Origin of the sequence: Burkholderia sp. IMCC1007, from assembly GCF_027257875.1 — a bacterium.
GTDB lineage: Bacteria > Pseudomonadota > Gammaproteobacteria > Burkholderiales > Burkholderiaceae > Burkholderia.
Genome location: NZ_JAPVQY010000044.1, coordinates 1 through 56,888 on the forward strand (window position 1 = coordinate 1; position 56,888 = coordinate 56,888).

Here is a 56,888-nt window from a genome sequence, read left to right on the forward strand (position 1 = left end):
TACGACTACCCGGGCCGCTACAAGCACGAAGGCAGCGGCAACGCGTTCACCCAGGACCGTCTGCGTGGCCACCGGCGCGATGCGCGTATCGCACGCGTGAGCGGCGACGACGCGCGCCTGCAACCGGGCATCGCCTTCGAACTCACCGGCCATCCGCGCGAAGACATGAATCGGAGTTGGCGCCCGGTCAATATGGTCCACCGCGGCAAGCAGTTCACGAGCCAGGCCGAGGACAGTGCCGACGCGCAACAGGGCACCCACTACCGCTACGAGGCGGTGCTGGTGCCGGACGACACCGAATGGCGCGCCGAGCCGTTGCCGCGGCCACGTATCGACGGTCCGCAGCCGGCCACCGTGGTCGGACCGGAAGGCGAAGAGATCTACACCGATCAATATGGCCGCGTGAAGGTGCAGTTTCCGTGGGATCGGCAGGGGCGGTATGACGAACACAGCTCATGCTGGATTCAGGTCGCGCAGAACTGGGCGGGTGCGCTGTGGGGCCATATGGCGATCCCGCGCATCGGACAAGAAGTCATCGTCGGCTACCTGGATGGCGACGTGGACCAGCCGTTCATCCTGGGCAGGGCATACAACCGCCTGCAATTGCCGCCGTACGAGTTACCCAGGCACAAGACGCGAATGACGATCAAAAGTCAGACGCACAAGGGAGACGGGTTCAACGAACTGCGCTTCGAGGATGAGGCCGGGCAGGAAGAAATCTACGTTCACGCGCAGCGTGACCAGAACATCCACGTCAACCACGACGAAACCACGTTCGTCGGCCATGACCGTAGCGAGAACATCACACACGACGAATTCCTCAAGGTCGGCAATAACCGCCACGACACGATCGCCAACGACGACCGTACCGACATCGGGCACGATCAACTGACCACCGTCGGCAACGACCAGACGCTGGTCATCGAACGCACCCAGCAAATCTCGATTACGCGGGATCGCATCGAGGAAATCGGCAACAGCCGTGTCGACAGGATCGCCGCCAACCACACGGCCAGCGTAGGCGGCCACGTCGAAGTGTCCGTACAGGGGCATCACCAGCTACAGGCAACGGAGGCCATCCGGAATCACACGAAGCACTACGAGTGTTTCGCCGACTCCATTTGCTGGAGCACACCGGGCGGCGTTCTCACACTCGATGCGAGCGGCCTCAAATTCAACGGCGCCGCGGTCAACTACAAAGCCGGCGCCATCGACCTGTCCAGCGGAGGCGGCGGTACACCGCTGGCCCTCGCGGGTGTTCCGAATGCCGGCGAGCCCATCTGCGTCGGTTGCTGGCTGAAGGCGGCTGCCGAACATCAGGCACTGGTGAAGCTATGAGAATACTTGAAGACCAACTCCTCGAAGAAATGCACGCGATCGGGCCCACGGCGCGTCTGCTGGCCGTGAGCGACATGGCGGAACTCGATGACGAACTACGGAGTGCCGTGCATGAGCGGTTCGCGGGAAATATCTATCCGTTGCTGCGAGACCCGGCCTGGCACGCGCTACGTCCCTACAGCCCCCTCCTGCTTGCGACGGACGCCGCCGACCGTCAAGGGCACTACAAGTTCGCCGGTGCCTTCAGTACCGGGCTTCGAAACGCGCTGCACGGCTGGATAGTCAGCACCGTGCCCCCCGAACGGCTTGTCGAGCATCTGGCCCATGCCACCCTCGCTCACGGCCCGGATGGCGCCACCTATCTATTGCGCTATTACGATCCCTGGGTACTGCCAGTGCTATACCAGCGAGCGCCACCGAACTGGTGGCGTGAATTCATCGCCCCTGTCTCGTCGTGGTGGGTTCCGCGGGCCGACACGCGGGTTCAGCGCTGGGGACGGATTCCCGGTCGGGCGGCTGCGCACGCCAACCCGCCGTCCCCCCTGATGATCGACGAAGCGCTCTGGCAGGCCCTGATAGGCGACCCGCTGCCGCACCGTCTGCTCCAGGCGGTGGAAGCCCGAACGCCGGAACTGCTCGACAACCCGTGCCGAGGCGTACGGCTGGCCCGTATCGAAGCGCTGCTTGCCAGCGCGCGCGAAGCGGGCCTATCCGAACACGACGATCTGCACGACTACGTTTTCATCGCACTGGTTCAGAGCCCGGACCGCCTGAAGGCTGACCAGTGCTGGCAGCACGCGATTCGCGTTGCGGCAGCCGGAAAAGGTCGTCTTGGCGATCTGTATCTCGCCTATCGCCGCCAGCAAGCATAGCCCGACCACGAGAGAACATCGATGTCCCAACCGACCTATTCCCTGACTGATCTTCTCGGCATCAGTCGCGATGCGGCGAATCGAACGCGCAGCAATGACGCACCGAGCCCGTGCGTGAGTTGCAAGCGCACGTTGACCATTTTGCCGCTGCGCTATGGCGTGATAGCGGATGACGACAAAGCCGGAGTCGAACAACTGGCGTCATCGTTGCCGGCGCACCTGGGCAAGAAGCTCAACGTCACCCTCTCCCATAGCCGATATGCGGTGCGCAGCGTGCGCGAAGGCTATATCTACCTGTTCGTACAGCGCCGTGGCAAGGCGTACGCCTGTGAGGCCACCTATCGAGTCTGCGACAGCGGGCTGCTTCAGCTGGTCTGGTCCTATGATCCGGGCGTGCCCGTGGGCGGCATCCAGAACCTTGGGAGCTGGACCCTGACCGTGGGCGACCCCGAGGACATCGACGAAGCGAGAATTCTCTTCACGCCCGACCCGTTAAGCCCCGCGAAGGTTGACCGCTACCGTGACGTCGCGTTGTATCGCAATCGTCTGCAAAAGTTTGATTTGCGCACGCTTGCGCGGAGCTGCACGAATGTCGAGGATGTGGTGGACCCGCACCAGCTCGACGCCACCGTAGCGGAATTGCGCGCGGGCAATCACGTCGGCGCCAAGGCGGTTCTGGAGAGACAGGCGTTCCCGCCATTTCGCAGCGCGTTGAAGCCGGGGAGCGCCGCCGAGGAAGTCACCGCGATCTACAAGAGCACACGGGATACGCTGAAGCAGAATGCCGGCATAGCCGTGGTTCTGTATGACCCTATCGGCGTGGTTCAGGAGTTGAATGCGTGGCGTAACGACGCGATCGAAATCAATCGCTCGTGGTTGCAAGTGGCGGATAGCCAGGGCATCACGAACGAGCGTCGGCATGCCGTGGCCGAAGCGCTGGACAACATCAAGGAGGCCATGCAGTGCGGTTACATCGAAAACGCGGGGATGGATGCGCAAGCGAAGCTGCGCTATGCGCGGGACAGTGACTTGCGCATGAAAGCGCGCATTGGGTTCAATCCGCAAAACCTCGAGGAATTGGAGAAGCGCTACGATCCGGCACAGGCGCGCCAGCGTGCGGAAAAGGACGCCCCGCACGCGTTCGACCGCTATCAGGTGCTCTTGGATTGGGACGGAGCCAAAGCGAGCGTTCAGAAGGAATTCTCTCGTCGCGACAAGCAGGCACAGCGGGAGATGGACAAGCGCGAACCCGACCATCTTGGCTGGTTGCATAGTGAACTGTTGGCCGAGGCGCTCGATCGCTACGATCGTCGCGACCCGGTTTGGGGACAGGCCTTTGCCGAACAGGTCGTGCTGTGCGTGGTTGGCATGAACGGCTGCGCTAGCGGTGCGGCCAAGCTGGGTTCCTGGTGGTCGGATATCGCGATCGGCAAGGATAACTTCGCCTGGCGGGCGTTGACGCGAAACCAGGTGGAGATCGAGGAAGCCGCCAAGCTGGCTTTGGCCGAGGCCAAGGCACAGGCCGGCGACGGGATGACGGTGGCGAACATGACGGCCATGTTGAGCGCCCAGAATGAGCGCTTCAAAAACGTAGCCGCTCTGCTGGGCAAGGCTGATGCCGCTGTCGACGCCGCGATGGTGGCGGGCACGCACCGATGGTTCGACGCGGCCCGGTTGAGCCGTTCGCTCACGCTGTTCGCGCAGGCGCATCAGTACCTGTTCAAGCTCCTGCCGCACAATGCGGCCGACCGCAATCTGCTGGTCCCGATGTTGGGCTTCATCCACGCGAACCTGGGCAGAAGCGTTACGTGCCTGCGCCTCGAAGAACTGGCGGCGGTGGGGCGAAGCGCCAGCGAAGCGCGGGTAGCCGGTCAGGTGAACGCCCACATCGCCCGGGTACGCAATACCTTGACCCAGGAATTCCAGAACCGTGGGAACGGCCAGTTCTATAAGGTTCGTGCTGGCGTGATCGTTGCGCTTGTGGAGTCGATCGCCTTGCTGACCAAAGCGGTCGGTTCCGACAAGGGAACCAAGGAGTATGCGGAGTTGACTGCGGCGGGGTTGGTCACTGCGGCAGCGGGGTTCGAGTTGGCGGCAACGGGAATCGAGTCGGTCGCGGCGCGGTATGCGCCTTCTACTGTTGTGGGACGGGGGGCTTCGATTGCGTTGGGTGGGATGAAGTTGTTTGGTGGATTGTTGGCTACGGTGGGGGGTGGGATTTCTATCGCGTTGGCAGCAGTGGATGCCAAGTCTGAGCTACAGCAGGGCCGTTACACCCTTGGTTTTGCGTATACCTGTCAAGCAATCGTTTCAACTGCAATTACAGCCTTAGCTTCGATGTTGTCGCTGTCTGCCTCTGGCGCCTATCTGCAGTGGCTCCTACAGAATACGGAACGCACGCTCTTGCGTTTGATATTGCCTGCACTGATTCGCTGGTCGGCGGCATTAGCCGTTCCAGAAGTGACAGCCATGCTCGGGTTGGCACTCGGATGGGCGACCGTTATTGGCGTGGTAGTGGCGGTCGTGATTTGGGCCATCCTGCCAGACGAACTGGAAAGTTGGTGTACACACAGCTGCCTCGGTAAACGAGAACTCAACAGCTTTTGGAAGCCATTTAAAAGCGAAGAAAAAGAGCTGGTTAGTCTATACGAAGCCTTCGGCGCGGTGAAATAAATGTACTTCATAGAACGTGGAATCTGGGCGATACAGAACGATCCCGGAGAGAGAGGCGAGCTGGAGGCCAATATGGCTCTCGCGCTCAAAAAGGAAAAATTGGAAAAACAGCGGGGAGATAAACCGCTCCCTGGCATTCGCGATAGGGTGAGCGAGCATCCATGCGCGGACGGCTCCATTTATGCCTTTAACGATACCTATATCGAAATCTATGCGGGTGCCTTGCAGGAAAAACGAGGTGTTATCACAGTTCTGACTCTGACATTGGGTTTCATCATCTGGACATTCGGATCACTATCTATAGGGCTAAGTACCGTCTGGTTTACAGGCATCCATTATTGGCTAAGAAGACCCGCTATAGCCATGGACTATATTGGCTCGGTGCTCATTGGCTTGCTCGTGGTTGGAATTTGCTGGGCGGTGCATAAATTCCTCTGGCGCTTCATCCGACTGGAGAACTTCGTCCAACGTCGCCTGCTCATCCGTTTCAACCGCGTAACACGGCAGGTGTATCTGCATCGTCCCGGCTATGCCGGCGGCCTGGCCACTTTGGCCTGGGACCAAGTCTCCCCGGAGGCTGCGGTGGGCCTTCCTGAATGGCGAGGAACCGGCACCCAACTGATGCTCGCCTGGACCAACGACATGACGGGCCTGCCGTATTTCCACATCATGCTCGTCGGCAAAGTGGCGAATGGCACGAGCGATATCGTCAACCTGTGGGAATTCATCCGTCGCTACATGGAGGAAGGCCCGCAATCGGTGCCGCGGCCGAAGAAGTTGCTCGGCAAGGTGCCATGGCCCTGGTTGTCGCTGCAAGCGCCGTGGAGCTTCTTCAAGCCGTTATGGCGCGGAGGGTTGAAGCGTGGCGTGCTGCTGTGGACGGTGCTGCTCTCGCCCGTGATACTTCTCCACGCCACCTTGCATTGGATTTCACTACTGCTGGGCTGGGAGCCACGCTGGCCACGGATCATTCGCGAGGCGGGGTTGCCTGGAAAACCCGTGCCGCCGCTGTCCACCGCGGCCGACTGGCCACCACCACCCGCGCCGAAGCCCAAGCCCCGCCGTCCGCGCAAGCCTCGGAACAAGGCGTTGCAGCCCGATGAAAAGAATACTGTCCCAGCAGAAAAACGCGATGACTAGGCACAGCGCGGATGGCGGCAGGCGGTCCGCGTCGCGGCAGCCGGCAAAGGGCATGTTGTATCTCGCCTAGCGCCGCGAGCAAGTGTAGCGCCTTGATAAGAGAAGATCGATGCCCGACTCAATCTATTCCCTGGCGGAGCCGCTCGGCATCAGTCGCGACGAAGCCTTTAGTGCGGTGAAATAAATGTACTTCATAGAACGCGGAATCTGGGCGATACAGAACGATCCCGAAGAGCGAGGAGAACTGGAGGCCAATATGGCTCGTGCGCTCAAAAAGGAAAAATTGGAAAAACAGCGGGGAGATGAACCGCTCCCTGGCATTCGCGATAGGGTGAGTGAGCATCCATGTGCGGACGGCTCCATTTATGCCTTTAACGATACCTACATCGAAATCTATGCGGGTGCTATGCAAGACAAGCGAGGTGTCGTCACTGTTCTGACTCTAATGCTTAGCTCTATCGCCTGGATATTGGTGTCGCTGAATATGGATCTCGGTAAAGTCTGGTTTACAGGGGTCCATTATTGGCGAGGAAGGCCAGCTATAGCTATGGACTATATTGCCTCGACGGTCAGTGGATTATATATGCTTGGAATCTGCTGGGTAGTGCGTAAATTCCTTTGGCGCTTCATCCGACTGGAGAATTTCGTCCAACGTCGCCTGCTCATCCGTTTCAACCGCGTAACACGGCAGGTGTATCTGCATCGTCCCGGCTATGCCGGCGGCCTGGCCACTTTGGCTTGGGAGCAAGTCTCCCCGGAGGCCGCAGTAGGTCTCCCCGAATGGCGAGGAACCGGCACTCAACTAATGCTCGCCTGGACCAACGACATGACGGGCCTGCCGTATTTCCACATCATGCTCGTCGGCAAAGTGGCGAATGGTACGAGCGATATCGTCAACCTGTGGGAATTCATCCGCCGCTACATGGAGGAAGGTCCGCAATCGGTACCACGGCCCAAGAAACTGCTCGGCAAGGTGCCATGGCCCTGGTTGTCGCTGCAAGCGCCGTGGAGCTTCTTCAAGCCGTTATGGCGCGGAGGGTTGAAGCGTGGCGTGCTGCTGTGGACGGTGCTGCTCTCGCCCGTGATACTTTTCCACGCCACCTTGCATTGGATTTCACTACTGCTGGGCTGGGAGCCACGCTGGCCACGGATCATTCGCGAGGCGGGGTTGCCTGGAAAACCCGTGCCGCCGCTGTCCACCGCGGCCGATTGGCCACCACCACCCGTGCCGAAGCCCAAGCCCCGCCGTCCGCGCAAGCCACGCAACAAGGCGTTGCAGCCCGATGAAAAGAATACTGTCCCAGCAGAAAAACGCGATGACTAGGCACAGCGCGGATGGCGGCAGGCGGTCCGCGTCGCGGCAGCCGGCAAAGGGCATGTTGTATCTCGCCTAGCGCCGCGAGCAAGTGTAGCGCCTCGACAAGAGAAGATCGATGCCCGACTCAATCTATTCCCTGGCGGAGCCGCTCGGCATCAGTCGCGACGAAGCTTTTGGTGCGGTGAAATAAATGTACTTCATAGAACGTGGAATCTGGGCGATACAGAATGATCCGGAGGAGCGAGGAGAGCTGGAAGCCAATATGGCTCGCGCACTCAAAAAAGAAAAATTGGAAAAAGAGCGGGGAGATAAGCCACTCCCTGGCATCCATGATCGAGTGAGCGAGCACCCATGTGCGGATGGCTCCATTTACGCCTTTAACGATACCTACATTGAAATCTATGCAGGCGCGCTTCAAGACAAGCGAGGCGTCATCACAGTTCTGACTCTGATGTTGGGCTCCATCATCTGGATATTAGGATCATTTTCAATAGAGTTTGGAACAGTCTGGTTTACAGGTATTCATTATTGGCTAAAAAGAACTGCTATAGCGATGGACTATATTACGTCTGTTGTCGTTGGACTGTATATGCTTGGAGTGTGCTGGGCGGTGCATAAATTCCTCTGGCGCTTCATCCGGCTCGAGAATTTCGTCCAACGTCGCCTGCTCATCCGTTTCAACCGCGTAACACGGCAGGTGTATCTGCATCGTCCCGGCTATGCCGGCGGCCTGGCCACTTTGGCTTGGGAGCAAGTCTCCCCGGAGGCCGCAGTAGGTCTCCCCGAATGGCGAGGAACCGGCACGCAACTAATGCTGGCCTGGACCAACGACATGACGGGCCTGCCGTATTTCCACATCATGCTCGTCGGCAAAGTGGCGAATGGTACGAGCGATATCGTCAACCTGTGGGAATTCATCCGCCGCTACATGGAGGAAGGTCCGCAATCGGTACCACGGCCGAAGAAACTGCTCGGCAAAGTGCCATGGCCCTGGTTGTCGCTGCAAGCGCCGTGGAGCTTCTTCAAGCCGTTATGGCGCGGAGGGTTGAAGCGTGGCGTGCTGCTGTGGACGGTGCTGCTCTCGCCCGTGATACTTCTCCACGCCACCTTGCATTGGATTTCACTACTGCTGGGCTGGGAGCCACGCTGGCCACGGATCATTCGCGAGGCGGGGTTGCCTGGAAAACCCGTGCCGCCGCTGTCCACCGCGGCCGACTGGCCACCACCACCCGCGCCGAAGCCCAAGCCCCGCCGTCCGCGCAAGCCTCGGAACAAGGCGTTGCAGCCCGACGTGAAGAGTGATGCTTCGAAAACACGCGATGACCAAACACCCGACAACTCTACGAATCAACATGGGATAGCACGATGACTCGCTCCTTGATTGTCTTGGGCAACACCAGCACCCACGGCGGTGCCGTGCAAACGGCAACGACTGGTTTAATGGTGAATGGCATTCCCGTCGCGGGGCACGGCGACATTTTGCAATGCCCGATGCACGGCCCGGTTGCGCTTCAGGCGTCCGGAAGCGGCATGCAGTCCAACGGGAAGGCACCGATCCGCGATGGCGACACAGCCACGTGTGGTGCAACGTTGATTGCCTCGCGGAGCGGGGTCACTTGGGCAGGCTAGGTGAGGGGTGGCAGCAGTGTGACGGCGACGAACGAACACGCGTGCAGAAGGGAATTCGAGAGGCGCCCCTCCGTTCTCGATGACGACAGCTTGAACTACTCGACTACGCGATGCGCCCACGCGAGTATGTCGCGAGCGCACCAGCACAAGGTGTAGCCCTGACCACCGTGTGGGGCGCCGACCGCGTCTTGCTTTCCCGCCTGAGCGAGCAGTTTCTCGTGCGGATAATAAAGAGCCGACCTTGAAAGTCGGCTCTTTTGGGCACCGCGCGCAGAAAGCCGTCAGGCCGGCTTCCCCCAGCTATCGCGCAACCCGACGATCCGGTTGAACACCGGCTTGCCCGGCTTCGAATCGACACGGTCGGCAACAAAATAGCCATGACGTTCGAACTGCAGGCGCGTTTCCGGTGCGACGTCGCCGGCGCCCGGTTCGACGTAGGCCTGCGTGATCTTCTTCGAGTCCGGGTTCAGCGCATCGAGGAAGTTCGCGCCGCCCGCGTCGGGATGCGGCTCCTTGAACAGCCGGTCGTAGATTCGCACTTCGGCCGCCTGCGCATGTTTCGCGCTGACCCAGTGGATGTTGCCCTTGACCTTGTAGTTGTTCGCGCCTTCGGTGCCCGACTTGCTGTCCGGGAAGTAGTTGCAGTGCACGGCCGTGACGTTGCCGTCGGCATCCTTGTCGAAGCCCGTGCATTCGATCACGTAGCCGTAGCGCAGCCGCACCTTGTTGCCGGGGAACAGCCGGAAATAGCCCTTCGGCGGGTTCTCGACGAAGTCCTCGCGCTCGATCCACAGCTCGCGCGAGATCGGGAACGTGCGCACGCCGCGGTCCGGATGGTGCGGATGCACGGGGGCCGTGCACGCTTCCTCGAGGTCTTCCGGATAGTTGTCGATCACGAGCTTCAGCGGCTCCAGCACGGCAACCGAGCGCGGCGCCTTGTCGTCGAGGTCGTCGCGCAGCGCGCCTTCGAACACGCTCATGTCGATCCACGAATCGACCTTCGTCACGCCGATACGCTCGCAGAACAGATGGATACTCTCCGGCGTGAAGCCGCGGCGGCGGATCCCGACGATCGTCGGCATGCGCGGGTCGTCCCAGCCTTCGACGTGGCCTTCGGTCACGAGCTGCAGCAGCTTGCGCTTGCTGGTGATCGCGTACGTGAGGTTCAGCCGCGAGAATTCGATCTGTTGCGGCAGCGGGCGCGCGAACACGCCGGCTTCCGCGAGTTCGTTCAGCACCCAGTCGTACAGCGGGCGGTGATCCTCGAATTCGAGCGTGCACAGCGAATGCGTGATGCCTTCGAGCGCATCCGAGATGCAGTGCGTGTAGTCGTACATCGGATACACGCACCACGCGTCGCCGGTTCGGTAGTGGTGTGCGTAGCGGATCCGGTAGATCACCGGGTCGCGCATGTTCATGTTCGGCGAAGCCATGTCGATCTTCGCGCGCAGCACGTGCTCGCCTTCCTTGAACTCGCCGGCCTTCATCCGGCGGAACAGGTCGAGGTTTTCTTCCGGCGTGCGGTCGCGGAACGGCGACGGCTTGCCGCCTTCGGTGAGCGAGCCGCGGTTCGCGCGCATTTCTTCGGCGCTCTGGCTGTCGACGTATGCTTTGCCGCGCTTGATCAGCAGTTCGGCGAACTCGTACAGCTTGTCGTAGTAGTCGCTCGCGAAATACTGGTGATCGACCGCGTCCTTGCGCCAGTCGAAGCCGAGCCAGCGCACCGCGTCGACGATCGAGTCGACGTATTCGACGCTTTCCTTTTCCGGGTTCGTATCGTCGAAGCGCAGGTGGCACACGCCGCCGTAGTCGCGCGCGACGCTGAAGTTCAGGCAGATGCTCTTCGCGTGACCGATGTGCAGGTAGCCGTTCGGCTCGGGCGGGAAGCGCGTCTCGACGCGGCCGCCCCATTTGCCGGTGCGGTTGTCGTCGTCGATGATGTTGCGGATGAAGTTGGAAGCCGCGGGGGCGTCGTTGCGTTCGGTGCTCATGCGGTTGGCGTCAGGGTTGTGTCGGCGCGTCGCGCCGGTCTAATCCTGCAATTCTACCTGACCGGGGTCGGTACCGCGCGGGTTGCACCATGGCGCGCGCCCGGCCGGGATGTGTCGCGCAATATCTCGATAGTGTGTCGGCTGTAACACGAGGTAAATCGAATTGCCGGCGCCGTTCGGCTTTTCCTATGATGGCTTCACCGAATCAATGCCGCCATTCGTAATTTTTTGCGTGGCGGGAGGAAGCCAACAATCATGATGAAAAAGACCACTTTTCTCGTTCGTACCGCGGTAATCGTCGCGGTGGTGTCGCAACTCGGCGCATGCGCGATGACGCATACGCAGCGTAACGCCGGTATCGGCGCGGCCGCGGGCGGCGCGCTCGGCTACCTGATCACGGGCGGCCCGGTCGGCACGGTCGCCGGCGCCGCGGCAGGCGGCCTGGTCGGCGCCGGCGTGCGCTGACCGAAGCCGGCGCGCATGAGCGCCGGCCGGTCGTGACGGCGTCCGCGACGCGTCACGACCCGTTCATTCCTCGCACACCCATTCCGCAATTCGACAGGCTCTCAGGGAGCGGCGGGTGTGCGACACTTCGTCGACGTCACATAGTCACATAACGACACCCTTCGTCGACGAATCTTCCATGAGCGATTCTCTCGTTTTCGTGCTGCCGGGCTACGGCAACTCCGGTCCACTCCACTGGCAAAGCCGCTGGGAGCGCGCCGACGCGCGTTTCGTGCGCGTCACGATGCCCGACTGGAACCGTGCGGAGCGCAACGGCTGGTGCCTCGCGCTCGACCGCGCGGTCGAAGCCGCCGCGGGCCCAGTGACGATCGCCGCGCACAGCCTCGGCACGCTGACCACCGCGTGGTGGGCGACCCGCTACGCGCGGCCGGCCGCGCTCGCGAAGGTGCGCGGCGCGTTGCTCGTCGCATTGCCCGATCCGGCGGGGCCGGCGTTTCCGGCCGACGCGCACGGCTTCGGGCCGGTGCCGCACGAACGACTGCCGTTTCCGACCTGCGTCGTCGCGAGCAGCGACGATCCATACGGTTCGATCGCGTTCGCGCGCGACTGCGCGCACGCCTGGGGCAGCACCTTCCGCGACCTCGGCCCGCGCGGCCACATCAACGCGGACAGCGGACTCGGCGACTGGCCCCAAGCGCGCGGCTGGCTCGATACGCTGGCGGTCGCAGGTTGACCGTGTCGCGCAGGGCGGGTCGCAGGACCTTCAGATCGTCTGCTTCGTCTTCAACGCCGCGATCCGTTCGTTGTCGTCGCCGAGCAACGGCGGAGCCACGCGCGTCGGCAGTCCCCGAAGCACGTCGCGCCATCCGGGCTCATCGCTTGGTGGGCGTGCGCGGCAGCAGGCTCATCTGCTATCGGACAGCGCTCCGAATTTCTGACGTGTCCCATATCGCTTGAAGTCGGTCGTGGGTAATCTGGCGGGCCATTCGACCAGACGGAAAGCCTCCATGCCAGTCCAGCCCGCACGATCCGACCGCACCAAAGAAAACAACGGAGCCGCTACGAAGCGGATTCAGGTTGATCTGTCACAGCAATGCGTGGAAGCCTACGAGGGGCGAGTTTGCGTGTTCCGCTTCGACTGCGTGACAGGCGACCGCGAGCACCCGACCGATCGGGGCACATTCAGAATCCTCCGGAAGCACCACCCTTATCGCAGTCGCATGTATAACGTGCAGATGGATCATGCAATGTTCTTCACGACGGATGGCAAGGCTTTTCATCAATACCACGGACCGATGCCGCTCGGCGTCGTGCGGCTGGCTCGCAATTCGCTGAGTGACCGGTTCGGCTCGCACGGATGTGTGCGGCTGAACGAGGCCGATGCGCGGCAGCTGTACGAATGGACACCGGTCGGAACCATGGTGCAGGTGTCATGACGCCCGCGGCAACAGGCCGGCTCGTTCGCGCGGCCGGCGTGATGTTCGTCGCCGTGCTCGTCGTATTGGCTTGGCGAAGCATGGTCGGAAGCGCCGGCAGTCCCGCGCCGATCGCGCCGGGTACCGAAATACTCAGCGTGCAGCCGGATGAGGTGATGTCGTTCGTCTACACCGCCGGTACGCTGAACGTGAACGCGCATCGCGTGCAGCCGGCGGCGCCGTTCTCCGTGCGCGTCACGTTCGACGGCCGTGTTTCCCGACAGTGTGTCGCGCCCGCTGGGTTGGCCGACCGGCTCGCGCCGCTCACCACGCTGATCGCGCGCGGCAGTTTGCCCGTCGCCGAGCTTGCGACGGCGTTCCCGACGCCGCTCGGCACGCTGGAAATGCGCGATCGCATCGCCTCCGAACCGCTTCCGACATTGGTATTCCGGGGGGCGGCCGATACGGACACGGTGGCAGTCACCGGCCTCCCGGGCGCGGGCGGTCGCGCGATCGTCGTCGATCCGGCCGCGCGTGCCGCGCTCGCACTGCTCGCTGGCGGGTGCGATACGCTTGCGCAGCGCTGACCCCCGATATACCCGGCCGACCCTGCTTGCATGGGCGGTCGGGCCGGGTATCCCACGCGCTCAGATCGCCTGCTTCACCTTCAGCGCGGCGATTCGCGCGTCGTCGTAGCCGAGCATGTCGCGCAGCACGTCGTCCGTCTGCGCGCCGAGCAGCGGCGGGGCGGTGCGCGCATCGGGCGGCGTCGCGCTCATCCGGATCGGGTTGCGCACGAGCTTCACGTCCGCGCCGCACGGATGCGGCAGCGACACCTGCATCCCGCGCGCGATCACCTGCTCGTTGTCGAACACCTCGTCGAGTGCGTTGATCGGCCCGCACGGCACGCCGGCCGCTTCGAGCGCGGCGATCCAGTCGGCCTTGCCGCGCGTCTTCACCATCTCCGCGAGGATCGGCACCAGCGTGTCGCGGTGACGCACGCGCGACGGATTCGTCGAGAACCGCGCGTCGTCGGCCAGCTCGGGCCGTCCGCCGGCCTCGACGAACTTGCGGAACTGCCCGTCGTTGCCGACCGCGACGATGATCCACCCGTCGCTCGTCTGGAACGTCTGGTACGGCACGATGTTCGGATGCGCGTTGCCCCAGCGCACCGGCGCGTTGCCGCTCGCGAGGAAGTTGGTGTTCATGTTCGCGAGCAACGCGACCTGCACGTCGAGCAGCGCCATGTCGATGTACTGGCCTTCGCCCGTGCGGTCGCGGTGCGCAAGCGCGGCGAGCACGGCGATCGTCGAATAGAGGCCCGTCGCGAGATCGGCGATCGCGACGCCGGCCTTCTGCGGGCCGCCGCCCGGCTCGCCGTCGCGCTCGCCGGTGATGCTCATGAAGCCGCCGATCCCCTGCACGATGAAGTCGTAGCCCGCGCGATGCGCGTACGGCCCGGTCTGGCCGAAGCCCGTGACCGAGCAGTAGACGAGATCGGGCTTCACCGCGCGCAGCGATTCGTAGTCGAGCCCGTACTTCTTCAGTTGCCCGACCTTGTAGTTCTCGAGCACGACGTCGCTTTGCGCGGCGAGCTCGCGCACGATCTGCTGGCCCTCGGGCGTCGCGATGTCGACCGTCACCGAGCGCTTGTTGCGGTTCGCCGCGAGATAGTACGCGGCCTCGGCGGTATCGGCGCCGGCCGCGTCCTTCAGGTACGGCGGCCCCCAGTGGCGCGTGTCGTCGCCGGCGCCGGGGCGCTCGACCTTGATCACGTCCGCGCCGAAATCGGCTAGGGTCTGCGCGCACCACGGGCCCGCGAGCACGCGGGTCAGGTCCAGCACGCGGATATGGCTCAGGGCACCCATCGTCGCATCGTCTCCTTTCATGGCTCGCCTTGCAGGCCAAGGCGCATTGGCATGCCGAGCATCTTAAGGCGAATCGCCCGCGCAGGTGGCCCAGGCCGCTCGTCCGGCCGGGCGGGCCGCTGCCGTCTGGGGCGCCAGTCTCTATCGTATAATCGATCGTTTACGATATTTGCCCGCCGTGCGTCCGCCAGGACGGCCGGCGTTTGAAGCCGTCTAGCCAGACATTCCCCGCACGCCATGAAAGCTGCCGAAATCCGCGAGAAATTCCTCAAATTCTTCGAATCGAAGGGCCACACGATCGTCCGCTCGTCGAGCCTCGTGCCCGGTAACGACCCCACGCTGATGTTCACGAACTCGGGCATGGTCCAGTTCAAGGACGTGTTCCTCGGCACGGATCCGCGTCCGTACTCGCGCGCCACGACGGCGCAGCGCAGCGTGCGCGCGGGCGGCAAGCACAACGACCTCGAGAACGTCGGCTACACGGCGCGCCACCACACGTTCTTCGAGATGCTCGGCAACTTCTCGTTCGGCGACTACTTCAAGCACGACGCGATCAAGTTCGCGTGGGAGCTGCTGACCACGGTCTACCAGCTGCCGAAGGACAAGCTGTGGGTCACCGTCTACCAGGAAGACGACGAAGCGTACGACATCTGGGCGAAGGAAGTCGGCGTGCCGACCGAGCGGATCATCCGGATCGGTGACAACAAGGGCGCGCGCTACGCGTCGGACAACTTCTGGACGATGGGCGACACCGGCCCGTGCGGCCCGTGTACCGAAATCTTCTACGACCACGGCCCGGACGTGTGGGGCGGCCCGCCGGGGTCGCCTGAAGAAGACGGCGACCGCTACATCGAGATCTGGAACCTCGTGTTCATGCAGTTCAACCGCGACGCGCAGGGCAACATGACGCGCCTGCCGAAGCAGTCGGTCGACACCGGCATGGGCCTCGAGCGTCTCGCCGCGGTGTTGCAGCACGTGCACAGCAACTACGAGATCGACCTGTTCCAGAACCTGATCAAGGCCGCCGCGCGCGTGACCGAGATCACCGACCTCACGAACAACTCGCTGAAGGTGATCGCCGATCACATCCGCGCGTGCTCGTTCCTGATCGTCGACGGCGTGATCCCCGGCAACGAAGGCCGCGGCTACGTGCTGCGCCGGATCGTGCGCCGCGCGATCCGCCACGGCTACAAGCTCGGCCGCAAGGGTTCGTTCTTCCACAAGCTGGTGGCCGATCTCGTCGCCGAGATGGGCGCCGCGTACCCGGAACTGAAGGAAGCCGAACAGCGTGTGACCGACGTGCTGCGCCAGGAAGAAGAGCGCTTCTTCGAGACGATCGAGCACGGCATGTCGATCCTCGAAGCCGCGCTGGCGGATGTCGAAGCGAAGGGCGGCAAGGTGCTCGACGGCGAGCTCGCGTTCAAGCTGCACGATACCTACGGCTTCCCGTTGGACCTGACGGCCGACGTGTGCCGCGAGCGCGGGATGACGGTCGACGAGCCGGCATTCGACGACGCGATGGCGCGTCAGCGCGAGCAGGCGCGCGCGGCCGGCAAGTTCAAGGCCACGCAGGGCCTCGAATACGCGGGCGCGAAGACCACGTTCCACGGTTACGAGGAAATCGCGTTCGACGACGCGAAGGTCGTCGCGCTGTACGTCGACGGTTCGGCCGTCAACGAAGTGAAGACCGGCCAGGATGCGGTCGTCGTGCTCGACCACACGCCGTTCTACGCGGAGTCGGGCGGCCAGGTCGGCGACCAGGGCGTGCTCGCGAACGCCGCAACGCGCTTCGCGGTGGCCGACACGCTGAAGGTGCAGGCCGACGTGATCGGCCACCACGGCACGCTGGAGCAGGGCACGCTGAAGGTGGGCGACGTGCTGCGCGCGGAAATCGACGCGCACCGCCGCGCGCGCACGCAGCGCAACCACTCGGCCACCCACCTGATGCACAAGGCGCTGCGTGAAGTGCTGGGCGCGCACGTGCAGCAGAAGGGCTCGCTCGTCGACGCGGAGAAAACCCGCTTCGACTTCGCGCACAACGCACCGCTGACCGACGACGAAATCCGTCGCGTCGAGCAGATCGTCAACAACGAAATCCTGGCCAACGCGCCGGGTATCGTGCGCGTGATGCCGTACGACGAAGCGGTGAAGGGCGGCGCGATGGCGCTGTTCGGCGAGAAGTACGGCGACGAAGTGCGCGTGCTCGATCTCGGCTTCTCGCGCGAACTGTGCGGCGGCACGCACGTGCATCGCACCGGCGACATCGGCTTCTTCAAGATCGTCGTCGAAGGCGGCGTCGCGGCCGGCATCCGCCGCGTCGAGGCGATCACCGGTGACAACGCAGTGCGCTACGTGCAGGAGCTCGACGCGCGCGTGAACGAAGCCGCGGCCGCGCTGAAGGCGCAGCCGTCGGAACTCACGCAGCGTATCGCGCAGGTGCAGGAGCAGGTGAAGTCGCTCGAGAAGGAGCTGGGCGCGCTGAAGTCGAAGCTCGCATCGAGCCAGGGCGACGAGCTGGCGCAGCAGGCCGTCGAAGTCGGCGGCGTGTACGTGCTGGCCGCGACGCTCGACGGCGCGGATGCGAAGACGCTGCGCGAGACGGTCGACAAGCTGAAGGACAAGCTGAAGAACGCGGCGATCGTGCTCGCGGCCGTCGAAGGCGGCAAGGTCAGCCTGATCGCGGGCGTCACGCCGGATGCGAGCAAGAAGGTCAAGGCCGGCGAACTCGTGAACTTCGTCGCGCAGCAAGTGGGCGGCAAGGGCGGCGGCCGTCCGGACATGGCGCAGGCAGGCGGCACGGAACCGGCGAACCTGCCGGGCGCGCTGGCAGGCGTCAAGGGCTGGATCGAAGCGCGTCTTTGATCGTCACGGCCGATGCGATGCGCTCTCGCTGAGCGCATCGCATTCGATGAAATACGACCCGATCGGCGTTGGCCGGTCGGGTCGTTTCGTTTTGGGTCGGCGTTGGCGCACGCAATGCGCGCGTGCCGCTTGCCGATACTGCCGGCTCAGGCCGGCGCCGCCGCCGGCGCACTGGCCGGATCGGCGGCGTGCTGCGCGGCGTCGCCAAGCGCGTCGCGCAGCGCGGCGAGCGCCGCCGACGCGTAACCGTGCCGCCACGCGAGCAGCGTGTCGATTCCCTCGAGTTCGGCGATCGTGTACGCGGCGACGTTGCCGGTCTCCGGCTGCAGGTCGAGCACCGAGCGCGGCGCGACCGCGATCCCCGCGCCGGCCGCGACGCACGCGACGATCGCGTGATACGAGCCGAGTTCGAGCACGCGCGCGGGTTTCATCCCGTATTGCGCATACCATTGCTCGACGTATTTCCGGTACGTGCAGCCGCGCTCGAACGCGATCAGCGTCGGCAGGATCACGTCGCGCGGCGTGCGCACCGGCGGATGGCCGCGCGGCGTCAGCAGCACCAGATCCTCGCGGTAGATGGGCACGGTCTCGAACGTGTCGGGCAGCGTGTCCGGCGCGGGCGGCCGCGCGAACAGCGCCGCATCGACCTCGAAATCGCGCACCTTGTCGATCAGCCAGCCGGTCGTGCCGGTGACGAGCTCCAGCGCCACGTCGGGCCACGCATGGTGATAGCGCGCGAGCACGGTCGGCAGGCGGCTCGCGGCCGTGCTTTCCATCGTGCCGAGCCGCAGCCGCCCGCGCGGCGTGTCCTCGCGCACCGCGTCGCGCGCCTCGTCGGCCAGCGTGAGCAGCCGTTCCGCGTAGGGCAGCAGCGTGTGGCCGGCCGGCGTCAGCACGAGCCGGCGGCCGTCGCGCACGAACAGCGCCGCGCCCAGCTCCTCTTCGAGCTGCTTGATGCGTGTCGTCACGTTCGACTGCACGCGATTGAGCTTCGCCGCCGCGCGCGTCACGCCGTTCTCGCGCACGACGGCCCGGAAAATCGCCAGCGCCGCCAGGTCCATGATTCTCTCCGGAAGATGATCGGATTCTTGATTATTCATTTTTCAAGAACGTTTGGTCAAGCTACGATACAAGCGTCCCGATTCCCGTTCCGGCCGCGGCGCAGCGCGCGGCCCATGCCGCCATGTCCCGTTCCGATGCTCCGAGCGCCGTTTCCGGCGCGCACCTGTCCGACGATGCCGACCGCCGCGCGCGCACCGCGGCGCTGGCCTGCATGATCGGGCTGGCGGTCGCGCTCGGCGTCGGCCGCTTCGCGTTCACGCCGTTGCTGCCGCTGATGCTCGCCGACGGCTCGATCGGGCTGAAGCCGGGCAGCTGGCTCGCGTCGGCGAACTACGCGGGCTATTTCGTCGGCGCGGTCAGCTGCGCGGCGCTGAAGATCGCGCCCGCGCGGATGGTGCGCGTCGGGCTCGCCGCCACGGTGTTGCTGACCGCCGCGATGGGTGTCGGTCATCTGCTGCCCGTATGGCTCGTCGTGCGCTTCGTCGCGGGCGTCGTCAGCGCATGGACGTTCGTGTTCGTGTCGCAATGGGGGCTGCGGCGGCTCACCGAGCTGCACGCGCCCGAATGGAGCGGGGTGATCTACGCAGGGCCGGGCGTCGGGATCGTGCTGACGGGGCTGATCGGCAGCGCGCTCGCCGGACACCGCGCGGCGCCCGGCTGGCTGGGCTTCGCCGCGTTGTCGGCGGTGCTGTCGGTCGTGATCTGGCGCACCTTCGGCGACGTGCCGGCCGCTGCTGCCGCCGCCGCCGCCAGGCAACCGGCCGCGCCGACGCGGCATGCTGCGGCCGCAGCCACGGCCACGGCCACGGCCACGGCCGCCACGGCCGCTGCGGCAGCCGCAGCCGCTGCCGCAGCTACGCCGGCCGACGCGCGACGCCATCGTGCCGACGCCGCGTGGCTCGTCGTGCTGTACGGGATGCCGGGCTTTGGCTACATCATCACCGCGACGTTCCTGCCGGTGATCGCGCGCGCCGCGCTGCCGGCCGGCTCGCCGTGGCCGGACCTGTTCTGGCCAATGTTCGGCGCGGCGCTGATCGTCGGCGCGATCGCCGCCGCGCGGCTGCCCGGCCGCTGGGACAACCGGCTGCTGCTCGCGGCCGGCTGCGCGACGCAGGCGCTCGGCATCGCGGCAGGCATCGTGTGGCCGAACGCGGTCGGGTTCTCGGTCGGCAGCGTGCTGCTCGGGCTGCCGTTTACCGCGATCACGCTGTTCGCGATGCGCGAGGCGCGCCGCCTGCATGGCGAGCGCGCGGCCGGGCTGATGGGTTACGCGACCGCATCGTACGGGGTCGGGCAGATTCTCGGCCCGCTCGTCGCGGCGCCGCTCACCGCGCACTTCGGATCGTTCTCGCCCGCGCTGTGGGTCGCCGCCGCTGCGCTATTGGCCGGTGCGGCCGGTTTCGCGGCGACCGCCGCAAGCGGACGCGCGCGACCCTGACGGCGTCGGGGCCGGATCATCTAAGGCGCGGCAAACTCGCTAGAATGAAGCCTTTCCAGCGCCGAGCGGGCGCGCCGGGCGGCCTGCACACGGGCGCCGGACGCCCATCAGATGCCCATCGATGACCACTGCCGACTACCGTTTTTGCCCGCGCTGCGCGCGTCCGCTGACCGAGCGCGCCGATCCCGAACACGAGGGCGGTCGCATCCGGCTGGCCTGTCCGGACGACGTGTGCGGCTACGTGCACTGGAACAATCCGCTGCCCGTGGTGGCCGCGATCGTCGAGCTCGACGGCAAGATCCTGCTCGCGCGCAACGCGGCGTGGCCGGAAGGGATGTTCGCGCTGATCACCGGCTTCCTCGAGAACGGCGAGACGCCCGAGGACGGCATCGCGCGCGAGGTGTTCGAGGAAACCGCGCTTAGGGCCGAGCAGGTCACGCTGGTCGGCGTCTACGAATTCATCCGCAAGAACGAACTGATCATCGCGTACCACGTGCGCGCATCGGGCACCGTCGCGCTGTCGCCGGAGCTGCTCGAATACAAGCTCGTCGATCCGCCGCTGCTGCGGCCGTGGCGCGCCGGCACGGGCGTGGCGCTCGCCGACTGGATGCGCGCGCGCGGCCTCGACTTCGAATTCGTCGACCGGCCGGGGCAGTGACGGGCCGCGCCGCTTCCCGCTTGCCGTCCGCCGCGCCGCGCACGGTCGCACCGCGGCATCGCACCGTTCGCCGGTGTGCCGTGCTGCACGGCGGCCGCGCAACGTGCGGTTCCCCGCTTCGCTTTCCTTATCTTTTTCGTTCCTGACCGCCATCGCCATGTCCGACAAGCCGCAGCCGCGTTCGCGCGACGCCTATCCGCACTTCCTGCCGATCACGACCCGCTGGATGGACAACGACGTCTACGGGCACGTGAACAACGTCGTCTACTACAGCTACTTCGACACCGTCGTGAACGAATACCTGATCCGCGCGGGCGTGCTCGACGTCGAGCACGGACCGACGATCGGGCTGGTGGTCGAGACGCAGTGCAACTACTTCGCGCCGCTCGTGTTTCCGCAGTCGGTCGACGCGGGGCTGCGCGTCGCGAAGCTCGGCACGTCGAGCGTGCGCTACGAGATCTGGCTGTTCGCGGCCGGGCACACGGCGCCGGCCGCGCAGGGGCATTTCGTGCACGTGTACGTCGATCGCGGCACGCGCCGCCCGGTGCCGCTGCCCGACGCGCTGCGCGCGGCGCTCGAACCGCTCGCCCGCTGACGGGCACGCGGCGGTGCACGCGTTCGCGCTCCAGGCCTTCAACGGCCTCAGTTACGGGTTGCTGCTGTTCATGCTGTCGGCGGGCCTCACGCTGATCTTCAGCGTGCAGGGCGTGCTCAACTTCGCGCATGCGAGCTTCTACATGCTCGGCGCGTACGTCGGCTACAGCATCGCGGCGCGGGCGGGCTTCTGGCCCGCGCTCGTGCTCGCGCCGCTCGCGGTCGGGCTGCTCGGCGCCGGCTGCGAGCGCACGCTGCTGCGCCGTGTCCAGGCCCGCGGGCACACGAGCGAGCTGCTGCTGACCTTCGGGCTCGCGTACCTGATCGGCGAAGGCGCGAAACTGCTGTGGGGCCTCGCGCCGCTGCCGGCGCCGGTGCCGCCGCTGTTCGACGGCGCGCCCGTGACCGTGTTCGGCCTCGCGCTGCCGCGTTACCGGCTGTTCATGATGGCGATGTCCACGGCGATGCTGATCGCGCTCGGCGCATTGCTGCGCGCGTCGCGCATCGGGCTCGTCGTGCGCGCCGCGCTCACGCATCGCAACGCCGTCGAGGCGCTCGGCTACGACGTGCCGCGCGTGATGACGGGCCTGTTTGGCGCCGGCACCGCGCTCGCGGCGCTGGCCGGCGTGATCGGCGCGCCGCTCGCGGTGATCGAGCCGGCGCTGGCCGAGACGGTCGGCTCGGTGGTGTTCGCGGTCGTCGTGATCGGCGGGCTCGGTTCGCTCGGCGGCGCGTTCGTCGCATCGCTCGCGGTCGGTTTCGCGCAGACCTTCGCGGCGTCCAGCGACACGCCGCTGCGCGCGCTCGCGCAAGCGGCGGGCGTCGCGCAGCCCGACAGCGTGGCGGCCGTGTCGATCGCACAGCTCGCGCCGCTGGTGCCGTATCTGCTGCTCGTCGCGGTGCTGGTCGCGCGGCCGCGCGGATTGTTCGGCGAGCGTGTCGATGGCTAGCCGCGCGCGCGCCGGCGCGCTGCGCTGGCTGACGTTCGCCGCGTGCGTGATGCTGCCCGCGTGGCTGTGGCCGCACGGCGCGATGCTCGGCTATCTCGCGCAGACGGCCGCACTCGTCGTGCTCGCGCTGTCGTACAACCTGCAGCTCGGCACGACCGGGCTGCTGTCGTTCGGCCATGCGGCGTTCGCGGGCCTCGGCGCGTTCGCGGCCGCGCACTGGTTCAATCGTTTCGGCGGCCCGTTGCCGCTGCTGCCGCTCGTCGGCGGCGTGGCCGGCGCGGGCTTCGGGTGCGTCGCGGGGCTGCTCGCGACCCGCCGCGCGGGCACCGTATTCGCGATGATCACGCTCGGTCTCGGCGAATGCGTCGCGGCTGCCGCGTGGAGCGTACCCGCATGGTTCGGCGGTCTCGGCGGCGTGCCGATCGACCGCGCGAGCGGCACGCCGTGGGGCAGCTGGCATTTCGGCGCGCCGCTGCAGGCCTATACGGTGATCGGCGCGTGGTGCATCGCGTCGGCAATCGCGATGCATGCGCTGACGCGCACGCCGCTCGCGCGGCTCGCGAACGCGGTGCGCGACAACCCCGCACGCGTCGCCGCACTCGGCACCGAGCCGCGCCGCGTGCGGCTCGCGATGGTCACCTGCGCGTCGTTCTTCGCGGGCATCGCCGGCACGCTGACGCTGATCGACGTCGAAATCGCGACGCAGGACAGCGTGTCGATGGCGCGCTCGGCGACCGTGCTGATCGCCGCGGTGATCGGCGGCACCGGCGCGTTCTTCGGGCCGGCGGCCGGCGCGGCCGTGCTGACCGCGCTGAGCATCGTCGTCGCGGGCGTCTCGCGTGCGTGGGCGCTGTATCTCGGCGTGCTGTTCGTCGCGGTCGTCGTCGCCGCGCCGCGCGGGCTTGCGGGGATCGCGCAGGATGTCGCGCACGCGTTGCGCCGCGACGCGCCGGCCGCCGAACGTTGGCGCATGGTGTGCGGCGTCGGCGCGTGCGTGTTCTGGGCCGCCGCGATCGTCTGCGCGGCCGAGCTGGGCTATGCGTGGCGCTTCGCGCAGGACGACGGTGCCGCCGGCATCGCGTTCGGCGCGTGGGGCATCGACGCCGATGGGCCGGCCGGCTGGGCCGTCGCGTGTTCGGCGGCGGGCATCGGCGCGCTGCTGTGGGGCTGGCGCGCACGGCTCGCGAACGGCGGCGCCGACGCGCGGCGCGGCACGCGGGAGGACCGGCGATGAACGGCGACGCGATCGCGCTCCACGGCATCGTGCAGCGCTTCGGTGCGCAGACGGTGCTCGACGGCGTCGATCTGAGCGTCTCGGCCGGCGAGCGCCATGCGCTGATCGGACCGAACGGCGCGGGCAAGTCGACGCTGTTCGGCGTGATCGCCGGCGCGACGCGGCCGACGCGCGGGCGCGTAGTGCTGCACGGCGTCGAGCTGCGCGGGCGCGGGCCGGTCGCGGCCAGCCGCCTCGGCATCGGCCGCAGTTTCCAGCAGACGAGCGCGTTCGCGCGGCTGAGCGTGTTCGACAACCTGCGCTGCGCCGCGCTGCATGCGCCGGCCGAGCGGCGGCGCTGGTGGAACCGGCTGCGCGAATCGGCGTCGGTCGATCTCGCGGCCGCGCGCGTGCTGCACGACATCGGCCTCGATGCGCGGCGCGCCACGCTTGCCGGCGAGCTCGGCTATGCGGAACAGCGCGCGCTCGATCTCGGTATCGCGCTCGCCAGCGGCGCGCGCACGCTGCTGCTCGACGAGCCGACGGCCGGCATGAACCGCGAACAGGCAGCGCGGATGATCGCGCTGATCCGCGCGACGACGCAGGGCCGCACGGTGCTGATGATCGAGCACGACATGGACGCGGTGTTCGGTTTCGCCGAGCGCATCACCGTGCTCGTGCGCGGCACGGTGGTCGCGACCGGCGCGCCCGACGCGATCCGCGCGGATCCGGCCGTGCGTCGTGCGTATCTCGGGGAGCACGCATGAGCGCGCTGCTCGATATTCGTGGGCTGCGCGCGTGGTACGGGATGCAGCCCGTGCTCGACGGTGTCGATCTCGCGCTCGCGCCCGGCGAAACGCTCGCGCTGCTCGGCCGCAACGGCTCCGGACGCTCGACGCTCGCGAAGGCCGTGATGGGGCTTGTGCGGACGGCGGGCTCGGTGCGCATCGCCGGGGTCGAATGCGCTGGTGCGCGTACGTTCGAGATTGCGCGGCGCGGCGTCGCTTATGTGGCCGAAAGCCGCGACGTCTTTCCGCTGCTGAGCGTGCGCGACAACCTGCGGCTCGGCTTGCGCGGCACGAACGGCGCGGCCGGGCGCGCCGCGCTCGAACGGTTGCTCGCGCGGTTCCCGCTGCTGGCCGCGCGTGCGGACGTGAAGGCCGGCCGCCTGTCGGGCGGCGAACAGCAGGTGCTCGCGCTGGTGCGCGCGCTCGCCGGCCGGCCGCGCGTGCTGATCGTCGACGAACCGGCGGAAGGGCTCGCGCCGCTCGCCGTCCACGAGGTCGGCGCATGCCTCGCCGCGTTGCAGGCCGACGGCGTCGCGATCCTGCTGATCGAGCAGCGGCTGCAGCTCGCGCCGCGGCTCGCGCGGCGCGTCGCCGTGATGGGGCGCGGACGGATCGTCTACGACGGCGCGCTCGACGGGCTCGGCAGCGACGTCGTCGGTGCGTGGTTGAGCGCCGGCTGAGCGCTCATCGAGCGCCCACCGAATGCCCACCGAATGCCCACCGAATGCCCACCGAATGCCCACCGAATGCCCACTTAGTGCCGGCAGCGCGTCGCCCGCCGATTGTTCGGCAGATCCCGCCAGTCAATTCGTGTCGAGCCGCTTTATCGCCGCGCGACGAACCGCCAAGATTGGCAGCATGGCCGGTTCGTCGCGAAGGCGGCAATCAGGCGGCAACCGGCGCCCATCCATCGAAGGTGTTCGACTGAGGAATGAGATCATGAGCAAGCTGGCAAACAAGGTAGCGATCGTCACGGGTGCATCGAAGGGTATCGGCGCGGCGATCGCCCGCGCGCTGGCCGCCGAAGGCGCGTCGGTCGTCGTCAACTACGCGAGCAGCAAGGCCGGTGCCGATGCGGTCGTGAGCGCGATCGTCGAGGCGGGCGGCCGGGCCGTCGCGGTCGGCGGCGACGTGTCGAAGGCGGCGGACGCGCAGCGCATCGTCGACACCGCGATCGACACCTATGGCCGTCTCGACGTGCTGGTCAACAATTCCGGCGTGTACGAATTCGCGCCGATCGACGCGATCACCGAAGAACACTATCGCCGGCAGTTCGACACGAACGTGTTCGGCGTGCTGCTGACGACGCAGGCCGCCGTCAAGCATCTCGGCGAAGGGGCGAGCATCATCAACATCAGCTCGGTCGTGACGAGCATCACGCCGCCCGCGAGCGCCGTGTACAGCGGCACCAAGGGCGCCGTCGACGCGATCACCGGCGTGCTCGCGCTCGAACTCGGCCCGCGCAAGATTCGCGTGAACGCGATCAACCCGGGCATGATCGTGACCGAAGGCACGCACAGCGCGGGCATCATCGGTTCGGATCTCGACAAGCAGGTGCGCAGCGAGACGCCGCTCGGCCGCCTCGGCGAGCCGGACGACATCGCGTCGATCGCCGTGTTCCTCGCATCCGACGATGCGCGCTGGCTGACCGGCGAGCGCGTCGTCGCGAGCGGCGGGCTGCGCTGATCGGGTCAGTCGGCGTGTGCGCCTACGCGCTCATCGCCAGCGCATTCGCACCGACGTGCCACCGCAGGCATTCGACGACGAGCGCGTGATTGGCTTCCGAGCCGAGCCCCGCGATCGTCATCGCGCCGACGATTCCGCCACCGGCGAGCCGCAACGGCACGCCGCCGCCGTCGAGCGCGTAGTCGTCGTCCGACAGGCCGTGCGACCGCAGCGACCAGCCGGCACGCCGAAAGCACGCGCCGACCGCGAGCGAACTCTGGCCGAACCGCAGCACCGTGTTCTGCCGGCGGCGGATCGCATCGCTGTCGTGCGCGCCGCTGCCGTCGAGCGCGCAGTAGAACAGCGGTGCGTGCCCGCCGACGATACTGACCGCGATCGGCAGCCCGCGTCTCGACGCGAGGTTGACCGCGATTTCTCCGATTCGGCGCGCGACGGCTGCATTGAAGTGCGGCAGCGCCGGGTCCGACGCATCGTCGTCGAAGGCGTGGGGTTCGAGGCGAAAGAGGGGCGTCACCATGGCGGCTCCTAGCGTTGCCGGCTCTGTACGCGCGTGCCGGGCGTCGCATCGTCACGGGCCGCGCGCGGGCCCGTCTTCCATTCAGTGCTTCGGCATTTCAGCGCTTCAGCGTGTCGGCGCCGCATCGAGCATCCACTCGTGCGCGGGATCGTTCTTGAACGCCCACGCGCGGCTCGGGCCGGCCATCACGTTCAGGTAGTACAGGTTGTAGCCGTGAGGAGCTACCACCGGGTGATAGCCGCGCGGCACCATCACGACGTCGTGGTTCTCGACCGCACACGCTTCGTCGAGGCTGCGGTCGTCGGTGTACACGCGCTGGAACGCGAAGCCCTGCGGCGGATCGATCCGGTGGTAATAGGTTTCCTCGAGCGAGGTTTCGTCGGGCGCCGCGTCGCGGTCGTGCTTGTGCGGCGGATAGCTGCTCGAATGGCTCGCGGGCGTCACCACTTCGACGACGAGCAGCCGGTCGGCCGCCGGGTTGTCGCCCATCAGGATGTCGCATACGTAGCGCGTGTTCGTGCCTTGCCCGCGTACCGCGCGGCGCATCCGCTCGCCGTCGAGGCGCTGCACGCGCTTGTCGCCGCTCACGTACGGCGCGCTGCACAGCGCGACTTCCGCATCGCGCGTCGCGACGAGCGTGACGGTCTTGCCGCCGGGCACGTACAGCGCGTCGGGCGACACCTCTTCGAATACGCTGTCGCGCTTGCCGAGCGCGTCGTAGGTCTCGCCGTCGACCTCGGCGCGCACCGTGCCCGTCAGTACGACCACACACAACTCGCGCGTGCCGGTCTCGACCGTTTCGGCGTCACCGGCCTTCAGGCGCAGCGCGCGAAAGCCGACATGCTTCCAGCCGGCCGACTCCGGCGTGACGTTGCAGATTTCGCGCTCGGGCGATGCCTTGACCAGCAGGGGAGATATCGTCATGGAATGAGGTTCCTCGATGAGATGACGGCGCTCGAGCACTCAAGCACTCAAGCACTCAACCGGTCGACGATCGCGCGCAGCGCGTCGTAACCCTTCTTCGCATACTGATAGCTCGGCGCGACGGCCGGATCCTGCTCGGCCTCGACGACGAGCCAGCCTTCGTAGCCGGCGTCCTTCAGCGTGCGCAGCGTCGCTTCGTAATCGAGCGCGCCGTCGCCCGGCACCGTGAACGTGCCGTTGATCACGCCGTTCAGGAAGCTCCAGCCGCCGTTGCGCGCCTGCGTGACGACCTGCGGACGCACGTCCTTGCAGTGCACGTGCACGACGCGCGCCACGTGCTTCTTCAGCAGCGCGACGGGATCGGCCGCGCCGCCGAAATACGCGTGGCCGGTGTCGAACAGCAGGAACACCTTCGAGGGATCGGTCAGCGCCATCAGCCGGTCGACGTCGTCCGGCGATTCGACGTACGCGCCCATGTGGTGATGGTAGGCGAGCTTGATGCCGTACGTGTCGAGCAGATGCGCGCCGAACGCGTTCAGGCGTGCCGCGTAGCGCCGCCAGGCGTCGTCGTCGACGAAGCGCGGCCGCTTCGCGACCGGCGTGTCGATGCTGCCCTGGATCGTGCCCGCGCATTCGCCGTACACGACCACCTTCACGTCGTTGTATTGCAGCTTCGTCAGGTGCGCGCGGCAGCGTTCGATCTCGGCGGCGAGCGCATCGTCGTCGCTCATCCCCGGTTCGACTTCCGCCAGGAATCCCGAATACCAGCCCGACACGCACACGAGCCCGAATTCCGCGAGCTTCGCCTTCAGCTCGGGGCCCGTCTTCGGAAACTTGTTGCCGAGCTCGAAGCCCGCATAGCCGATTTCGGCGCCTTCCTTCAGCGCCGTCTCGAGCGGCGTCTCGCCGCCGAGCGACGGCAGGTCGTCGTTCATCCACGACAGGGGATTGATACCGATGCGAACGTTCCAGCTCATGACGTGCGTCCTTGGTTCGAATGTTGTTTTACCGGTGCGGCAGAGGGACAGCGCCCGCGCATCAGCGCCGCTGCCGGGTTTTTTCGTCGAGATACGTCCGGTGCGCGCGTTCGACGTCCGCGCGTTCAGATACCTGCGGCACCGCGACTTCCCACCATGCGCCGCCGTCCTCCGTCGTGCGCTCGTGCGTCGTGTCGATCACGAGCACCTGGCTCGTGTTCGCCGCACGCGCGCGTTTCATCTCGCTGCGTAGCTCGCCGACGTCGCGCACATGCACGGCTTCGGCGCCCATCGCGCGCGCATGCATCGCGAAGTCGATCGTCGAGCGTTCGCCGCCTTCGGGCACGCAGTCGTCGAGCATGTTGTTGAAGCTCGCGCCGCCGCAATTGAGTTGCAGCCGCTCGATGCAGCCGTAGCCGCGGTTGTCGAGGATCACGACGATGATCTTGCGGCCGAGCATCACGGAGGTCGCGAGTTCGGCGTTGAGCATCATGTACGAGCCGTCGCCGACGATCACGATCACTTCGCGCTCGGGCCGCGCGAGCTTCGCGCCGAGGCCGCCCGCGACTTCGTAGCCCATGCACGAGTACGCATAGTCCATGTGATAGTTGCCCGGCACGCCGCTGCGCCACAGCTTGTGCAGCTCCGCCGGCAGCGTGCCGGCCGCGCACACGACGAGATCGTCGCGCGCGCTGTCGCGCCCCGCGTCGGCCGCGGAGTCGCGCACCGCGCCGATCACTTCCGCGTCGTACGGCAGCGTGTTCTTCGGAATCCGTGTGGTCAGATCCGTCACGCGTGCATGCCACGCGGCGGCCTGATCGCGGTTCGCGGCCGTCCAAGCCGGGTCCGCATGCCAGCCGGAGAGCGCGGCCGACAACTGGCCGAGGCCCGTGCGCGCATCGGCGATCAATTGCCTGCCGCGCTTCTTGCCCGCGTCGAACGGCTGCACGTTCAGGCTCAGCAGCGTCGCGTCGCGATAGAGCGCATGCGAGCCGGTCGTGAAATCCTGCAGCCGCGTGCCGACCGCGAACACGACGTCGGCTTGCGCGGCCGCGCGGTTCGCGGCGGGCGAACCCGTCACGCCGATCGACCCGAGGTTCAGCGGGTGGTCCCACGCGAGGCTGCCCTTGCCGGCCTGCGATTCGGCGACCGGCACGCCGTGCATGTCGGCGAATGCGCGCAGCGCGTCCCATGCCTGGCTGTACAGCACGCCGCCGCCCGCGACGATCAGCGGCTTCTTCGCGGCCTTCAGCACGTCGAGCGCATCGGCGAGCTCGAGCGCGTCGGCCGGCGGCCGGCGCATCCGGATCACCGGCGGCGCGAAGAAATCCTCGGGCCAGTCGTACGCGAAGGTCTGCACGTCCTGCGGCAGCGCGAGGCACACGGGCCCGCACTGCGCGGGATCGGTCATCACCTGGATCGCGCGCGGCAGCGCGACGAGCAACTGCTCGGGCGACGTGATCCGGTCGAAATAGCGCGTCACGGGCCGGAAGCAGTCGTTCGCGCTGACGTCGCCCTGTTCGAAATCCTCGACCTGCTGCAGCACCGGGTCGGGCAGCCGCGACACGAACACGTCGCCGGGCAGCAGCAGCAGCGGCAGCCGGCCGACGTGCGCGAGCGCGGCGGAGGTCAGCATGTTGGTCGCGCCGGGGCCGATGCTCGACGTCGCGGCCATCATCCGCTGGCGGAAGTTGGCCTTCGCGAACGCGACGGCCGCGTTCGCCATCCCTTGCTCGTTGTGCGCACGGAACGTCGGCAGCCGGTCCTTCTCGGCGTGCAGCGCCTCGCCGAGCCCGGCCACGTTGCCGTGGCCGAAGATCGCGAACACGCCGCCGCAGTACGGCAGGATTTCGGTGCGGCCGTCCGGCTGGACGACTTCGGCGCGCAGGGCGGCCAGGTAGCGCACGAGCGCCTGGCTGACGGTCAGTCTCACGGTGGTGGTCATCGTCTGTCGATAGAAAGAAGTCGGGTGGTCGTCACGAACACGGGCATCAGGCCGCGGCGGCGCGCGTGGTGGCCCGGCGGCCGAGCCACGCGTCGACCAGCTGCGCGAAATTGCCGGCCACTTCGTCGATCAGCGCCTGGTCGTCGATCCGGCCGGCGAGCCAGTTCAGCGACGCATCGGCCCACAGCGTGCGCCCGACCATGAAGCCCTTGACGATCGGGTTGGCCGCCGAGCGGAAGCTGTCGACGAGGTATTGCAGCGGCTGGTTGAGCCCGAGGATCACCGCGCCGCGGCAGTGCGGATCGCGCTCGGCCACGAGCGTTTCGAGCCGTGCCCAGCCGTCGGCGCTCATCGGCGCGAGCTTCCACCATTCGGGCTTCACGCCGAGGTTGTAGAAGCGCGCGACCGTGCGCAGCACCGCGTCGTCCTCGGTGCCGGCCGGCGTGACCGCGCGCGGCGGAATGATTTCCAGCAGCAACTCGTTGCCGCTCTCGCGTGTTGCTTCCCACAGCTCCAGCACGCGCTGCTCCTGCGCGACGCGCAGGTCGACGTCGTCGTCTGGGTGGTAGTGGACGAGGCACTTCACGACCTGCTCGGTCGGCCAGTGCGTGAGCGCCGAGCCGACCGAGCGCGTGTCGTCGAAACACAGCGGCCGCGAGCCGGGCAGCTCGACCGGCCGGCCGACCCACCAGCCGCGCCCGGTCGCCGACGCGAGCGCGTCGCTGCCGTACGCGCCGCCGTCGATCAGCACGCCGACGTGCCCTTCGATCCGGCGCTCGCGCTCGACCTGCTCGGCCGCGCGCACGAGCAGGCGCTTGAGCGTCTTGATCCGCGCTTCGTCCGCGCCGGCCTGCACCGCGAGCTCGTAGAACTGGCTGCGATGGTCGAACGCCATCACGCACAGGTCGTCCCATTCGCGGCGCGGCACCGTCACGCGATGCAGATGCGCGAGCGTGCGATCGGCGTCCACCTGCGGATTGCGGCTGCCGCCGAACCAGTGGGCAAGCTCGTCCGGCGTCGGCATCGCGGCCGAGCATGCGTGACGCGACACGACGATCGCGCCGCACGCATTCGCGATGCGCGTCGCTTCCGCCCAGTCGCGCCCGCGCAGCAGCCCGGACAGCAGGCCCGACAGGAACGCGTCGCCCGCGCCGAGCACGTTCAGCACTTCGACGCGCTCGCCGTGGAAGGTCGGCGCATCGTCGATGCGCGCCGGGATGTCGCCGTCGATCACGCAGCAGCCGAGCGCGCCGCGCTTGACCACCAGCACCGCGCTGCTCGCGCCGCGCACCGCGTGCAGCGATGCGATCAGATCGTGCGGCACGCCGCCCGCGATCAGGAATTCCTCTTCGGTGCCGACCAGCAGGTCGAATTCGCCGAGCACCTGCTGCAACTGCCGCGTGACCTGCGCATCCGGCACATAGCGGTTCTCGCCGGCGCCGCGCGCGGTCAGCCCCCACAGCACGGGCCGGTAGTCGATGTCGAGGATCCGCACGACGCCGTGGCGGCGCGCATACGCGAGTGCCGTCAGCGACGCTTCGCGCGTGGCGGGCGTCGACAGATGGGTGCCGGTGATCGCGAGCGCGCGGCAGCCGGCGATGAAGTCCTCGCGGATCTCGTCGGCACGCACGGCCATGTCCGCGCAGTTCTCGCGCACGAACAGCAGCGGGAACGTATCGCGGTCCTTCAGCCCGAGCAGCACCAGCGCGGTCAGGCGTTCCGGGTCGGTCTGCAGCTGGCTCGTGTCGCAGCCTTCGCGCTCGAGCGTCTCGCGCACGAAGCGGCCCATCTGCTCGTCGCCGACGCGCGAAATCATCGCGGTCTTCAGCCCGAGCCGGGCGACGCCGAACGCGACGTTGCCCGACGAGCCGCCGAGATACATCTGGAAGCTGCGCGCGTCCTCCAGGCGGCTGCCGTACTGCTGCGCGTAGAGATCCACGGCGACGCGGCCGAGGCAGGCGAGATCGATGGGGCGGTCAGGCGGAAAGTTCAACGGGCTCATATCACGTATCACGCTCGCGGCCGGCATGGCGACCCTGCCGGCAGATTAGAGGACCGATCCGGCGACGGTGCTGCGTCACCTGCGCGGCGTGGCGCGGGAGCGCCTGCCGCAACGAGTCGGGCTACGGAACGGAGTCTAGACTTTTTGGAAATCCAGTTCCCTAGGTGAAATCACGTAGAAATAAATTTCCAAATTGTCGAGGAAGTGATCTACAGTTTCATCCGGATGCTTCAGTCCCGATCGGACCAGATCGGACTGGGCGCCGGCGGCGCGCAACGCGCCGTGTTCCGCCCCCCGGAGATGAGGAGACAGAGTGATCATGAAGACCAAGCTGATGGCCGCCGCGGCCGCCGCGATCCTGGCGATGCCGCTCGCGCATGCCGAGAAGATCGGCGTGACGATGGCATCGTTCGACGACACGTTCCTGACGATCCTGCGCAACAGCATCGGCGATGCCGCGAAGAAGGACGGCGCGACCGTGCAGATCGAGGACGGCGGCAACGACGTCGGCAAGCAGTTGAGCCAGGTCCAGAACATGATCGCGCAGAAGGTCGACGCGATCATCGTGAATCCGGTCGACACCGACGCGACGCCGAAGATCACCAAGATGGTGACCGCCGCGAAGATCCCGCTCGTCTACGTGAACCGCAAGCCGGTCGATTTCGACAAGCTGCCGGCCGGCGTCGCGGTCGTCGCGTCCGACGAGAAGCAGTCGGGCACGCTGCAGGCGCGCCAGGTGTGCAAGCTGCTCGGCGGCAAGGGCGACCTCCTCGTGCTGATGGGCGAGCTGTCCAACGAATCGGCGCGCGCGCGCACCAAGGACATCGAGGACGTGATCGCGACGAAGGAATGCTCGGGCATGAAGATCGTCGACAAGCGCGAGGGCAAGTGGAGCCGCACGCAGGGCCAGGACATCACGATGAACTGGCTGAGCTCCGGCACGAAGTTCGACGCGATCATCTCGAACAACGACGAAATGGCGATCGGCGCGATCAACGCGCTGAAGGCCGCGCGCAAGCTGACGCCGAAGACGGTCGTCGCCGGCATCGACGCGACGCCGGACGGGCTCGCGGCGATGAAGAGCGGCGACCTGAAGGTGTCCGTGTACCAGAACGCGGCCGGGCAGGGCACGCAGGCCGTCGCGACCGCGCTCAAGCTCGCGAGGAAGCAGCCGGTCGACCGCTACGTGAACGTGCCGTTCGAGCTGGTCACACCCGAGAACATGAACCAGTACGCGAAGCACTGACCGGCTTTTCCGCTGAACTGCGCGGCCCGGCGTGTCCGGGTTCGCGTGCGACTTTCGAGGAACGTCCATGTTTACAGCCAGGATGGCGCGCTCGATGGCCAGCGACGACGCGCCGGCCGCGTCGTTCGCCGCGCCCGGTTCGTCCGGTGCGTCCGTTTCCGATTGCCTGCTCGAGGTGCGCGGCGTCGGCAAGTCGTTTCCAGGCGTCGTCGCGCTCGACGGCGTGCAGTTCCGCGTGCGACGCGGCACCGTTCATGCGCTGATGGGCGAGAACGGCGCGGGCAAGTCCACGTTGATGAAGATCATCGCGGGCGTCTACACGCCCGACCAGGGCGAGATCCTGATCAACGGCGAACCAGTCGTGCTGAACGGCCCGCTCGACGCGCTCGATCGCGGCATCGCGATGATCCATCAGGAACTGAACCTGATGCCGTACATGACGGTCGCGGAGAACATCTGGATCCGCCGCGAACCGAAGAACCGCTTCGGCCTGATCGACCACGCGGAGCTGCGCCGCCGCACCGCCGCGCTGTTCGAGCGGCTGTCGATCGACATCGATCCGGAAGCCGACGTGCGCACGCTGACGGTCGCGAGCCGCCAGATGGTCGAGATCGCGAAGGCCGTGTCGTTCGACTCGGACGTGCTGATCATGGACGAGCCGACTTCCGCGCTGACCGAGAAGGAAGTCACGCACCTGTTCCGGATCATTCGCCAGCTGCGCGAGCAGGGCAAGGGCATCGTCTACATCACGCACAAGATGAACGAGCTGTTCGAGATCGCCGACGAGTTCTCGGTGTTTCGCGACGGCAAGTACATCGGCACGCACGCATCGGCCGACGTCACGCGCGACGACATCATCCGGATGATGGTCGGGCGCGAGATCACGCAGATGTTCCCGAAGGAAGACGTGCCGATCGGCGACGTCGTGCTGGCGGTGAAGAACCTCGGCGTCGAAGGCGTGTTCCGCGACGTGAGCTTCGAGCTGCGCGCGGGCGAGATCTTGGGCGTCGCGGGTCTCGTCGGCTCGGGGCGCTCGAACGTCGCCGAGGCGCTGTTCGGCGTCGTGCCGGCCACGTCGGGCGAGATCCGCATCGACGGCAAGCCGGTGCGGATCGCGACGCCCGCGCAGGCGATGAAGCACGGGATGGCGTTCCTCACCGAGGACCGCAAGGATTCCGGCTGCTTCCTGAATCTCGACCTGCTCGCGAACATGGAAGCGGCGGTGCTGAGCCGCCGCTACGTGAAGTTCAACTTCGTGCAGCACGCGCAGTTGAAGCGCGACTGCGAGGAAATGAGCCGGATGCTGCGCGTGAAGTCGCCCGGGCTGCACGAGGAAATCCAGAACCTGTCGGGCGGCAACCAGCAGAAGGTGCTGATCGGCCGATGGTTGCTCACGCAACCGCGCATCCTGATCCTCGACGAGCCGACGCGCGGCATCGACGTCGGCGCGAAGGCCGAGATCCACCGGCTCGTCAGCGCGCTCGCCGGCAAGGGCGTCGCGGTGCTGATGATTTCTTCCGAAATGCCGGAAGTGCTGGGGATGAGCGATCGCGTGATGGTGATGCACGAAGGGCGCATGACCGGCATCGTCGATCGCAAGGACGCCGACCAGGTCCGCATCATGGATCTCGCGTCGCGCTGAGCCGAAACAAGATTGGAGACAAAGAAATGGGCAACCTGAACCCGGTCGCGGATGCGCAGACCATGACACTCAAGTCGCGGCATGCAAAGTGGCCGCCCGAACTGAGCATCTTCCTCGTGCTGGTCGGCATCAGCCTGTTCTTCGAGATCGTCGGCTGGATCGTCGTCGGCCAGAGCTTCCTGTTCAACGCCGAGCGGCTCGAGATCATCGTGCTGCAGATGGCCGTGATCGGCATCATCGCCGTTGGCGTGAACCTCGTGATCATCACGAGCGGGATCGACCTGTCGTCGGGCTCGGTCGTCGCGGCGGCCGCCGTCGTGTCGGCCAGCCTCGCGCAGGTGTCGGACTTTCCGCGCGCGGTGTTTCCGCACCTCACCGACCTGCCGGTCATCTGGCCGGTGCTCGCCGGCGTGTGCGTCGGGTTGCTGGTGGGCCTGTTGAACGGCTCGCTGATCGCGCTGACCGGCATCCCGCCGTTCATCGCGACGCTCGGCACGATGGTCGCCGCGCGCGGCTTCGCGAAGTGGTTCACCAACGGGATGCCGGTGTCGATGCTGACCGACCCGTTCGCGGCGATCGGCGCAGGGGCGAATCCGGTGATCATCTTCGTGGTGGTGGCGGCGATCTTCCACGTCGTGCTGCGCTACACGCGCTTCGGCAAGTACACGTATGCGATCGGCGCGAACCGCCACGCGGCCGTCGTATCGGGCATCAACGTCACGCGGCACCTGATCTTCGTCTATGCGATCGCGGGCCTCCTGAGCGGGATCGCCGGTACCGTGACGGCCGCGCGTGCGATCTCCGGGCAGTCGGGGATGGGCGTGATGTACGAACTCGATGCGATCGCAGCGGTCGTGATCGGCGGCACGTCGCTGTCGGGCGGCCTCGGCCGCGTGACGGGCACCGTGATCGGCGTGCTGATCCTCGGCGTGATGACGTCGGGCTTCACGTTCATCCGCATCGACGCGTATTACCAGGAGATGGTGAAGGGCGCGATCATCGTCGCGGCCGTGATCGCCGACCAGTATCGCAACAAGAAGTCGCGTCGCTGACGGCCGCGAACCCGCCACTCCGCAAACCGACTGGAAAGAAAATGAAGATCGCTCTGGATCCCTACATGATTCGCCACCTGCCGCTCGACCGGCTGCCGCATGCGGTCGCCGAGCTCGGCTACGACCAGATCGAGCTGTCGCCGCGCAGCGACTTTCTCGACTGGTGGGTGATGCCGCGCGCGACGCGCGAACGCATGGCCGCGTTCCGCCAGGCGATGCGCGCAAGCGGCGTCGGCCTCGCATCGCTGCAGCCGATGTACCGCTGGGCAAGCCCGTTCGACGACGAGCGGCAATGGGCCGTGCGCTGCTGGAAGAAGGCGATCGAGGTCGCGGTCGAGATGGAGTGCCCGCTGATGGTGTCCGAGTTCGGGCGCGGCGCGTCGCCGGAGCGCTCGGTCGGCGAGCGGCCGGGCGCGAACCCGAAGGAGCTGTGCGAGGCCGCGTGGTTCCGCTCGATGGACGAGCTGCTGCCGATCCTCGAGCGCGAGCGCATCGTGCTGTCGGTCGAGCCGCATCCGGAGGACTGGATCGAGCAGCTGCAGCCGGCGATCGACATCGTGACCAATATCGGTTCGCCGTCGCTGAAGCTGTCGTATATCGCGCCGCACACGTTCTACTACGGCGACGACATGGCCGCGATGATCGCGCAGGCCGCGCCGATCCTCGCGCACGTGCGCGTGGCCGACACCTTCGACCACCGCAAGAGCAGCCAGCTGCGCTACATCGTGAACCCGCCCGGCTCGAACCAGATCCGCGTGCACCAGCATCTCGACATCGGGCAGGGCGAGATCGACTGGGACGTGTTTTTCCGCGCGCTCGGCGCCGCCGGCTTCGACGGCGTGATGTCGTCGTGCGTGTTCGCTTGGGAAGACCGCGCGGAAGCGTCGTCGCGCTACATGCGCGACACGATCCAGCGCTACGTCGAGCGCCATTTCGATCGCGCGGCGCGCTGACCCGTTGCACCCGCATTGCTGACCGGCGCGGCGGGGCCGCGCCGTTGACGAACGAAAGAGTGGAGATATCCGGATGACCTTGCAAATCGGCGTGATCGGCTGCGGCGCGATCGGCCAGGACCACATTCGCAGACTGACGCGCACGCTGTCCGGCGCGCGCGTCGTGGCCGTCAACGACATCGATCCGCAACACGCGCGCGACGCGGTGACGAAATCCGGGCTCGGCGCCGAGATCTACGGCGACGGCCATGAAGTGATCGCGGCCGCCGACGTGCAGGCCGTGCTGGTCACGTCGTGGGGGCCGACGCACGAAGCGTTCGTGCTCGACGCGATCGCGCACGGCAAGCCGGTGTTTTGCGAGAAGCCCTTGGCCGTCACGGCCGACGGCTGCATGCGGATCGTCGAGGCCGAAGTCGCGCACGGCAAGCGGCTCGTGCAGGTCGGCTTCATGCGGCCGTACGACGAAGGCTATCGCGCGCTCAAGCGCGTGATCGACAGCGGCCAGATCGGCGCGCCGCTGATGCTGCATTGCGCGCACCGCAACCAGTCGGTCGGCGAGCGCTATACCACCGACATGGCGATCACCGACACGCTGATCCACGAACTCGACGTGCTGCGCTGGCTGCTCGGCGAGGACTATGCGAGCGCGCAGGTCGTCTATCCGAAGAAGACGCGCCATGCGTCCTCGCATCTCGCCGATCCGCAGATCGTGCTGCTCGAAACCGCGAGCGGCGTGCGTATCGACGTCGAGATCTTCGTGAACTGTCAGTACGGCTACGACATCCAGTGCGAGGTGGTCGGCGAGCAGGGCATCGCGAAGCTGCCCGATCCGCCCGCCGTCGGGCTCAAGCATGCGGCGCGGCGCTCGGTCGAGATCATGACCGACTGGAAGGAACGTTTCATCGCGTCGTACGACGTCGAGCTGCAGGCGTTCATCGACGGCGTGCGGCAGGGCGCGCTGACGGGGCCGTCCGCGTGGGACGGCTACGCGGCGGCGGTCGCGGCCGACGCATGCGTGCGGGCACAGCAGAGCGGCGCGGTCGAGCCGATCGCGATGGCCGACCGTCCCGCGTTCTATCAGGGCTGACCCGCGGCCGCCCGCCGCTGACCTACCGGACTGACCGACATGACGATGAAGATTGGCTGCGCGCCCTGCTGCTGGGGCGTCGACGACGTGAAGAACCCGCACCTGCCGCCGTGGCGGCACGTGCTCGCCGAGGCCGCGCAGGCCGGCTACTCGGGCATCGAGCTCGGGCCATACGGCTACATCCCGCTCGAACTCGACGTGGTGAGCACCGAGCTCGACCGCCAGCGCCTGAGCATCACGGCCGGCACGATCTTCGACGATCTCGTATCGCCGGAGAACCTGCCGAACCTGCTGCGCCAGACGCGCGACATCTGCGCGCTGATCACGCAGTTGCCGAAGCTGCCGACGCAGGACGGCCAGCGCTACGCAGCGCCGTACCTGGTCGTGATGGACTGGGGCCACGAGGAACGCGACTACGCGGCCGGCCACGGCGATCGCGCGCCGCGGCTGTCCGACGAGCGCTGGGCACGAATGGTCGACCATATCCGGCAGATCGCGACGATCGCACGCGACGAGTTCGGCGTGCGCGCGGTGATCCATCCGCACGCGGGCGGCTATATCGAGTTCGCGGACGAGATCGACCGGATCGTCGCCGATATTCCGGCCGACACGGCCGGCCTGTGTCTCGACACCGGCCACCTGTACTACTCGGGCATGGACCCCGAAACGTGGTTGCGCCGCCATGCGGCACGGCTCGACTACGTGCATTTCAAGGACATCGACGCAGCCGTGTACGACGCGGTGATGGGCGAGCACATCGCGTTCTTCGCGGCATGCGCGCGCGGCGTGATGTGCCCGATCGGCAATGGCGTGCTCGACTACCCGGTGATCCGCCGCGCGCTCGTCGACATCGGCTACGCCGGCTACATCACGATCGAACAGGAGCGCGATCCGCGCAACGCCGGCACGAGCCTGCGCGATGTCGCGGCGAGCCGCGCGTTTCTCGCATCGGCCGGTTTTGCTTGATCGGCCGTGGGCGCAACCTCTTAACCGCTGAAAACGGACAGGAACACGAACAATCATGATCGACGGACAGATTCTGCTCGGACATTCGATTCCCTGGGGCATGGTCGGCGGCGGGCTCGGCAGCCAGATCGGCTACAGCCACCGGTCGGCGGCGCTGCGCGACGGCAGCTTCCGGCTGGTTGCCGGCGCGTTCGACATCGATGCCGAGCGCGGCCGGCAGTTCGGCGTGAAGCTCGGTGTCGACGCGGACCGCTGCTATCCCGACTACCGGACGATGTTCGAAGCCGAGGCGAGCCGTGCGGACGGAATCCGCGCGGTATCGATCGCGACGCCGAACAACACGCACTTCGAGATCTGCCGCGCCGCGCTGAACGCGGGGCTGCACGTGGTCTGCGAGAAGCCGCTGTGCTTCACGACCGAGGAGGCCGAGGCGCTGCAACGATTGTCGGTCGAGAAGAACCGCATCGTCGGCGTCGCGTACGGTTATTCAGGGCACCAGATGATCGAGCAGGCGCGCGAGATGATCGCGCGTGGCGATCTCGGCGAGATCCGCATCGTGCAGATGCAGTTCGCGCACGGTTTTCACAGCGAAGGCGTCGAAGCCGCGAGCGCAGCCGCGCGCTGGCGCGTCGATCCGAAGTTCGCGGGCCCGAGCTACGTGCTCGGCGACATCGGCACGCATCCGCTGTACATCTCGGAAGTGATGGTGCCGGCGCTGAAGATCAGCCGGCTGATGTGCTCGCGGCAGAGCTTCGTGAAGAGCCGCGCGCCGCTCGAGGACAATGCGTTCACGATCATGGAGTACGACACCGGCGCGATCGGCTACGTGTGGTCGAGCGCGGTGAACGCGGGCTCGATGCACGGGCAGAAGGTGCGCGTGATCGGCTCGAAGGCGAGCGTCGAATGGTGGGACGAGCATCCGAACCAGCTGCGCTACGAGATCCAGGGGCAGCCCGCGCAGGTGCTCGATCGCGGGATGCCGTACCTGCATCCGAACGCAACGCGTGAAGATCGCATCGGCGCCGGGCATCCGGAAGGGCTGTTCGAAGCGTGGTCGAACCTCTATGCGCGTTTCGCGCTCGCGATGGATGCGGCCGATCGCGGCGACACCGAAGCGCTGAAGCAGATTCGCTTCCCCGACATCCATGCGGGCGTCGAGGGCGTGCGCTGGGTCGAGAACTGCGTGCGTTCGGCCGACGCGGGCGGTGTGTGGATCGACTATCGTTGAGCACCGCGGGCCGGCGCGGTGCGGCGCGTCGGTCGCCGGGCGCGGCCTCGGTAGACGCCCCGATCTTTACGGCGTCGCAACGCCGTTGGACAATCGTTTCCAGCAGTGCAGTGGAGCGTGTGCAGGTGATGATCGAGCGCGTGGGAGCGAGCGTGCGGCACGGCCCGTGCCGCAAACGTGATTAAATTCGCCCTTCATGCATGTCCATAGGTGAGCCCCGGGCGCACGCACAGGCGGCGCGCGCATCGGGGCCGTCAACTTCGCGCTATCCGATGAGTTCATCCGAGAAACCTCCCGCCACCGTCGAGGCGTTCCTGCAGCATCTGACGCAGGAATACGACGGCCTCAGCAATCGCCTGAAGGTGATTGCGCGTCACGTGGAAACGCATCGGGACCAGCTTGGGCTGGAAGGCATCCAGTCGCTCGCGGAGGCGTGCGGCGTCCAGCCGTCGGCCGTCGTGCGGTTCGCGAAGCATTTCGGTTTCTCCGGCTTCTCCGAAATGCAGCGGCTGTTCCGCGAAGGGCTCGCGCAGCAGATCGCGCCGGGCCGCGCATACAACCTGCGGCTGCGCGACGTGATCGAATCGGGTTCGTCGAGCCTGCAGCCCGAGCAGATCGCCGACGAATTCATCAAGGGCAGCATTGCCGGGATGCAGCAGTTGCGGCAGACGCTCGATTCGCAGGCGCTTGCGCGGGCCGTCGACCTGCTCGCCGACACGCAGGCGATCTGGATCGCGGGCTCGCGCCGCGCGTTCCCGATCGCCGTCTATCTCGACTACGCGCTGCAGCACACCGACAAGCGCATCGGGCTGTTCAGCGCGCTCGGCAGCATGCATCTCGGGCAGATCCGCTCGGTGCGCGAGGGCGACGTGATGATCGTGATCTCGTTCATGCCGTATGCGGAAGAAACCGTGCAGGTCGCGCAGCAGGCGGTGCAGCGCGGCGCGCGCCTGATCGCGATCACGGACAGCCGGATGAGCCCGCTCGCGCGGGAGGCCGAGGTGACGCTGATGGTGCAGGAGAGCGCGACGTTCGGATTCCGCGCGCTGACCGCGACGATGGGCCTCGCGCAGAGCCTGTTTGTCGCGCTCGCGTACCGGCTCGAGCTGTCGTACCTGCCGACGGCCGACGGCGCACACGGCACGAAGGCCGGCTGACGCGCGTGCGCATCGGCCGGTTCGACCGCTGCGCCGAAGTCCTTTACGCGCACGCGGCCGAGCACCGGCCCGAAGCTCGCTTCGTTGCGGATGCGCATGTCGGGCGTCACGGGATCGAACAGCGTGCCGTCGACGAAGAAGCGCTCCTCGCGGCACCGCCGGCCCAGCCCGCGCGGCCGCGCCGCGCCGCGGCCCGCGCGGGCAGGCGTGCCCGTGCTGCGGTAAAATTGCCGCTTCCTCCCGCGCCCCGTGTGGCGCGTCATTCGAAGGTCGACAGCCGATGCAGATTCACAAGGAAGTGGACGCGCGCGGGCTCAATTGCCCGTTGCCGATCCTGCGCGCCAAGAAAGCGCTCGCCGATATGGAGAGCGGGCAGATCCTCAAGGTGCTTGCGACCGATCCTGGCTCGCAGCGCGATTTCGCCGCGTTCGCGAAGCAGACGGGCAACGAGATCGTCGAAGTGACGACCCAGGACAAGACCTTCGTATTCCTGATGCGCCGCCGCTGACGGCCCGCATCACGCGTCCCCGTGCGGCATCCGGCCGGCTTCGACGCCGGCCGTGCTTCGAAAGCCTCGGCCGCTTCCGACTTCTGACAATTGTTAAACCTTGTCTTGCAACCTGCTGCGTATACTGACGCGGCCGGTCGTCCGCACTCGACGGACGCGCCGGCCACGGTGCGTCTACGGAGCGGGCTCGGGGGCCATGCCTGACGCTGCCGTCGTACAAACGGGGAGAGGCATGTCCTTCAGACCAGGGACCATTCGAAGTCCGTCCGCAGCGGAATGCATTGCGCCCGCACGTGCGGCGGGGTTGAGCCGCATCGAGCTCGACCCGCAACGGGATCGCCACGCGCGTGCCGCGCTGGAGGCGTATGCCGATTCGGCGGCAGCCGAGATGCCGTGGCTGGCCGAATCGCTCGCCGAGCGGCTGCGCGACGCCGCGCAGCACGACGGCTCGGGCTTCACGTATTGCAATGCGACGGTCGAGCGGGTGTTCGATCTCGCGCAGGCATGGGCGGCGAGCCAGCCCGACTATGCGGCGACGGCGTGGGAGCGCGTGCGCACCGAACTCACGCGCATGCTCATGCAGCCGGCATGGCGCCGGCGCGCGGCGGCCGACGATCTGGCCGAGGCGGCGGTAGCCGGCATGGCCGGTGCAGACTAGGCGGGCGATCGCGCAACGGAAGGATTATTCGAAGGAAGTGCCGTAGCGCGCGCAATTTGCTGGCGAATTTCATACTACTATATGAAATCGCCGGTTTGTCCGTGCCCCGTTTTTGAGATTATCTTGCCGGGGCGCCGTATCGCGCCCGTTGCGCGGCGGCGAGCGACGGCTCCCGGTCGAGGTCGGAAGCCGCGCGCGTGCCGCGCGGCGCGGTGAGCGTGCGGGGCTGTTACAGGACGAATCGATTTCGATTTGCGGGGTGCTATGAGAATTGCTGTACTGGATGACGATCCGGCCCAGACGGATTTCGTCGGTCAAACGCTGACGGCCGTCGGCCATACGTGCTATGCGTTCAAGGAAGGCAAGGCCCTGAAGAAGCGTCTGCAACGCGAGACGTTCGATCTGCTGGTGCTCGACTGGAACGTGCCGGACATGTCCGGCGAGGAAGTGCTCAAGTGGGTGCGGGCCAACCAGACCGAGCACAGCCTGCCGATCATCTTCATGACGAGCCGTGACGACGAGGCCGGCATCACGCAGATCCTGAACGCCGGTGCCGACGATTACGTCGTCAAGCCCGTGTCGGGCCCGATCCTGCGCGCGCGCATCGGCTCGCTGCTGCGCCGCGCGTATCCGGTCGCCGCCGAGGCGACGGTGCGCGAATTCGACCAGTTCCGCTTCGACGTGAACCTCAAGCAGGCGTACGTCGGCGACAAGGCCGTGAGCCTCACGCAGAAGGAATTCGAGCTCGCGCTGCTGCTGTTCCAGCACCTCGACCGGCCGCTGTCGCGCGCGCACATCCTCGACCTCGTATGGAAGCAGGCGACCGACATTCCATCGCGCACGATGGATACGCACATCTCGATGCTGCGCACGAAGCTTGGCCTGCGCCCGGAGAACGGCTACCGCCTCGCGCCGATCTACGGCTACGGCTACCGGCTCGAACGGGTCGGCCAGGGGGAACCGGAGTGACCACGCGAATCACGCGGCGCACGGGCACCGTGCGCACGGCGGCGCTGCGCGCGGCTTGCGCGGTCGCGTTTGCGTGCGCGGCCCAGCACGCCGGCGCGCAGCCGCCCGCGGCGGCGGGCAAGATGGTCGTCTACCGCACGCAGGCCGGCGACACGCTGTACGACGTCGCCGCGCGCTACCTGCAGGGCCCGGACGACTGGCAACTGCTGCAGCAGATCAACGGCGTGCCCGCGCCGAAGCACCTGCAGCCCGGCGTCGCGCTGAAGCTGCCCGCCGCCCGGCTGCGCAAGGAAAAGCTGACCGCGCGCGTCGTCGCGGTGCAGGGCACGGCCGAACGCGCGTCCGGCGACACCTACGCGCCGCTCGCCGACGATGCGACGCTCGCCGAAGGCGACCGCGTACGCACGGGGCCGAACGGGTTCGTGACGCTCGAGCTCGCCGACGGCACGCACATGAGCCTGCCGCCCGACAGCCAGCTCGACTTGAAGACGCTGCGCCGCACCGTGCTGACCGGTACGCTCGACCGCGAGTTCGAACTCACGCGCGGTTCGGTCGACAGCGAAGTCACGCATTTGAAGAAACGCGACGACCGCTTCCAGATACGTTCGCCGTCGGTCGTGGCCGGCGTGCGCGGCACGCGGTTCCGCGTGAACTACGACGCGTCCGGCAACGCGTCGACGCGCGTCGAAGTGCTCGACGGCACCGTCGGCGTCGCGGGCAAGCGGCAGCCGGGCCCGACGCTCGTGCATGCGAACTTCGGCAGCGTCGCGACGTCGTCCGGTGCGGTCGGCGCGCCGGTCCAGCTGCTGCCGGCGCCGGCGCTCGCGCATCCCGACAAGGTGCAGGACGAGCCCGACGTGTCGTTCGAGATCACCCCGCAGGCCGATGCGCACGCGTATCGGCTGAACCTCGCGCACGACGCGGGGATGCTCGACCTGTTCCGCGAAACGCGCACCGATTCGCCGCGCGCGGTGTTCCGCGACGTGCCGAACGGCACGTATTTCGTGCGGATCGCCGCGATCGACGCCAACGGCCTCGAAGGCATGCCGCGCACCTACGCGTTCGAGCGGCGCCAGATGGGGCTCGACGCGAGCGCGTCGCCCGGCGCCGCCGGCTACGAATTCCGCTGGTCGCCGAACGGTTCGGGCAAGGATGCGCGCTACCGGTTCGTGCTGTCGCGCTCGAAGGACCTGAGCGCGCCGGTCGTCGACCAGGTCGGCCTCGAGACGCGCAAGATCACGATCGCGCACCTGCCGCCCGGCGACTACTACTGGGCGGTGACGGTGGAGGAGTTCGAGGGCGGCAAGTTCTATCAGAAGACGAGTCCGGTCGGCGCGTTCACGTTGTCGCGCTGACCCGCGGCGCATGAAACCCGACTCCGTTTCTCCGCGGCGGCACCTCGGCCGCCGCTTTCTGATCGAGTGGATCGCGATCGGCTCCCTCGGGATCGCGGTGATTCTCGGGTGCGCGCTCGGCCGGATGTCGTCGAGCGTCGACGGGCTGATCTACGACCGGCTGCTGATGCTGCGCAGCCTGCCGCTGTCGCCCGACGTCGTCGTCGTCGATATCGACAACCAGAGCGTGTCGGCGCTCGGCCGCTGGCCGTGGCCGCGCAGCATTCATGCGCGGCTGCTCGACACGCTGGCGCGCGCGCAGCCTGCGGCCGTCGTCTACGACGTGCTGTTTACCGAGCCGTCGGCCGAAGACCGCACGTTCGCGGACGCGATGTCCCGCGTGCCCACTTTCCTGCCCGTGCTGCTGCGCCCCGAACAGGCGGACGGCACGCGCACCGTCGATCCGCCGGTGGCGGAGCTTGGGGCGCGCGCGAGCGGGCTCGGCCACATCAATCTCGAAGTCGATCCCGACGGCATCGTGCGCAGCGTCGCGCTGTTCGAAAGCGACGGCCGCGTGCGCTGGCCGCAGCTGACGGTGCCCGTATACCGCGCGATCCAGGCCGGCCGGCTGCATCCGGTTGGCGGCGCGCCGGGCCCGAACGTGCACGACCTGTCGCGCGACGCGGCGGGCGAAGGCCGTTACCTGATCCCGTTCAGCCGCAATACGCCCGCGTATCCGACGCTGTCGTTCGACGACGTGCTCGAAGGGCGCGTGAAGCCCGACGCGCTGCGCGGCAAGATCGTCGTCGTCGGCGTGACGGCGTCCGGGCTCTACGACCGCTTCGCGACGCCGGTGTCCGGCGATTTCGGTCCGCTCGCCGGCGTGTACATCCATGCCAACGTGCTCGACATGCTGACGACCGGCAGCGCGATCTCGCCCGCGTCGCCCGCCGTGATCCTTGCCGCGTCGCTGCTGCCGCTCGCCGTGCTGCTGGGCGGTTTCCTGATGCTGTCGCCGTGGCGCGCGCTGCTGTTGACGCTGAGCCTCGCCGCGCTGACCGTGGTCGCGAGCATGGCGTTGCTGTTCGAGGCGCGCGTGTGGCTGTCGCCCGCGCCCGCGATCTTCGGGCTGATCGCCGTGTACCCGATCTGGAACTGGCGGCGCCTCGAAATGACGATGTCGTACCTGCGTCGCGAACTGCAGCGGCTCGCCGACGAGCCGCACCTGCTGCCCGAGGCGCCGCGCACGCGCAACGTCGGCGGCGACGTGCTCGAACGCCAGATGGCGCTGATGGCGCAGGCCGCGCAGCGCGTGCAGGACATGAAGCGCTTCGTGTGGGACAGCCTCGACAGCATGCCCGAGCCGATCTTCGTCACCGATCTGGCCGGTACCGTGCTGATCGCGAACCACGCGGCGAAGCGCTACGGGTCGCGGCTGTCGCTGCCGCTGCCGGAAGGGCGGCCGCTGCGCGCGGCGCTCGGCGAACTGATCTTCATGAAGACCGTCGACGGCAATCCCGAACACGACGTCGCGATCCGCGAACACTGGCCGGCCGCGCTCGACCCGACGTTCGAGGCCGAGCACGACGCGATGGCGCGCGGCATCGAGGTGCGCGATCGCGACGGCCTCGACCATCTGCTACGCTACGCCGCGTGTACGAACGCGCAGGGCCACGTGACGGGCTGGATCGCCGGCCTCGTCGACGTGACGGAGCTGCACGCGGCCGAGCGTCAGCGCGAGGAGGCGCTGCACCTGCTGTCGCACGACATGCGCTCGCCGCAGTCGTCGATCCTTGCGCTGGTCGGGATCGAGCGCGATCGCGTCGAATCGGACACGATGCGCGCGCTGCTCGCGCGGATCGAGCGCTATGCGCATCGCGCGCTGTCGCTCGCCGACGAGTTCGTGCAACTGGCGCGCGCGGAGTCGCAGGTGTATCAGCTCGAGGCGACGAGCGTCGTGGACGTGCTGATCGACGCGAGCGACGAGGTCTGGCCGCAGGCGCAGGCCAAGCGCATCCGCATCGACACCGACGTCGGCACCGACATGTGCTGGATGCGCGCCGATCGCTCGCTGATCACGCGCGCGTTCGTGAACCTGCTGAACAACGCGGTCAAATACAGTCCGTCCGACACGGTGATCACGTGTACGCTGACGGTCGAGCACGCATCGAAGCGGATGTTCTGTACGATTCGCGATCAGGGGTACGGCATCGCGCCGGAAGATCAGCGGCATCTGTTCGAGCGTTTCAAGCGATTCCATGCCGGCGAGCGGCCCGAGATTTCGGGGTCCGGGCTCGGCATGGCGTTCGTGAAGACGGTCGTCACGCGCCACGGCGGCAGCGTGACGGTCGACAGCGAAGTGGGGGTGGGCACCGCGGTCACGGTGTCGCTGCCCGCGATCGACGAGCCGTCCGCCTGACAGGGCCGGGCACGACGGCAGCATTTGGGGAAAGTCATGAGAAAGGAATGGGCAGCGGCCGCGCTGGCGGCGTCGCTGTTGACGGGGTGCGCTGGCGTCACGACCGGCGTGAGCGCGCTCGGGCAGCCGAACGGGTTCGCGTTCGGTGCGCACGGCTACGAAGTCGTCCGCACGGCCGCTCAGGCCGGCGATCCCGAATACGGGCGGATCGAGACGCTCGTGCGCGACGAACTCGCGCGCCGCGGCTTCGACGCGCAGTCGCCCAACGACGCGGGCTACCGGCTGTCGATCGCGTACGCCACGCAACCGGCGTCGGTCGCGGCGACCGCCGAGCGCTGCGGCGCCGCGAGCAGCGCATGCGTGACCGTCGATGGGCCGGCGCCGTTCCCGCTGCCGTTCGCGGGCAGCGTGTATCGCCACGTGCTGACGCTGCGCTTCGTCGATGCGAAGTCGGGGGCTGACGTCTACCGTGTGTCGGCGTCGCTGCGCGACCGCGACCCGGGCACGCAGGCGGCCGCGCCGGCGCTCGTGAGGAGCGCGCTCGCGAAGGTGCCGTTCGAGCCGGGCAGCGGCTGGCTGGTCAAGACGAAAAAAGACGACGCGGGCGCGATGCCGGGCGTCGTCTCGGTGAAGCCGGCCGCTGCGCGCTGACGCGGCGACCGTAACAGGAAAGCGGGCCGGGCCGCCGTGCAGGCGAGGCCGGCCCGTGCGCGTTCAGGCGTCCGGTTGCCCGTTGGCGCGCGTGCGCAGGTACGCGTCGAACTCGGTGCCGACTTCCGGGTGGCGCAGCGCAAATTCGACCGTCGCCTTCAGGTAGCCCAGCTTGCTGCCGCAGTCGTAGCGCGTGCCCTGATACTTGTAGGCCAGCACCTGCTCGTCGGCGAGCAGCGCCTGGATCGCGTCGGTGAGCTGCAGCTCGCCGCCCGCGCCCGGCTTCAGCGCGCGCAGGTGTTCGAAGATCCGCGGCTTGAGCACGTAACGGCCGACCACGCCGAGGTTCGACGGCGCGACTTCCGGCGCGGGCTTCTCGACGATCGCCGACATCTTGACGATCGACTCTTCCCACTCCTTGCCGTCGACGATCCCGTACGATTTCGTTTCCGACGGCGGAATCTCTTCCACGCCGATCACCGAGCTGTGATAGTGGTCGAACACGTCGACCATCTGCTTCATCACGGGCGGATTGCCGTCGAGCAGGTCGTCCGCGAGGATCACCGCGAACGGGTTGTCGGCGACGAGCTTTTCCGCGCATAGCACCGCGTGGCCGAGGCCCAGCGCTTCGGGCTGACGCACGTAGAAGCAGTCGACGTGGCTCGGCTTGATGCTGCGCACGAGTTCGAGCAGCTTTTCCTTGCCGCGCGCCTCGAGTTCGGCCTCGACCTCGTACGACTTGTCGAAGTGATCCTCGATCGCGCGCTTGCTGCGCCCGGTCACGAAGATCATCTCGGTAATGCCGGCGGCAATCGCTTCCTCGACCGCGTACTGGATCAGCGGCTTATCGACGACCGGCAGCATTTCCTTCGGGCTCGCCTTCGTTGCCGGCAGGAATCGCGTGCCGAGGCCGGCAACGGGGAATACCGCCTTGGTGACTTTCAACATGATCGAACCTATATTCCTGTAATCGGCTTGTCAGACAGTCCATGTTCACGTCCCCATTATAGTGAACGCAAACGACCTTACCGTTTGTTACGCAGGCAACCGATCGAGCTGCGCGCGCAGCTTGTCCAGCGTGCTCTGGAACTCGGCGACGCGCTTTTGCTCCTGCTCGACCACGGCCGGCGGCGCTTTCGCGACGAACGCCTCGTTGCCGAGCTTCGCATTGCACTTCGCGATCTCGCCCGTCAGGCGCGCGATTTCCTTCGACAGGCGCTCGCGCTCGGCCGCGACGTCGATCTCCACCTTCAGCACCAGCTTGTTCGGGCCGACGATCGCGATCGGTGCGCCGTGCGCTTCCTTGTCGAGGGCCGCTTCGTCCGCGAGGATCTGCACTTCCGACAGGCGCGCGAGGGCCTGAACGTAGGGCGCGAACGAGCGCAGGCGCTCGGCGTCGCCGGCTGCCAGCAGCGGCACCTTGGTGGCCGGCGACAGGTTCATCTCGCCGCGCAGGTTCCGGCATGCGTCGACGATCGCCTTCAGGTCGGCCGCCCACTGTTCGGAGGCCTCATCGAGCTTCTGCAGGTTCGCGACCGGATACGCCTGCGTCATCAGCGACGCTTCGCCCTCGGCCTTGCCCTGCGGATAGCGGCCGGCGAGCGGCGCGACCTTCTGCCAGAGCGCCTCGGTGATGAACGGGATGACCGGGTGCGCGAGGCGCAGCACCGTCTCCAGCACGCGCAGCAGCGTGCGGCGCGTCGCGCGCTGCTGTTCCGGCGTGCCGTTCTGGATCTGCACCTTCGCGAGTTCGAGATACCAGTCGCAGTACTCGTCCCACACGAACTTGTAGATGCTGCTCGCGACGTTGTCGAAGCGGTAATCGGCGAAACCCTTCGCGATGTCGGCTTCGGTACGCTGCAACAGCGACACGATCCAGCGGTCGGCCGCCGAGAAGTCGAGGTAGCCGCCCGGGCCGCAGTCGCCCGCGCCGCACACTTCCGGCTTGTCGGCGCCGCAGTCGTGGCCTTCGCAGTTCATCAGCACGAAGCGCGTCGCGTTCCACAGCTTGTTGCAGAAGTTGCGATAGCCTTCGCAGCGCGCGAGGTCGAAGTTCACGTTGCGGCCGAGCGTCGCCATCGACGCCATCGTGAAGCGCAGCGCGTCCGTGCCGAACGCGGGGATGCCGTCCGGGAATTCCTTGCGCGTCTTCTTCTCGATCGTCGCGGCCTGCTTCGGGTTCATCAGGCCCGTCGTGCGCTTCGCGACCAGCGTGTCGAGATCGATGCCGTCGACGATGTCGATCGGGTCGAGCGTGTTGCCCTTGCTCTTCGACATCTTCTGGCCTTCCGCGTCGCGCACGAGGCCGTGCACGTAGACGGTGTGGAACGGCACCTTGCCGGTGAAGTGCGTCGTCATCATCACCATCCGGGCGACCCAGAAGAAGATGATGTCGAAGCCGGTGACGAGCACCGACGACGGCAGGAAATGCTGCAGTTCAGGCGTTTCGTTCGGCCAGCCGAGCGACGAGAACGGCACGAGCGCCGACGAGAACCACGTGTCGAGCACGTCCTCGTCGCGCTTGAGCGCGCCCGTATAACCCTGCGCGGCGGCATGAGCGCGTGCGCCTTCCTCGTCGCGCGCGACGAACACCTCGCCGTTCTCGCCGTACCATGCGGGAATCTGGTGACCCCACCACAGCTGGCGCGAGATGCACCAGTCCTGGATGTTCTCGAGCCACTGGTAGTAGGTGGTCGTCCAGTTTTCCGGCACGAACTTGATCTGGCCGCTGCGCACGACGTCGAGCGACGTTTCGGTGATCGACTTGCCCGGGTTGAACGTGCCTTCCGGCGCCGGCTTCGTCATCGCGACGAACCACTGGTCGGTCAGCATCGGCTCGATCACGACGCCCGTGCGGTCGCCGCGCGGCACCATCAGCTTGTGCGGCTTCACCGAATCGAGGAAGCCCTGCGCGTCGAGGTCGGCGACGATCGCCTTGCGCGCGTCGAAGCGGTCGAGGCCGCGATACTGCTCGGGGCCGTTGTCGTTGATCTTCGCGTCGAGCGTCAGGATCTCGATCGGCGCGAGCTTGTGGCGCAGGCCGACCTGATAGTCGTTGAAGTCGTGCGCGGGCGTGACCTTCACGACGCCCGTGCCGAATTCGCGATCGACGTAGTCGTCGGCGATCACCGGGATCTCGCGGCCCGTCAGCGGCAGCGTGACGAGCTTGCCGATCAGGTGCGCGTAGCGCTCGTCTTCCGGGTGAACCATCAGCGCGACGTCGCCGAGCATCGTCTCGGGGCGCGTGGTGGCGACCGTCAGCGAGCCCGAGCCGTCGACGAGCGGATAGCGGATGTGCCACAGGTGGCCGTTTTCTTCCTCGCTGACGACTTCGAGATCCGACACGGCGGTCAGCAGCACCGGATCCCAGTTGACGAGGCGCTTGCCGCGATAGATCAGGCCCTGTTCATACAGCGTGACGAACACGTCGCGCACGGCGGCCGACATCTTGTCGTCCATCGTGAAGTATTCGCGCGACCAGTCGGTCGACGCGCCGAGGCGGCGCACCTGGCCGGTGATCGTCGAGCCGGACTGCTGCTTCCATTCCCACACGCGCTCGACGAACTTCTCGCGGCCGAGGTCGTGGCGCGACACGCCCTGCGCATCGAGCTGGCGCTCGACGACGATCTGTGTCGCGATCCCCGCGTGGTCGGTGCCCGGCACCCACAGCGTGTTCTCGCCGAGCATCCGGTGGTAGCGGGCGAGGCCGTCCATGATCGTCTGGTTGAACGCGTGGCCCATGTGCAGCGTGCCGGTGACGTTCGGCGGCGGCAGCTGGATCGCGAAATCGGGGCGCGCCGGGTCGAATGCCGGGGCGGCATAGCCGCGTTTTTCCCACTCCGGCCCCCATTGGGACTCGATGGTGTGGGGTTCGAAACTCTTCGCCAGCGTGTTGTCGCTCATGGTTGGAAATTTGCCGAAAAATGCTTGTTGGAGACTTGAACCGCTCATTATAAATCGCCAGGCGTCGAGTGAGCCGTTCGCGGCTTACAGTCAATTCGTACGTGTCCAATTGCCGACGCGTGTTGGGAGGGCTAAGTTGCGGGTCTGGCCGCGGGTTCGAGTCAGGCGTCGGCTCCCTGCCGCACCGGTCCGCCGCCACGTAAGGAGAATGGAGTGATACGACCGACATTTGCCGCCGCGTGGGCGGCGTCGACGAGGATTTACGATCCGGCCCGTTTCGGGCGAGAGAGTGGCACAGGTGATAGGGGGCAGCGTCGCTGCGCATATCCGGGATAAAAAGAACCCTTGGCGGAACACATGCGCGGTTCGTATGAGCTATATCCTGAATGAAGCTGGCGTAATCGTCCCGTTCATGTCGGGCAAGACTAGACAAGGAGCCGATCGCCGGCACTATTTCTATCGTGTCAGAGATGTTGTCTCGTTTCTGAAAGTTGTTTGGGGCGCGCCCCAACTCGTTGCCTATCCTCCGAGTGGTGGGGGCTCACTGGCGGGGAAATCTGGTCTTATCCTTTTCGAGGTGCATGGGTGGAGTGACGCCAGCGGCCATGCGACACTTTTCAATGGACGCCAGTGCTACGACGCTTGTTATTTCAACGAGCCGGAGGCGAACTATCGCACTAGCCGCGCTTATTTCTGGGCGCTCAAATGAACATTTTTCGGGTGGTCTGCGCCGTCGCGCTATGTTCGGCACTGTCTGCCGAAGCAGCCGATTCCGTCATGGCCGTGCGGCGCACCAATGCGGAGAATTACAAGGACAGGGCGTTGGCGGCGTGCCTGTCGATCGCTTACCGAGGATCGCCGGCAGGCAAGGATGCCGATATCACCAAGAGTGCGTTCCTGGAATGGACTTATTACGATGAGGAACAAGGCGATCGGGCGGTCGAGCGGCTTGCAGAACACTATTTGCGCCGCGATTACGGCAATCCCGTGGAAGGTTACGCCGGGGCAAAATTTGCTCTGCTGAAATGCCTGGACCTGTATCACGGCCCCGAGCTCGACGAACAAGTTCGCCGGTATGTCCCTCATCCCGACTGGATCGGCGACAAACCTGCTGCCCCGCGCAGGAAATAACGCGGGTTACGCGTGCCGAAGCCGTCGCCGGCGGGGAAGGCGGCCTTGTTGGGCCGCGATGCCACATCGGTCGCCCACGGTATCGCACACGCCGGACTTATAATGGCGGGTCCGCATTTTTCTCGCACGTCCGCTGCCGCTCCATGCCCGATCTGCTCGCCAATCTGAACCCTGAACAATACGCCGCCGTCACGTTGCCGAACGAACCGGCGCTGATCCTCGCGGGGGCGGGCAGCGGCAAGACCCGCGTGCTGATCACGCGGATCGCGTGGCTGATCCAGCAGGGCTATGCGTCGCCGCCCACCGTGCTCGCCGTCACCTTCACGAACAAGGCCGCACGCGAGATGATGGCGCGGCTGTCGGCGATGATGCCGATCGACACGCGCGGAATGTGGATCGGCACGTTCCACGGGCTGTGCAACCGGATGCTGCGCGCGCACTACCGCGACGCCGGGCTGCCGCAAACCTTCCAGATCCTCGACACGGCCGATCAGCTGTCCGCCATCAAGCGGCTGATGAAGGCGGCGAACGTCGACGACGAGAAGTATCCGCCGAAGAACGTCCAGTACTTCATCAACAACGCGAAGGAGCAGGGGCTGCGTCCCGACAAGGTCGACGCGTCCGACAACTTCAACCGCAAGTTCGTCGAGCTGTACCAGGCGTACGACCAGCAGTGCCAGCGCGAGGGCGTCGTCGACTTCCCCGAGCTGCTGCTGCGCTGCTACGAGCTGCTCGCGTACAACGCGCCGCTGCGCGCGCACTACCAGGCGCGCTTCAAGCACATCCTCGTCGACGAGTTCCAGGACACCAACAAGCTGCAGTACGCGTGGCTCAAGCTGCTCGCGGGCGGCCAGAACGCGATCTTCGCGGTCGGCGACGACGACCAGTCGATCTACGCGTTCCGCGGCGCGAACGTCGGCAACATGCGCGACTTCGAAGACGAATTCCGCGTGCGCAACCTGATCAAGCTCGAGCAGAACTACCGGTCGCACGGCAACATCCTCGACGCGGCCAACCAGCTGATCTCGAACAACTCGCACCGCCTCGGCAAGAACCTGCGCACCGACGCGGGCCACGGCGAGCCGGTGCGCGTATACGAAGCCAGCACCGATGCGCAGGAAGCCGGCTGGATCGTCGAGGAAATCCGCTCGCTGATCAACACCGGGATGTCGCGCAGCGAGGTCGCGGTCCTGTATCGCAGCAACGCGCAGTCGCGTGCGATCGAGCACACGCTGATGACGTCCGGCATTCCGTACCGCGTGTACGGCGGCCTGCGCTTCTTCGAGCGCCAGGAAGTAAAGCACGCGCTCGCCTATCTGCGGCTCATCGACAACCCGAACGACGACACCGCGTTCGTGCGCGTCGTGAATTTTCCGACGCGCGGCATCGGGGCGCGCTCGATCGAGCAGCTCGCGGACGCCGCACGACTGTACGACTGCGCGATGGCCGCCGCGATTCCGTACGTGACCGGCAAGGCCGGCACGAGCCTCGGCGCGTTCGCGACGCTGATCGCGAAGATGCGCGCCGAGACGCAGCAGATGAGCCTGCCGGAGACGGTCGAGTACGTCGTGCGCGCGAGCGGCCTGTCCGATTTCTACCAGGGCGAGCGCGAAGGCCAGGATCGCCTCGAGAACCTGCAGGAACTCGTGAATGCGGCCACCGCGTTCGTCAGCGAGCAAGGTTACGGGCTCGACGCGCCGGCCCGCTCGATTCCGCTGCGCGTGGGCGCGACCGCGGCGCCGGAGCTCGGCACGGACGCGAACGATCCGTCGGTCGACGTGCTCGACCCGGCACCGCTAAGCGACCCCGCCCAGAATCCCGACACGATGACGCCGCTCGCGGGCTTCCTGTCGCACGCGTCGCTGGAAGCCGGCGACAACCAGGCGCAGGCCGGCCAGGACGCCGTGCAACTGATGACGGTGCACGCGGCGAAGGGGCTCGAGTTCTCGGCCGTGTTCATCACCGGCCTCGAGGAGGGGCTGTTCCCGCACGAGAACAGCGTGCTCGAATCGGATGGCCTCGAGGAAGAGCGCCGGCTGATGTACGTCGCGATCACGCGCGCGAAGGAGCGGCTCTACCTGTCGTTCGCGCAGAGCCGGATGCTGCACGGCCAGACGCGCTACAACGTGCGCTCGCGCTTCTTCGACGAATTGCCGGAGCACGTGCTGAAGTGGCTCACGCCGAAGGTCGAGGCCGGCTCGCGCTGGGGCGGCCGTTCGGACAACGCCGGCTGGGGGCGCGACTGGTTCTCGCGGCCGGGCGGCGGCAATCGCGAGCAGATCGTCGACGCGGCGGTGTCCGCGCCGCTGCCGGCGTTCGCGGACAAGCAGCGCGCGGCCGACACCGGTTTTCGGGTCGGCCAGCAGGTGTTCCATACCAAGTTCGGCGAAGGCACCGTCACCGCGCTCGAAGGCAACGGCGCCGATGCGAAGGCGCAGGTCAAGTTCAAGCGACACGGCGAGAAGTGGCTCGCGCTCGCGGTCGCGAAACTGCAGGCGGTGGAATGATGAGCATCGACATGGTTGAAGCGGTATCGACGCGTCCGCTCGGCATTCTGGCCGCGCTGCCCGAGGAACTCGGCGACCTGATCGCCGCGATGCGCGCCGACGGCGTGATGAAGACCATCACGCTCGGCCGCCGCGATTATCACGTCGGCACCGTGAACGGCGCGGCCTGCGTCGTCACGCTCGCGCGGATCGGCAAGGTTGCGGCCGCCGCGACGGTCAGCGCGCTGATCCACGTGTTCGGCGTGTCGGGCGTCGTGTTCACCGGCGTTGCGGGCGGCGTGTCGCGCACGGTGCGCGTCGGCGACGTCGTCGTGGCCGATACGCTGCTGCAGCACGATCTCGACGCGTCGCCGCTGTTTCCTCGTTACGAAGTGCCGCTGCTCGGCGTCACGCGGTTCGCGACCGACGCGGAGCTGACAGCCCGGCTGAAGGCCGCGTGCACGCTGTTCGTCGCGGAAGAGGGCGCGCTGTTCGCCGAGCGTTTCGGTCTGGCCGGCGCGACGCTGCACGGCGGGCTGATCATCAGCGGCGACCGCTTCGTGTCGAGCGAGCACGAAGTCGTCGCGCTGCGCGACGCGCTGCCGGACGCGCTCGCGGTCGAGATGGAAGGCGCGGCGATCGCGCAGGTGTGCGCCGAGCACGACGTGCCGTTCGCGCTCGTGCGCACGATTTCCGACACGGCCGACGATCACGCGACGCAGTCGTTCTCGCACTTCCTGTCGGCGATCGCGAGCAGCTATTCGTCCGGCATCCTCAAGCGTTTCCTGGCGCTGCATGCGACGACGGCGGCCTGAAGCCGCCGCCGCATTCTCCATTCGTACCATTCGTACCATTCGACCGGCCGCGGCACGCGCGCCGCGGCCGGTCGTTCGTCACGCCTTCTTGCGCCGGCTGCTTTCGAGGTTCGGCAGGAACACCGTCAGCACGCCGATCAGCGGCAGGAACGAGCACACCTTGTAGACGAACGGGATGCTCGTCGCGTCCGCGAGCTGGCCGAGCACGGCCGCACCGACGCCGCCCAGCCCGAACGCGAAGCCGAAGAACAGGCCCGCGACCATCCCGACCTTGCCGGGCATCAGCTCGGTCGCGTAGACGAGGATCGCCGCGAATGCCGACGCGAGCACGACGCCGATGATCACGCTCAGCACGCTC

The 56,888-nt window shown here is 66.9% G+C and carries 50 protein-coding genes and 1 pseudogene (1 of these 51 running past the window's edge); 38 read left to right on the top strand and 13 right to left on the bottom strand.

Annotated elements, in window-relative coordinates; translation table 11 throughout:
- From O1Q03_RS28745 to O1Q03_RS40310, 7 genes are all read left to right on the top strand, one after another.
- A partial coding sequence (locus O1Q03_RS28745; protein ID WP_269507420.1) for a type VI secretion system Vgr family protein occupies positions 1-1,338 on the top strand: 1,338 nt, incomplete at its 5' end.
- The gene (locus O1Q03_RS28750) at positions 1,335-2,210 is read left to right on the top strand and encodes a DUF4123 domain-containing protein (protein ID WP_269507422.1); all 876 of its coding nucleotides are present in this window, start codon (positions 1,335-1,337) and stop codon (positions 2,208-2,210) included. The genes O1Q03_RS28745 and O1Q03_RS28750, both read left to right, overlap by 4 nt.
- A 21-nt stretch (positions 2,211-2,231) precedes the next feature.
- A complete protein-coding gene (locus O1Q03_RS28755; protein ID WP_269507423.1) occupies positions 2,232-4,883 on the top strand; it encodes a T6SS effector BTH_I2691 family protein in 2,652 nt (883 codons plus the stop codon).
- A complete protein-coding gene (locus tag O1Q03_RS28760; RefSeq protein WP_269507424.1) occupies positions 4,884-6,023 on the top strand; it encodes a DUF6708 domain-containing protein in 1,140 nt (379 codons plus the stop codon).
- Positions 6,024-6,207: 184 nt separating this feature from the next.
- Positions 6,208-7,347: a DUF6708 domain-containing protein gene (locus tag O1Q03_RS28765; RefSeq protein WP_269507425.1), complete on the top strand. Its 1,140-nt coding sequence runs from the start codon at positions 6,208-6,210 to the stop codon at positions 7,345-7,347.
- Positions 7,348-7,531: 184 nt separating this feature from the next.
- Positions 7,532-8,710, top strand: a complete 1,179-nt coding sequence (locus O1Q03_RS28770) for a DUF6708 domain-containing protein (protein WP_269507426.1) — start codon at positions 7,532-7,534, stop codon at positions 8,708-8,710.
- Complete coding sequence (locus O1Q03_RS40310; RefSeq protein ID WP_442865876.1) at positions 8,707-8,970, top strand: PAAR domain-containing protein; 264 nt, start codon at positions 8,707-8,709, stop codon at positions 8,968-8,970. The genes O1Q03_RS28770 and O1Q03_RS40310 overlap by 4 nt, the downstream gene beginning before the upstream one ends.
- A gap of 281 nt (positions 8,971-9,251) precedes the next feature.
- Here the strand turns inward: O1Q03_RS40310 and O1Q03_RS28775 are convergent, their stop codons facing one another.
- Entirely contained in the window at positions 9,252-10,961 is a 1,710-nt protein-coding gene (locus O1Q03_RS28775) for a glutamine--tRNA ligase/YqeY domain fusion protein (protein ID WP_269507428.1), read from the bottom strand.
- A gap of 255 nt (positions 10,962-11,216) precedes the next feature.
- Here O1Q03_RS28775 and O1Q03_RS28780 point away from each other — a divergent pair, with 255 nt between their 5' ends.
- The 4 genes from O1Q03_RS28780 to O1Q03_RS28795 all read left to right on the top strand — a co-directional run bounded on the left by O1Q03_RS28780 (position 11,217) and on the right by O1Q03_RS28795 (position 13,428).
- Entirely contained in the window at positions 11,217-11,426 is a 210-nt protein-coding gene (locus tag O1Q03_RS28780; RefSeq protein ID WP_269507429.1) for an ornithine acetyltransferase, read from the top strand.
- 178 nt (positions 11,427-11,604) lie between these two features.
- Entirely contained in the window at positions 11,605-12,159 is a 555-nt protein-coding gene (locus O1Q03_RS28785) for an RBBP9/YdeN family alpha/beta hydrolase (RefSeq protein ID WP_269507430.1), read from the top strand.
- Positions 12,160-12,433: 274 nt separating this feature from the next.
- Positions 12,434-12,862, top strand: a complete 429-nt coding sequence (locus O1Q03_RS28790; protein WP_269507432.1) for a L,D-transpeptidase — start codon at positions 12,434-12,436, stop codon at positions 12,860-12,862.
- Positions 12,859-13,428 (top strand): hypothetical protein, encoded by a 570-nt coding sequence (locus O1Q03_RS28795; RefSeq protein ID WP_269507433.1) that lies wholly within the window; start codon positions 12,859-12,861, stop codon positions 13,426-13,428. Before O1Q03_RS28790 ends, O1Q03_RS28795 begins: the two co-directional genes overlap by 4 nt.
- A gap of 60 nt (positions 13,429-13,488) precedes the next feature.
- On the opposite strand, the gene O1Q03_RS28800 is transcribed toward O1Q03_RS28795, so the two are convergent.
- A complete protein-coding gene (locus tag O1Q03_RS28800) occupies positions 13,489-14,709 on the bottom strand; it encodes a CaiB/BaiF CoA transferase family protein (protein ID WP_269507484.1) in 1,221 nt (406 codons plus the stop codon).
- Positions 14,710-14,946: 237 nt separating this feature from the next.
- Between O1Q03_RS28800 and alaS the strand changes: the two genes are divergently transcribed.
- The gene (gene alaS, locus O1Q03_RS28805; RefSeq protein WP_269507434.1) at positions 14,947-17,571 is read left to right on the top strand and encodes an alanine--tRNA ligase; all 2,625 of its coding nucleotides are present in this window, start codon (positions 14,947-14,949) and stop codon (positions 17,569-17,571) included.
- Positions 17,572-17,717: 146 nt separating this feature from the next.
- On the opposite strand, the gene O1Q03_RS28810 is transcribed toward alaS, so the two are convergent.
- A complete protein-coding gene (locus O1Q03_RS28810) occupies positions 17,718-18,632 on the bottom strand; it encodes a LysR family transcriptional regulator (protein ID WP_269507435.1) in 915 nt (304 codons plus the stop codon).
- Between the two features lie 122 nt (positions 18,633-18,754).
- Between O1Q03_RS28810 and O1Q03_RS28815 the strand changes: the two genes are divergently transcribed.
- The 8 genes from O1Q03_RS28815 to O1Q03_RS28850 all read left to right on the top strand — a co-directional run bounded on the left by O1Q03_RS28815 (position 18,755) and on the right by O1Q03_RS28850 (position 25,960).
- Positions 18,755-20,071, top strand: coding sequence for a YbfB/YjiJ family MFS transporter (locus O1Q03_RS28815; protein WP_269507436.1), 1,317 nt, complete (start codon positions 18,755-18,757; stop codon positions 20,069-20,071).
- A 121-nt stretch (positions 20,072-20,192) separates the two neighbouring features.
- Complete coding sequence (locus O1Q03_RS28820) at positions 20,193-20,729, top strand: NUDIX domain-containing protein (RefSeq protein WP_269507437.1); 537 nt, start codon at positions 20,193-20,195, stop codon at positions 20,727-20,729.
- A gap of 157 nt (positions 20,730-20,886) precedes the next feature.
- Positions 20,887-21,324: an acyl-CoA thioesterase gene (locus tag O1Q03_RS28825; RefSeq protein ID WP_269507438.1), complete on the top strand. Its 438-nt coding sequence runs from the start codon at positions 20,887-20,889 to the stop codon at positions 21,322-21,324.
- A gap of 13 nt (positions 21,325-21,337) precedes the next feature.
- Complete coding sequence (locus O1Q03_RS28830) at positions 21,338-22,273, top strand: branched-chain amino acid ABC transporter permease (protein ID WP_269507439.1); 936 nt, start codon at positions 21,338-21,340, stop codon at positions 22,271-22,273.
- On the top strand, positions 22,266-23,507 hold the full coding sequence (locus O1Q03_RS28835) for a branched-chain amino acid ABC transporter permease (RefSeq protein WP_269507440.1): 1,242 nt from the start codon (positions 22,266-22,268) through the stop codon (positions 23,505-23,507). Before O1Q03_RS28830 ends, O1Q03_RS28835 begins: the two co-directional genes overlap by 8 nt.
- Positions 23,504-24,253 (top strand): ABC transporter ATP-binding protein, encoded by a 750-nt coding sequence (locus O1Q03_RS28840; protein ID WP_269507441.1) that lies wholly within the window; start codon positions 23,504-23,506, stop codon positions 24,251-24,253. The genes O1Q03_RS28835 and O1Q03_RS28840 overlap by 4 nt, the downstream gene beginning before the upstream one ends.
- On the top strand, positions 24,250-24,954 hold the full coding sequence (locus O1Q03_RS28845; protein ID WP_269507442.1) for an ABC transporter ATP-binding protein: 705 nt from the start codon (positions 24,250-24,252) through the stop codon (positions 24,952-24,954). The genes O1Q03_RS28840 and O1Q03_RS28845 overlap by 4 nt, the downstream gene beginning before the upstream one ends.
- A gap of 259 nt (positions 24,955-25,213) precedes the next feature.
- Positions 25,214-25,960: a glucose 1-dehydrogenase gene (locus tag O1Q03_RS28850; protein ID WP_269507443.1), complete on the top strand. Its 747-nt coding sequence runs from the start codon at positions 25,214-25,216 to the stop codon at positions 25,958-25,960.
- 22 nt (positions 25,961-25,982) lie between these two features.
- Here the strand turns inward: O1Q03_RS28850 and O1Q03_RS28855 are convergent, their stop codons facing one another.
- From O1Q03_RS28855 to O1Q03_RS28880, 6 genes are all read right to left on the bottom strand, one after another.
- A complete protein-coding gene (locus tag O1Q03_RS28855) occupies positions 25,983-26,477 on the bottom strand; it encodes a heme-degrading domain-containing protein (protein WP_269507444.1) in 495 nt (164 codons plus the stop codon).
- A 105-nt stretch (positions 26,478-26,582) separates the two neighbouring features.
- Positions 26,583-27,401 (bottom strand): 5-deoxy-glucuronate isomerase, encoded by an 819-nt coding sequence (iolB, locus tag O1Q03_RS28860; RefSeq protein WP_269507445.1) that lies wholly within the window; start codon positions 27,399-27,401, stop codon positions 26,583-26,585.
- A gap of 47 nt (positions 27,402-27,448) precedes the next feature.
- A complete protein-coding gene (gene iolE, locus O1Q03_RS28865) occupies positions 27,449-28,378 on the bottom strand; it encodes a myo-inosose-2 dehydratase (RefSeq protein ID WP_269507446.1) in 930 nt (309 codons plus the stop codon).
- A gap of 61 nt (positions 28,379-28,439) precedes the next feature.
- Positions 28,440-30,323, bottom strand: a complete 1,884-nt coding sequence (gene iolD, locus O1Q03_RS28870) for a 3D-(3,5/4)-trihydroxycyclohexane-1,2-dione acylhydrolase (decyclizing) (RefSeq protein ID WP_269507447.1) — start codon at positions 30,321-30,323, stop codon at positions 28,440-28,442.
- A 46-nt stretch (positions 30,324-30,369) separates the two neighbouring features.
- On the bottom strand, positions 30,370-32,325 hold the full coding sequence (locus O1Q03_RS28875) for a bifunctional 5-dehydro-2-deoxygluconokinase/5-dehydro-2-deoxyphosphogluconate aldolase (protein ID WP_269507449.1): 1,956 nt from the start codon (positions 32,323-32,325) through the stop codon (positions 30,370-30,372).
- A 135-nt stretch (positions 32,326-32,460) separates the two neighbouring features.
- A complete protein-coding gene (locus O1Q03_RS28880; RefSeq protein WP_269507450.1) occupies positions 32,461-32,646 on the bottom strand; it encodes a hypothetical protein in 186 nt (61 codons plus the stop codon).
- On the opposite strand from O1Q03_RS28880, the gene O1Q03_RS28885 reads away from it, so the two are divergent.
- The 8 genes from O1Q03_RS28885 to O1Q03_RS28920 all read left to right on the top strand — a co-directional run bounded on the left by O1Q03_RS28885 (position 32,645) and on the right by O1Q03_RS28920 (position 41,656).
- Positions 32,645-33,571, top strand: coding sequence for a sugar ABC transporter substrate-binding protein (locus O1Q03_RS28885; RefSeq protein WP_269507451.1), 927 nt, complete (start codon positions 32,645-32,647; stop codon positions 33,569-33,571). The genes O1Q03_RS28880 and O1Q03_RS28885 overlap by 2 nt on opposite strands.
- Before the next feature lie 67 nt (positions 33,572-33,638).
- Positions 33,639-35,213, top strand: coding sequence for a sugar ABC transporter ATP-binding protein (locus O1Q03_RS28890; protein ID WP_269507452.1), 1,575 nt, complete (start codon positions 33,639-33,641; stop codon positions 35,211-35,213).
- 26 nt (positions 35,214-35,239) lie between these two features.
- The gene (locus tag O1Q03_RS28895) at positions 35,240-36,265 is read left to right on the top strand and encodes an ABC transporter permease (protein WP_269507453.1); all 1,026 of its coding nucleotides are present in this window, start codon (positions 35,240-35,242) and stop codon (positions 36,263-36,265) included.
- A 41-nt stretch (positions 36,266-36,306) separates the two neighbouring features.
- Positions 36,307-37,218, top strand: a complete 912-nt coding sequence (locus O1Q03_RS28900) for a sugar phosphate isomerase/epimerase family protein (protein ID WP_269507454.1) — start codon at positions 36,307-36,309, stop codon at positions 37,216-37,218.
- A gap of 73 nt (positions 37,219-37,291) precedes the next feature.
- Positions 37,292-38,305 (top strand): Gfo/Idh/MocA family protein, encoded by a 1,014-nt coding sequence (locus O1Q03_RS28905; RefSeq protein ID WP_269507455.1) that lies wholly within the window; start codon positions 37,292-37,294, stop codon positions 38,303-38,305.
- A 39-nt stretch (positions 38,306-38,344) separates the two neighbouring features.
- Entirely contained in the window at positions 38,345-39,271 is a 927-nt protein-coding gene (locus tag O1Q03_RS28910; RefSeq protein ID WP_269507456.1) for a TIM barrel protein, read from the top strand.
- A 55-nt stretch (positions 39,272-39,326) separates the two neighbouring features.
- A complete protein-coding gene (locus O1Q03_RS28915) occupies positions 39,327-40,499 on the top strand; it encodes a Gfo/Idh/MocA family protein (RefSeq protein WP_269507457.1) in 1,173 nt (390 codons plus the stop codon).
- Between the two features lie 272 nt (positions 40,500-40,771).
- A complete protein-coding gene (locus tag O1Q03_RS28920; protein ID WP_269507458.1) occupies positions 40,772-41,656 on the top strand; it encodes a MurR/RpiR family transcriptional regulator in 885 nt (294 codons plus the stop codon).
- Positions 41,657-41,661: 5 nt separating this feature from the next.
- Here the strand turns inward: O1Q03_RS28920 and O1Q03_RS28925 are convergent.
- Positions 41,662-41,829: pseudogene (locus O1Q03_RS28925) on the bottom strand (aldehyde dehydrogenase family protein); the annotation flags it as partial.
- Positions 41,830-41,936: 107 nt separating this feature from the next.
- Here O1Q03_RS28925 and O1Q03_RS28930 point away from each other — a divergent pair.
- The 6 genes from O1Q03_RS28930 to O1Q03_RS28955 all read left to right on the top strand — a co-directional run bounded on the left by O1Q03_RS28930 (position 41,937) and on the right by O1Q03_RS28955 (position 48,195).
- Positions 41,937-42,164 carry a sulfurtransferase TusA family protein gene (locus tag O1Q03_RS28930; RefSeq protein ID WP_006753156.1) on the top strand — a complete coding sequence of 76 codons (228 nt, stop codon included), beginning with the start codon at positions 41,937-41,939 and terminating at the stop codon, positions 42,162-42,164.
- A 232-nt stretch (positions 42,165-42,396) separates the two neighbouring features.
- On the top strand, positions 42,397-42,822 hold the full coding sequence (locus O1Q03_RS28935; RefSeq protein ID WP_269507459.1) for a peptidase: 426 nt from the start codon (positions 42,397-42,399) through the stop codon (positions 42,820-42,822).
- Positions 42,823-43,086: 264 nt separating this feature from the next.
- Positions 43,087-43,791: a response regulator transcription factor gene (locus tag O1Q03_RS28940; RefSeq protein WP_269507460.1), complete on the top strand. Its 705-nt coding sequence runs from the start codon at positions 43,087-43,089 to the stop codon at positions 43,789-43,791.
- Positions 43,788-45,146, top strand: a complete 1,359-nt coding sequence (locus tag O1Q03_RS28945) for a FecR family protein (RefSeq protein WP_269507461.1) — start codon at positions 43,788-43,790, stop codon at positions 45,144-45,146. Before O1Q03_RS28940 ends, O1Q03_RS28945 begins: the two co-directional genes overlap by 4 nt.
- 10 nt (positions 45,147-45,156) lie before the next feature.
- Entirely contained in the window at positions 45,157-47,544 is a 2,388-nt protein-coding gene (locus O1Q03_RS28950; RefSeq protein ID WP_269507462.1) for a CHASE2 domain-containing protein, read from the top strand.
- Between the two features lie 36 nt (positions 47,545-47,580).
- Entirely contained in the window at positions 47,581-48,195 is a 615-nt protein-coding gene (locus O1Q03_RS28955) for a DUF4136 domain-containing protein (RefSeq protein ID WP_269507463.1), read from the top strand.
- A 63-nt stretch (positions 48,196-48,258) separates the two neighbouring features.
- Here the strand turns inward: O1Q03_RS28955 and galU are convergent, their stop codons facing one another.
- Together galU and O1Q03_RS28965 are read right to left on the bottom strand one after the other, a co-directional pair.
- Positions 48,259-49,143 (bottom strand): UTP--glucose-1-phosphate uridylyltransferase GalU, encoded by an 885-nt coding sequence (gene galU / locus O1Q03_RS28960; RefSeq protein WP_269507464.1) that lies wholly within the window; start codon positions 49,141-49,143, stop codon positions 48,259-48,261.
- A gap of 87 nt (positions 49,144-49,230) precedes the next feature.
- Positions 49,231-52,098: a valine--tRNA ligase gene (locus O1Q03_RS28965; protein ID WP_269507465.1), complete on the bottom strand. Its 2,868-nt coding sequence runs from the start codon at positions 52,096-52,098 to the stop codon at positions 49,231-49,233.
- Between the two features lie 370 nt (positions 52,099-52,468).
- Between O1Q03_RS28965 and O1Q03_RS28970 the strand changes: the two genes are divergently transcribed.
- From O1Q03_RS28970 to O1Q03_RS28985, 4 genes are all read left to right on the top strand, one after another.
- Complete coding sequence (locus tag O1Q03_RS28970) at positions 52,469-52,807, top strand: T6SS effector amidase Tae4 family protein (RefSeq protein WP_269507466.1); 339 nt, start codon at positions 52,469-52,471, stop codon at positions 52,805-52,807.
- On the top strand, positions 52,804-53,229 hold the full coding sequence (locus O1Q03_RS28975) for a type VI secretion system amidase immunity protein Tai4 (protein ID WP_269507467.1): 426 nt from the start codon (positions 52,804-52,806) through the stop codon (positions 53,227-53,229). Before O1Q03_RS28970 ends, O1Q03_RS28975 begins: the two co-directional genes overlap by 4 nt.
- 143 nt (positions 53,230-53,372) lie before the next feature.
- Positions 53,373-55,736: a UvrD-helicase domain-containing protein gene (locus O1Q03_RS28980; protein ID WP_269507468.1), complete on the top strand. Its 2,364-nt coding sequence runs from the start codon at positions 53,373-53,375 to the stop codon at positions 55,734-55,736.
- The gene (locus O1Q03_RS28985) at positions 55,733-56,530 is read left to right on the top strand and encodes a 5'-methylthioadenosine/adenosylhomocysteine nucleosidase (RefSeq protein ID WP_269507469.1); all 798 of its coding nucleotides are present in this window, start codon (positions 55,733-55,735) and stop codon (positions 56,528-56,530) included. The genes O1Q03_RS28980 and O1Q03_RS28985 overlap by 4 nt, the downstream gene beginning before the upstream one ends.
- Positions 56,531-56,608: 78 nt before the next feature.
- On the opposite strand, the gene O1Q03_RS28990 is transcribed toward O1Q03_RS28985, so the two are convergent.
- Positions 56,609-56,888 carry the final stretch of an MFS transporter gene (locus O1Q03_RS28990; RefSeq protein ID WP_269507470.1) on the bottom strand. The gene runs 962 nt beyond the window's last position, so the window shows 280 of its 1,242 coding nt (coding positions 963-1,242); the start codon falls outside the window, past its right edge; its stop codon occupies positions 56,609-56,611.

Excerpts from the sequence above, each read along its gene's own strand:
- O1Q03_RS28970 (WP_269507466.1), top strand. The coding sequence starts at position 52,469 with ATGAGCTATATCCTGAATGAAGCTGGCGTAATCGTCCCGTTCATGTCG.
- O1Q03_RS28835 (WP_269507440.1), top strand. The coding sequence starts at position 22,266 with ATGGCTAGCCGCGCGCGCGCCGGCGCGCTGCGCTGGCTGACGTTCGCC.
- O1Q03_RS28850 (WP_269507443.1), top strand. The coding sequence starts at position 25,214 with ATGAGCAAGCTGGCAAACAAGGTAGCGATCGTCACGGGTGCATCGAAG.
- iolB (WP_269507445.1), bottom strand. The coding sequence starts at position 27,401 with ATGACGATATCTCCCCTGCTGGTCAAGGCATCGCCCGAGCGCGAAATC.
- O1Q03_RS28890 (WP_269507452.1), top strand. The coding sequence starts at position 33,639 with ATGTTTACAGCCAGGATGGCGCGCTCGATGGCCAGCGACGACGCGCCG.
- O1Q03_RS28795 (WP_269507433.1), top strand. The coding sequence starts at position 12,859 with ATGACGCCCGCGGCAACAGGCCGGCTCGTTCGCGCGGCCGGCGTGATG.
- O1Q03_RS28810 (WP_269507435.1), bottom strand. The coding sequence starts at position 18,632 with ATGGACCTGGCGGCGCTGGCGATTTTCCGGGCCGTCGTGCGCGAGAAC.
- O1Q03_RS28875 (WP_269507449.1), bottom strand. The coding sequence starts at position 32,325 with ATGAGCCCGTTGAACTTTCCGCCTGACCGCCCCATCGATCTCGCCTGC.
- O1Q03_RS28910 (WP_269507456.1), top strand. The coding sequence starts at position 38,345 with ATGACGATGAAGATTGGCTGCGCGCCCTGCTGCTGGGGCGTCGACGAC.
- O1Q03_RS28940 (WP_269507460.1), top strand. The coding sequence starts at position 43,087 with ATGAGAATTGCTGTACTGGATGACGATCCGGCCCAGACGGATTTCGTC.
- O1Q03_RS28750 (WP_269507422.1), top strand. The coding sequence starts at position 1,335 with ATGAGAATACTTGAAGACCAACTCCTCGAAGAAATGCACGCGATCGGG.
- iolE (WP_269507446.1), bottom strand. The coding sequence starts at position 28,378 with ATGAGCTGGAACGTTCGCATCGGTATCAATCCCCTGTCGTGGATGAAC.
- O1Q03_RS28825 (WP_269507438.1), top strand. The coding sequence starts at position 20,887 with ATGTCCGACAAGCCGCAGCCGCGTTCGCGCGACGCCTATCCGCACTTC.
- O1Q03_RS28975 (WP_269507467.1), top strand. The coding sequence starts at position 52,804 with ATGAACATTTTTCGGGTGGTCTGCGCCGTCGCGCTATGTTCGGCACTG.
- O1Q03_RS28815 (WP_269507436.1), top strand. The coding sequence starts at position 18,755 with ATGTCCCGTTCCGATGCTCCGAGCGCCGTTTCCGGCGCGCACCTGTCC.
- O1Q03_RS40310 (WP_442865876.1), top strand. The coding sequence starts at position 8,707 with ATGACTCGCTCCTTGATTGTCTTGGGCAACACCAGCACCCACGGCGGT.
- O1Q03_RS28905 (WP_269507455.1), top strand. The coding sequence starts at position 37,292 with ATGACCTTGCAAATCGGCGTGATCGGCTGCGGCGCGATCGGCCAGGAC.
- O1Q03_RS28935 (WP_269507459.1), top strand. The coding sequence starts at position 42,397 with ATGTCCTTCAGACCAGGGACCATTCGAAGTCCGTCCGCAGCGGAATGC.
- O1Q03_RS28770 (WP_269507426.1), top strand. The coding sequence starts at position 7,532 with ATGTACTTCATAGAACGTGGAATCTGGGCGATACAGAATGATCCGGAG.
- O1Q03_RS28820 (WP_269507437.1), top strand. The coding sequence starts at position 20,193 with ATGACCACTGCCGACTACCGTTTTTGCCCGCGCTGCGCGCGTCCGCTG.
- O1Q03_RS28845 (WP_269507442.1), top strand. The coding sequence starts at position 24,250 with ATGAGCGCGCTGCTCGATATTCGTGGGCTGCGCGCGTGGTACGGGATG.
- O1Q03_RS28755 (WP_269507423.1), top strand. The coding sequence starts at position 2,232 with ATGTCCCAACCGACCTATTCCCTGACTGATCTTCTCGGCATCAGTCGC.
- O1Q03_RS28985 (WP_269507469.1), top strand. The coding sequence starts at position 55,733 with ATGATGAGCATCGACATGGTTGAAGCGGTATCGACGCGTCCGCTCGGC.
- O1Q03_RS28900 (WP_269507454.1), top strand. The coding sequence starts at position 36,307 with ATGAAGATCGCTCTGGATCCCTACATGATTCGCCACCTGCCGCTCGAC.
- O1Q03_RS28855 (WP_269507444.1), bottom strand. The coding sequence starts at position 26,477 with ATGGTGACGCCCCTCTTTCGCCTCGAACCCCACGCCTTCGACGACGAT.
- O1Q03_RS28800 (WP_269507484.1), bottom strand. The coding sequence starts at position 14,709 with ATGGGTGCCCTGAGCCATATCCGCGTGCTGGACCTGACCCGCGTGCTC.
- O1Q03_RS28915 (WP_269507457.1), top strand. The coding sequence starts at position 39,327 with ATGATCGACGGACAGATTCTGCTCGGACATTCGATTCCCTGGGGCATG.
- O1Q03_RS28880 (WP_269507450.1), bottom strand. The coding sequence starts at position 32,646 with ATGATCACTCTGTCTCCTCATCTCCGGGGGGCGGAACACGGCGCGTTG.
- O1Q03_RS28785 (WP_269507430.1), top strand. The coding sequence starts at position 11,605 with ATGAGCGATTCTCTCGTTTTCGTGCTGCCGGGCTACGGCAACTCCGGT.
- O1Q03_RS28760 (WP_269507424.1), top strand. The coding sequence starts at position 4,884 with ATGTACTTCATAGAACGTGGAATCTGGGCGATACAGAACGATCCCGGA.
- O1Q03_RS28930 (WP_006753156.1), top strand. The coding sequence starts at position 41,937 with ATGCAGATTCACAAGGAAGTGGACGCGCGCGGGCTCAATTGCCCGTTG.
- O1Q03_RS28765 (WP_269507425.1), top strand. The coding sequence starts at position 6,208 with ATGTACTTCATAGAACGCGGAATCTGGGCGATACAGAACGATCCCGAA.
- O1Q03_RS28955 (WP_269507463.1), top strand. The coding sequence starts at position 47,581 with ATGAGAAAGGAATGGGCAGCGGCCGCGCTGGCGGCGTCGCTGTTGACG.
- O1Q03_RS28950 (WP_269507462.1), top strand. The coding sequence starts at position 45,157 with ATGAAACCCGACTCCGTTTCTCCGCGGCGGCACCTCGGCCGCCGCTTT.
- O1Q03_RS28790 (WP_269507432.1), top strand. The coding sequence starts at position 12,434 with ATGCCAGTCCAGCCCGCACGATCCGACCGCACCAAAGAAAACAACGGA.
- O1Q03_RS28840 (WP_269507441.1), top strand. The coding sequence starts at position 23,504 with ATGAACGGCGACGCGATCGCGCTCCACGGCATCGTGCAGCGCTTCGGT.
- alaS (WP_269507434.1), top strand. The coding sequence starts at position 14,947 with ATGAAAGCTGCCGAAATCCGCGAGAAATTCCTCAAATTCTTCGAATCG.
- O1Q03_RS28965 (WP_269507465.1), bottom strand. The coding sequence starts at position 52,098 with ATGAGCGACAACACGCTGGCGAAGAGTTTCGAACCCCACACCATCGAG.
- iolD (WP_269507447.1), bottom strand. The coding sequence starts at position 30,323 with ATGACCACCACCGTGAGACTGACCGTCAGCCAGGCGCTCGTGCGCTAC.
- O1Q03_RS28980 (WP_269507468.1), top strand. The coding sequence starts at position 53,373 with ATGCCCGATCTGCTCGCCAATCTGAACCCTGAACAATACGCCGCCGTC.
- O1Q03_RS28780 (WP_269507429.1), top strand. The coding sequence starts at position 11,217 with ATGATGAAAAAGACCACTTTTCTCGTTCGTACCGCGGTAATCGTCGCG.
- O1Q03_RS28920 (WP_269507458.1), top strand. The coding sequence starts at position 40,772 with ATGAGTTCATCCGAGAAACCTCCCGCCACCGTCGAGGCGTTCCTGCAG.
- galU (WP_269507464.1), bottom strand. The coding sequence starts at position 49,143 with ATGTTGAAAGTCACCAAGGCGGTATTCCCCGTTGCCGGCCTCGGCACG.
- O1Q03_RS28895 (WP_269507453.1), top strand. The coding sequence starts at position 35,240 with ATGGGCAACCTGAACCCGGTCGCGGATGCGCAGACCATGACACTCAAG.
- O1Q03_RS28885 (WP_269507451.1), top strand. The coding sequence starts at position 32,645 with ATGAAGACCAAGCTGATGGCCGCCGCGGCCGCCGCGATCCTGGCGATG.
- O1Q03_RS28775 (WP_269507428.1), bottom strand. The coding sequence starts at position 10,961 with ATGAGCACCGAACGCAACGACGCCCCCGCGGCTTCCAACTTCATCCGC.